We start from the raw sequence: 44,424 nt of genomic DNA, 5'->3' as shown, positions 1-44,424 counted from the left end.
GGATAGCCCTCGGCGTACTTGTTGGTGGCGACCGAGCCCTGGGCCTCCATGACCGCGACCGGCGCGAAGTTCTCGGAGGCGATCATCTCCAGGGTTGTCTGCTGGCGCTCCAGCTCGGCGTCGAGCGCGGCGGCGACCTCGGGGTCGAGCTCGTGCAAGGGCTGGTTGAACAGGGTCATCGGCGGTCTCCTTGAGTGTGGGCGCAGTGGGCGGCGTAGGCGTCGGGGGTCAGCACGCCGGCGATGTTCTCGACCCGCAGCCGGAACAGCCAGCCGCCGGTGTAGGGGGCGGAGTTGACCGCGCCAGGGTCGTCGGCCAGCGCGGGGTTGACTTCCAGGACCCGGCCCGAGGCGGGGGCGTACAGGCCGCTGACGGCCGTCAGAGACTTGATCTCGCCACAGCTCTCCCCCGCCTCGACCCAGGTGCCCACCTCGGGCAGTCGGAGGTGGACGACGTCGCCGAGGGCCTGTGCCGCGAAGGCGGTGATGCCGACGGTGGCGTCGCCCTCGTCCACGACGAGCCACTCGTGGTCCCAGGTGTACCGCAGGTGCCGCGGAATGCTCGTGGCGGTCTCCGCTGCGGAATTCGGGGCGAGTTGAGGCCCGGAGGTCATGACACGACGGCCGCGGCGGCGGGGACGAGGGTGCGGCGGAGCCGGTTGAAGAACTTCGGCTGGTTGAGGGAGAGCACGGCGACGGGGGTGCCCTCGCGCCGGTAGACGGCCGTGAAGGTGCGACTGTCGACGTCGCCTTCGACGACCTCGGGCTGGGCGCCCGGGGCGACGTATCCGGCGACCTGGATGCGGGCCTGGTACTGGTCGGACCAGAAGTACGGCGGGGTGAGCGAGGCGGGGGCCGACACACCGGTCAGGAGGGTGCGGGCGGCGGTCTTCGCCTGCTCGGTGGCGTTGCTCCAGTGCTCGATGCGGGCGTGCCGTCCGGTGAACGGGTGGGGGCAGCGGGCGACGTCACCGACGGCGACCACGCCCGGGACGCCGGTCGAGCAGCCGGAGTCGCACACCACTCCGTCGTCCACCTGCACGCCGGAGCCGGCGAGCCAGTCGGTGTTGGGCCGCACGCCCACGCCGGCCACGACGATGTCGGCGGGCAGCACCCGCCCGTCGGCGAGCCGTACGCCGGTGACCCGGCTCTTGCCGATCAGTTCCGCCACGCCGGTTCCGCACAGCAGCTGAACGCCGTGATCGCTGTGGAGCGAGGAGACCACGAGCCCCATCTCACGCCCGAGCTGGCGCTCCAGGGGTACGGGGAGCGCCTCGACGACGGTGACGTGGAGCCCGAGCCGTTGTGCCGTGGAGGCGACCTCGGCACCGATGAACCCGGCGCCGATGACGACGACCCGGGGCTGGCCGTCGAGCAGTTCGGCGCGCAGGGCCTGGGCGTCGTCCAGGGTGCGCAGGGTGTGGACGCCCGCCAGCCCGTCGGTGCCGGGGAGGGTGCGGGGGGTGGCGCCGGTCGCGATGACGACGCCGTCGGTGCGCACATGTCGTCCCCCGGTCAGGGTGACGGTGCGGGCGACGGGGTCGAGCCGCACGGCGCGCTCGCCGAGCAGCCACTGCGCGTCCAGGACCTCGTACTCGTCGGCGTCGCCGAGCGCGAGCCCGTCGGCGTCGATGTCGCCCTTGAGGAAGTCCTTGGACAGCGGGGGGCGGTCGTAGGGAGCGTGGCGCTCCTCCCCCACGACGACGATCTCGCCGTCAAAGCCCTCTGCGCGCAGCGCGCGGACCGTGCTCAGTCCTGCCAGCGACGCTCCGACGACGGTGATGCTCCTCATGCCGGCTCCAGACGGGAAGTTGTCTCGCATAACACAACTACACTCGCTATACGCAACATGCTTTCTGTGCGGTGCGGCGTTGTCAAGGGAGGCGTCGCACATCAATTTCTGATGATGCTCGAGGTTGCGCTATTCGCAACTATGGAGTCGGCTCCTCCCACTGGTCCAGGAGCAGGTCGCCCACGGCTCCGTCGAGCTCGGTCTCGGCGGCGTCCAGGGACTGTCCGCTCCAGATGACCTTGCCGCGATCGGTGTACCGGGTGCCTCAGCGCCGGCCGAACTGGGCGACGAGGAACAGCCCTCTGCCGCCCTCGGCCCATGGTCGCGGCCGCGTGCAGGCCGTGGCCGACCACGTCGCCGACCACGAGGGCCACGCGGGCGCCGGGCAGCGGAATCACGTCGAACCAGTCCCCGCCGACCCCGGCCTGGGGCGGGCAGATAGCGGTAGGCCACGTCCAGCGCCTACTGCTCGGGCAGGCCGTGCGGCAGCAGGCTGCGTTGCAGGGTGACCGCCATGGTGTGCTCGCGGGTTTAGCGGCGCCACCGAGGGCGGACGTACCGAGGGTCGCCGGGATCTGGACGTGTCCATGCTTGGAGTATTGGCCGTTGTTGTCCGGTGGCCCCGCGCCCCGTTCTGCCGGATCTCCACGTGACAGCCCCTTGGCCCGCCCACCTGCCGGAGGGGCCGCAACAGCAGGTGGGCGGGCGGTACTGGGGTGGGGCGGGGTCAGTGCGTGGGGCGCACCTCGAGCTTGTTCTGCAGCCAGGTGTGGAACTCGCCGATGTGGTGCTCGCTGGGCACCAGCACGCCGCCCTTGGCGTACGCCTTCGAGCTCATCGCCGGCTGGGTGCGCTCGCAGGCGTCGAAGTCCTGCTGGTTGACCCGGTGGAAGAGTTCCACGGACCGGCTGACATCCTTGCCGCTCTCGACGACGTGCGGCAGATACAGCCAGTCACACTCCACGATCGTGCGGTCCACCGACACCGGGTACATCCGGTGGAAGATCACGTGGTCGGGGACGAGGTTGATGAAGACCTGCGGCCGGACGGTGATCGCGTAGTAGCGGCGGTCCTGGTCGTCGGCGACCCCGGGAATGCGGTCCAGCCCCTCGGATCCGTCCACGGTGAAGCCCCGGACGTCCGCACCGAACTCGGCGCCGTGACCGACGTAGTACTGCGCGGCGTAACCGTCCGCGAACTCCGGCAGGACTTCCGTGAGTTCGGGGTGGATCGTGGCGCAGTGGTAGCACTCCATGAAGTTCTCGATGATGAGCTTCCAGTTGGCCTTCACGTCGTAGGTGATACGACGGCCCAGCTTCAGGTCGTCGATGCCGTAGCGCTCGATCGACTCCAGGTCGCCGAGCCGCTCGACGACCGCGCCCTGCACGTCCGCCTCGAAGGAGGGCGGCTCGTCGGCGAGGCACACCCACACATGGCCGAGCCACTCCCGCACATGGACGTTGATCAGGCCGTATTCCTTGCGGTCGATGTCCGGCATCGACGTCAGGTTGGGAGCAGCGACCAGCTTGCCGTCCAGGCCGTACGTCCAGGCGTGGTACGGACACTGGAAGGCGCGCTTGACCTCGCCGGACTCCTCGGTGCACAGCTTGGCGCCGCGGTGCCGGCAGATGTTGAGGAAGCCCTTGACCGAACCGTCCCGCGAACGGGAGATCAGCACGCTCTCGCGGCCCACCTGGTAGGTGCGGAACGCGCCGGGCTTGTCCAGGTCGGCGGCGCGGGCCACACAGAACCACATGGCCTCGAGGACCCGCTCCTGCTCCTGGGCGAAGACCTCGGGGTCGGTGTAGTACTCACCGGTCAGCGTGGGGATCAGGCTGGGCGGCAGGTTCGTAATGGTCATCTCGTCACCTTCGGAGATATCGGAAATGTCAGACGCGCACGCGGTGAGGGTCGAACAGAGCGATGGGGTGGTCGGTGGTGCCGGCGGTGGCCAGATCGGCGAGGATCTCGCCGATGACGGGCACGAACTTGAACCCGTGGCCGGAGAACCCGCAGGCCACGATCACCTGCGGATGCCCGGCGTGTTGGCGTACATACAGGCCGCGGCCATGAGAAGCGGCCGGGCAGGGTGGGGATGCGGGGGCGCAGGTGGTCGGCCATGGCAGCTTCGGCGCCCAGGCCCCGGGGGCGATGACCAGGCGGTCGGCGGTGTAGGCGCCGCGATCGGTGACCACTCAGGCCTTGCCGCCCGGGCCGTCGGCCTCCCAGCCGAGGACCACCTCCGCGAAGTGCAGGTCGGCGCCGTGCGCGCGGGCCAGGTACAGGTGGGCCGTGACGGTCGCCTCGGGACGGGCGATGCCGGCCCCGCGCTCGTAGAAGGCGACGTCCTCGGCGGCCGGGTTGAAGGTGGGGAAGACCTCGCCGTCGTTGCCGATCAGCCAGACGTCGTTGTCGACCTCCCAGCAGCCGCCGTCCAGTTCGAAGGTGCCGGAGGTGACGAGGCGTTCGATGAGCGCGGTCACAGGACCACCACCGAGCGCAGGACGTCGCCGTGGTGCATCTTGGCGAACGCGGCCTCCACGTAGTCCAGGGCGATGGTCTCGGTGACGAAGTCGCCCAGGTCGAAGCGACCCTGGAGGTAGAGGTCGATCAGGACGGGGAAGTCCCGGGCGGGCAGGCAGTCGCCGTACCAGGAGGACTTCAGTGCCCCGCCGCGGCCGAAGACGTCCAGCAGCGGCAGGTCGAGGGTCAGGTCCAGCGTGGGTACGCCGACCAGGACGGCGGTGCCGGCCAGGTCGCGGGCGTAGAAGGCCTGTTGGAAGGTCTCGGGGCGGCCGACCGCGTCCACGACGACGTCGGCACCGAAGCCGCCGGTGAGTTCGCGGATCGCCTCGACGGCGTCGGTCCGGGAGGAGTCGACGGTGTCGGTGGCGCCGAACCGCTCGGCCCACTTCAGCTTCCGCTCGTCGACGTCCACGGCGATGATCCGGCTCGCGCCGGCCACCTTGGCGCCCGCAAGGGCGGCCATGCCCACGCCGCCGCAGCCGATCACCGCGATCGAGTCGCCGCGGCCCACTCCGCCGGTGTTGACCGCGGCGCCGAACCCGGCCATCACCCCGCAGCCGAGCAGGCCGGCCGCGGCGGGCGAGGCGGCCACGTCGACCTTGGTGCACTGGCCGGCGGCGACCAGGGTCTTCTCGGCGAAGGCGCCGATGCCGAGGGCCGGGGACAGTGGGGTGCCGTCGGCCAAGGTCATCTGGCGGGTGGCGTTGTGGGTGGCGAAGCAGTACCACGGCTTGCCCTTGCGGCAGGCCCGGCAAGTGCCGCATACGGCACGCCAGTTGAGGATGACGAAGTCGCCGGGCGCGACATCGGTCACGTCCTCGCCGACCGACTCGACGACACCGGCCGCCTCGTGGCCGAGCAGGAAGGGGAACTCGTCGTTGATCCCGCCCTCGCGGTAGTGCAGGTCGGTGTGGCAGACGCCGCAGGCCTGCACCCGCACCAGCGCCTCACCGGGGCCGGGGTTCGGCACCAGGATGGTCTCCACCGAGACCGGCGCGCCCTTCTGGCGGGCGACGACGGCGCGTACCTCGTGTGTCACGGTCGATCTCCTCGTCGAGGGGATGGCCGATTGCGATCTTCGGGATCTTCGGCCGGATGTTCTGGATGACGGAGGGCGTCGATCGCTCCCCGGAGCGACCGACAGGGGAGGGAGGTCGAGCTCACTCAAGTTGCGTATTGCGCAATCCTCTTCACAATGAGCAACGACCGAGCAAACTGTCCCCTTGCCGACACGCACTGTCAAGGGGTTGGTCGAGCGAAGTCGCCATCCCGGCAGAAAACGGACGCGGGAAGCCCGGCACAGCACTGATCTCAGCCCGAGGGTGCGGCCCCGTGTCTCCTCGGCCCACGCGAAGGACACCAGCCAGCCCACCCCGGTGATGCCGGCGCCGATCAGCATCGCATTCTGGGCCTCAGCGGTGCGCCCCTTGTTCACCAGCCACAGCGGCGACTTCGGCGTGCCGAGGCGCATCAGCAGGATCACGGCGCTCGGCACGGCGCCCGAGGCGAGCATCCACCGCCACGAGCCGTTGCCCGCGATCTCGGCCATCACGTAGCCGACGGTGGGCGGGCGGCCGCCGAGAAGGTCTCGGAACGCCTGGGCCACTTCCGCCGCACCACCGCGAGCAGGACGTGGTCCGGGTGGACCACTCCCGCGCCCCCGACGAGCTGGTCACGATCGGCCGCGACGTCGAGGCCCAGGTGCTCGCCCGCGCCGTCGAGTGGCACAGCCAGAGCCGGGTGCTGGTGAACGGGCACTGCACCGTGGTCTTCCGCTGACGGGACGGGTCGTGCGAGCATGCGGGCGGCCGGAGTCGGCCGTCCCGCGACGCCCTCCACGGTCCCCGTGGGACTCGGTGAAGCCTCTTGGCGACCCACGGGGAACCATGCATATAGTTGCGCTATGAGCAACTACGCCGCAGATAGCGAAACAGCGGGTCCCGCGGTGAGCGGTGTGCAGTCCGTCGACCGCGCCGTCAGCGTCCTGGAGATCCTCGCCCAGCGCGGCGAGGCGGGCGTCAGCGAGGTGGCCGCCGAGATCGACGTCCACAAGTCGACCGCGTTCCGTCTGCTCGGAGCGCTGGAGGCGCGCGGCCTGGTCGAGCAGACGGCGGAACGGGGCAAGTACCGGCTGGGCTTCGGCATCGTCCGTCTGGCCGGCGCGGTCACCGGCCGCCTCGACATCACCCAGCAGGGCCGACCGGTGTGCGAGCGGCTCAGCGAGGAGATCGGCGAGACCGTCAACATCGCCGTCATGCAGGAGCACTTCGCCGTCAACCTGTGCCAGGTACGCGGCCCGGGCGCCGTCGGCACCCACAACTGGGTCGGCCAACTCACCCCCGTCCACGCCACGTCGAGCGGCAAGATCCTGCTGGCCCACCTGTCGGCGCAGGAGCGCTCCGACGTGCTCGCGGAGTCCGGGATGCGGAAGCTGACGCCGCACACCCTGACGGCCAGGACCGAACTGGAGAAGAACCTCACCGACGCCCGTGAGCGCGGGTACGCGGTGACGCTGGAGGAGTTGGAGATCGGTCTGCACGCCATGGCCGCCCCGATCCGCTCCCGCGACGGCGAGGTCGTCGCCGCGCTCAGCGCCTCCGGCCCCGCGTACCGCTTCACCGAGGAACGCATGCACGAGCTGGCACCCGCGCTGATCGGCGGCGCGCAGGAGATCAGCCGCCGGATGGGCCATCTGGGCTGAGGCCCTCTCAGGGACACTCGGCCAGCGGCGTTCAGCTCACTCAGCTCAGCGGCGACCGCGCGGAAGTCGCCGCCTCGACGCCCCAGCGCGCCGTCACACGTACCGCGTCGGACGTCGAGGCGACATCGTGCACGCGCAGGCACCAGACGCCCTGTGTCGCGGCGAGCACGGACACGGCGGTCGTCGCGGCATCCCGCAGCCGCGCGGGGCGAGGTTCTCCCGTCGTCCGGTCCGCCAGCAGGCTGCCCAGGAACGACTTGCGTGAGGCGCCCACGAGGACGGGATGCCCCAGGCCCACGACGTCCCCGAGGCGGCCCAGCAGCTCCCAGTTGTGCTCGGGCGTCTTGGCGAAGCCCAGCCCGGGGTCGACGACCAGGCGATCCGGCCGTATCCCCGCCTCCAGCGCCGCGTCGATCCTCAGCCGCAGCTCGTCGAGCACATCGGTGACGACGTCGTCGTAGACGGCCTGCGTCTGCATGCCGGCGGAGTGCCCGCGCCAGTGCATCAGCACGTACGGCACGCCCGCCCGGGCCATCAGCGGCAGCATCGCCGGGTCGGCCAGACCCCCTGAGACGTCGTTGACCAGCCGCGCGCCCATGTCGAGCGCGCGGGTGGCGACCTCGGCCCGCATGGTGTCGACGCTCACCGTCGCGCCCGCCGCGGCGAGTTCCCGGACGACGGGCAGGACGCGTCGCAGTTCCTCCTCGACGGGCGGGCGTGCCGCGCCGGGCCGGGTCGACTCGCCGCCCACGTCCACGATGTCCGCGCCCTGCTCCAGCAGCGCGAGCCCGTGCGCGACTGCCGACTCCGCGGCGAACGACAGCCCGCCGTCGGAGAAGGAGTCCGGGGTGACGTTCAGGACGCCCATGACCAGCGTCCGGCCCGGCCGGGGTAGCCCGTACGGGTGAAGGGCCGGTGTCCCCGGGTGGGGTGAAGTGGTGGCGTGGGCCATGGCGGTCACAGGCGTCCGGCTTTCGATGTGCGTGACGTGAAGGCGTGGTGCGAAGGGTGCGCTCAGATGTGTTCCGTCGCCGCGTCGAGCAGCCAGTCCGCCAGATAGCCGGCGAACGTCGAGCGCACCAGGACCCAGAACCCGGCCCTCGGATCGTCCCGGGCGACCAGGACGACCTGCGTGCGGCCCAGCGTCGCCTGGGCGCTGCGTCCGGCGCCGAAGGCCCGCGGGTGCAGGTCCAGCGGACAGCCGTGGGCCAGCAGGTCGCGGGCGCGGGGGCCCGTGACCAGGAGCGTGGTGCGCTGCGCGGAGACGTCGATCACGGACACGAACTCGTCGCCCGCGGCCTGCCGGATCCGGCTCTCCAGGTTCCGCTCGCTCCCCGGCGGCCCCACCAGCAGCCACTCGTCCGGGCCGAGCCACAACGCGGTCAACTCCCCCGCGCGGACCACGGTGTTCGGCTGGAGCGGCAACTGGAGGTCCAGTGCGAGTCCGACGGCTTCCGCCGCCGCCCCTTTGGCGTCGAGGCGCACGTTGAGCTGGGCCAGGAAGGGGAGTTCGGCCAGTCGGATCGCGCCCCCGGACGTACGTGTCGCGGCGGCCAGGCGGTCCGCGACCTGCGACAGCGGACTGCGGAGCGGGGCGGTAAGGGCGGTCTCAGCCATCGCGGCGGGCTCCCTCGGGGTCGTAGAGGACGGGGCTGGCGACGGTCACCGGGACCAGTTGGTCGCCGACGGGGGCGTAGAGCCGCTCGCCGATGCGGTCCCGGCCGCCCTTGATCAGGGCGAGGGCGAAGGTCCGGCCGAGGGCCGCGCTGCGGTAGCTGGAGGTGACATGTCCGAGCATCGGGACGGGTGGGGCGGGCAGTTCGCTGTCGGCGACCAGATGGGTGCCCTCGGGGAGGAAGGCCGCCGGGTCCTCGGGGAGCAGGCCGACCAGGTGCTTACGGTCGGGGCGGACGGTGTCCGCACGGGCGTAGGACCGCTTGCCGATGAAGTCGGGCTTCTTCTTCGATACCGCCCAACTCATGCCGAGGTCCTGGGGGGTTACCGTGCCGTCGGTGTCCTGGCCGATGATCGGGTAGCCCTTCTCGGCGCGCAGGACGTGCATGGTCTCCGTGCCGTACGGGGTGATGTCGTACGGGGCGCCGGCCTCGTACACGGCCTCCCACAGGGCGAGGCCCTGCCACGGGGACACGTTGATCTCGTAGGCGAGTTCGCCGGAGAAGCTGATCCGGCAGACCCGGGCCTCGATGCCCGCAACGGTCGTCTCCCGCCAAGCCATGAACGGGAAGTCCTCGTTGGCCACGGCGAGTCGGGGTGCGAGTGAAGCGAGGACCTCGCGGGACTTCGGGCCGACCAGGGCGACCGTGGCCCACTGCTCGGTCACGGAGGTGCAGTGGACCTTCAGCTCGGGCCACTCGGTCTGCAGCCACTCCTCCATCCAGTCGAGTACGGCGGCGGCGTTGCCCGTCGTCGTGGTGACCAGGAAGCGGTCCGGGGCGACGCGGATGACCGTGCCGTCGTCGAAGACCATGCCGTCCGGGCGGCACATGACGCCGTAGCGGATCATGCCGACCTTCAGGGTGCTCATCATGTTGGTGTAGAGCAGGTCGAGGAAGACGCCGGCGTCCGGGCCCTGGACGTCGATCTTGCCGAGCGTGGAGGCGTCCATGAAGCCCACGCTCTCGCGGGTGGCGGCGCACTCGCGCAGCACGGCTGTCTCCATGTCCTCGCCGGCCTGCGGGTAGTACCAGGGGCGCTTCCACTGGCCGACGTTCTCGAAGAGGGCGCCGTGCGCGACATGCCACTCGTGGATGGCGGTCGTGCGGACCGGGTCGCTCAGCGCGCCCCGGTCGCGGCCCGCGAGAGCGGCGAAGGAGACCGGCGTGTACGGCGGGCGGAACGTGGTCGTACCGAGCGCCGAGATGTCCACGCCGAGCAGGTCGGCGACGACGCCACTGGCCAGGACGCCGGAGGTCTTGCCCTGGTCGTTGGCGGTGCCGGCCGTGGTGTAGCGCTTGGTGTGCTCCACCGAGCGCAGACCGGCGCCGGTCGCGCGGGCCAGGTCGTCGACGGTGACGTCACGCTGGAGGTCGACGAAACGCGGGGCGTCGTCCGCGCCACCCGGGACGACGTACACGTGCATCGGCGGCGTCTGCCGCGGCTGGGCGGACACCTCCGGGAGGCGGGGCGTTTCGGGCGTGTAGCCCTCGGCCTCGACGGCTCGGGCGCCGGCGGCCGCGCCCTGGGCCAGAACCGTGGCCGGGTCGAGGACGCCGCTCGCGCTGCCCACGACCTCGACCGCCTGGTGGCAGGTGTCGGGGACGAAGGAGCCCAGCGTCTCGTCGTGGCGGAGCTTGCCGCCGGACTGGCTGAACAGGTGCGCCACCGGGTTCCAGCCACCGGAGACCAGGAGCAGGTCGGCGGCGAACTGCCGTCGGCCTGTTGTCTCTCCGTACGGGGCGACGGTCACGGCGGTGAGGCGTGTGTCGCCTTCCGTGCCGGTGACGGCGTGGCCGGGCAGGACCTCGATGCCGGCCGCCCTCGCGCGGTCGGCCCACTCCCCCGGTTCGGGGCGGGTGTCGACGATCGCCGCGATGGCGAGGCCCGCCGAAGCCAGGTCCAGCGCCGCCGCGTATGCGCTGTCGTTGGTGGTGAGGACCACCGCGTGGCGGCCCGGCAGAACGCCCTGGCGGTTGAGGTGCGTGCGCGCCGAGGAGGCCAGCATCACGCCGGGGCGGTCGTTGTCCGGGAAGGCGAGCGAGCGCTCGTGGGCGCCGGTGGCGAGGACGACGCGGCGGGCTCGGATGCGGTGGATGCGTTCGCGGGAGACATTGGGCGGGGCGGCGGCGCCGAGGTGGTTGGTGCGGCGCTCCACGGCGAGGATGTGGTTGTCGTCGTAGTAGCCGAAGACGGTGGTGCGGGGCAGGACGCGGACCTCCGGGGCGGCGTCGAGCTGTTCCGTCACCTCCCGCACCCAGTCGAGGTGTTCGGCCGAGCCCAGAAGGCTGCCGCCGAGTTCCGGCTGGTCGTCGGCGAGGATCACGCGGGCGCCGCTTCTCGCCGCCGCCGCCGCTGCCGCGAGACCGGCCGGGCCGGCGCCGACGACCAGCAGGTCGCAGTGGGCGTGTACGGCGTCGTATCGGGCCGGGTCCGGTTCGGCGGCGAGGCGGCCCCGGCCGGGGAGGCTGCTGGCGACGAGGCCGTCGTAGAGCTCGACGGTCGTCGCGGGGAGCATCGGCTCGGGGAAGGGTTCCTCGATCTGGATGACCGCGTTGGGCTCTTCGACGCCTGCGGAGAAGATGCCTCGGGGGCGGCCGAGCTTGATGCTGGTGCCGGCCTGGATGACGCCGTTGGCGAGGAGGGCGGAGGCGAGGGTGTCGCCTCGGTAGCCCTGGTATTCGGTGCCGTCGAAGGTGAAGGTGAGGGGGGTGTCGCGGTCGATTCGGCCGCGGGTGGGGTGGCGGTAGGGACTTTTCTCGCCCCCGTCGCCCCTACCCGTCCCATCCTGGAGGGGCTCCGCCTCTTCGACCCCGCCGGGGGGCTCCGCGCCCTGGACCTCGGTCGGCCCTGAACGGGCCTCGTCCTCAAACGCCGGACGGGCTGGGAGCACTGGCCTCGGCTCAGGAGTCGCCGGACGCTCCTCTCCCGTCCTGTACACCGTCAGGATTTCGTTCGTCGACGTGTCCCGCACCGCGTTGAACCAGCGGCGGCAACCCGCCGTGTGGCTCCAGCGTTCGGCGAAGGGGCCCTTCGGGTTGTCGCGGAAGAAGAGGTAGCGGGCCCACTCCTTGTCGGAGAGGGACGCCGGGTCCTCCGGGTAGGGCACGTGTGCCTGGCCGCCGTAGTGGAACTCGGCCTCGTCGCGGGGCCCGCACCACGGGCAGGGGATGAGCAGCATGGGTTGGGCTCCCTAGTGGGCCACCGCGGCAGCGCCGTGCTCGTCGACGAGCGCGCCGGTGGTGAAACGGTCGAGCGAGAAGGGGGCGTTGAGGGCGTGCGGGGTGTCGTGGGCGATGGTGTGGGCGTAGACCCAGCCGACGCCCGGGGTGGCCTTGAAACCGCCCGTTCCCCAGCCGCAGTTGAGATAGAGGTTGTCGACGGGACTGAGCCCGATGATCGGTGAGGCGTCGGGGCTGACGTCGACGATGCCGCCCCAGGTGCGCAGCACGTGGGCGCGGGCGAAGACCGGGAAGAGCTCCAGGGCCGCCGACATCTGCTCTTCGATGATGTGGAAGGCGCCGCGCTGGGTGTAGGAGTTGTACGCGTCGATGCCCGCGCCCATCACCAGCTCGCCCTTGTGGGCCTGGCTGACGTACACATGGACGGCGTTGGACATGACGACCGTGGGGTGCACCGGCTCCAGGAGCTCCGAGACCAGGGCCTGCAACGGGTGGCTCTGGACGGGGAGTTCGATGCCCGCCATGGCGGCGAGGACCGAGGTGTGACCCGCTGAGCAGAGTGCCACCTTGCCCGCGGCGATGGGGCCCAGGTTCGTCTGCACGCCCACCACGCGGTTGCCGACCACGTCGAGGCCGGTCACCTCGCAGTTCTGGATGATGTCGATGCCCGCGGCGTCCGCCGAGCGGGCCAGGCCCCAGGCGACGTAGTCGTGCTTGGCGATGCCGGCGCGCGGCTGGTAGGTGGCGCCCAGGACCGGGTAGCGCACGTCCTGCGAGATGTTGACGATCGGGCAGACTTCCTTGACGCCGTCCGCGTCGAGCCACTCCGCGTCCACGCCGTTGAGGCGGTTGGCCTCCACGCGGCGCACGCTGTCTCGGACGTCCTGGAGGCTGTGGGCCAGGTTCAGCACGCCACGCTGGGAGAAGAGGATGGGGTAGTCGAGCTCCTCCGCCAGTCCCTCCCAGAGCTTGAGCGCGTGCTCGTAGATGCCGGCGCTCTCGTCCCACAGGTAGTTGGAGCGGATGATCGTGGTGTTGCGGGCCATGTTGCCGCCCGCGAGCCAGCCCTTCTCCAGCACCGCGACATTGGTGATGCCGTGGTTCCGGGCGAGGTAGTGCGCGGTGGCGAGGCCGTGTCCGCCGCCGCCGACGATCACCACGTCGTACGACTTCTTGGGCTCGGGATTACGCCACAGGAAGTCGGGGTGGTCGGGCAGGTCGGCGCCGGGGGTGCGGGGGCTCATCGGACGTCTCCGTCTTCTGAAAGGGCGTCTGCGAGGTACGGATGCGGCGGGTACTTGGGGGCGTGCGCGTTCATACGGTGGTGGCGTTCCTCTCGGCGGCCTCGACGACGTTGGCCAGCAACATCGCCCGTGTCATGGGGCCCACACCGCCGGGCATGGGCGCGATCCAGCCGGCGACGTGGGCGGCGTCCGGGTGGATGTCGCCGACCAGGCCCTCGACGGTGCGGGTGATGCCGACGTCCAGGACAACCGCGCCGGGGCGCAGCATGTCCTTGGTGACCAGTCCGGGCGAGCCGGCCGCCGCGATGACGATGTCCGCCTCGCGTACGTGCCACGCGAGGCCCTTGGTTCCGGTATGGCACAGGGTGACGGTGGCGTTCTCGGAGCGGCGGGTGAGCAGGAGGCCGATGGGGCGTCCCACTGTGATGCCGCGGCCGATCACGCACACCCGTGCTCCGGCGAGGGGCACGTCGTGGCGGCGGAGCAGTTCGACGATGCCGCGCGGGGTGCACGGCAGCGGGGCCTCGACGCCCAGGGTGAGCCGGCCGAGGTTGACGGGGTGCAGGCCGTCGGCGTCCTTGGCCGGGTCCATGCGTTCCAGTACGGCATTGGCGTCCAGGTGGCGCGGCAGCGGGAGCTGGACGATGTAGCCGGTGCAGGCCGGGTCGGCGTTGAGCTCGTCGATCGTCTCCTCGACCTGCGCTTGCGAGGCGTCGGCCGGCAGGTCCCGGCGGATGGAGGCGATGCCGACCTGGGCGCAGTCGCGGTGCTTTCCGGCGACGTAGGCACGGCTGCCCGGGTCGTCGCCGACCAGGACCGTGCCGAGGCCCGGCGGAAGGCCGTTCGTGGCCGTCAACTTGGCCACGCGCTCCGCGAGTCCGCGGCGGATGTCGGCGGCGGTCGCCTTGCCGTCGAGCAGCTGTGCGTTCACCGGCGGTGTTCCTTCCCTCGGATGCGACGCGGGGTGTCAGCCACGCAGGCGGGACATGGTGGGGTCGAACAGGGGCTCCTCGGTGACCACGGCCTCGACGCGCCGGTCGAAGTAGCCGATCTGCACGGGGGTGCCGGGGGTGGCGAGTTCGGCGGGGAGCCAGGCGTAGGCGATGCCCTTGCCGATGGTGTAGCCGTGGGCGGCGCTGGTGACGTAGCCGACCGCGCGGTCGCCGTCGTACACGGGCTCCTTGCCCATGACGACCGACCGCGGGTCGTCGATGGTGAGGCAGGTCAGCTTGCGCCGCACGTTCTCCTTACGGCGCTCAAGAGCGGCCTTGCCGATGAAGTCGCCCTTGTCGAGCTTGACGGCGAAGCCGACCCCGGCCTCGTAGGGGTCGTGCTCGTAGGTCATGTCGGTGCCGAAGGAGCGGTAGCCCTTCTCCAGGCGGAGGCTGTTGAAGGCGCCGCGGCCGGCGATGACACCGCCCAGGGGCTCGGCCGCCTGCCACAGGGTGTCCCACAGCTTCGAGCCCTGGTCGGCGGTGGTGTACAGCTCCCAGCCGAGTTCACCGACGTAGGACAGGCGCATCGCCGTCACCGGGACGCTGCCGATGTAGGCGCGCTTGGCTCGGAAGTACTTCAGACCGTCGTTGGTGAAGTCCTCGTCCGTCAGGGGCTGGAGGACCTGGCGGGCCAGTGGCCCCCACAGGCCGATGCAGCAGGTGCCGGGGGTGATGTCGCGTACCTGGACCGTGCCGTCGGCGGGGAGGTGGCGGCTGAACCAGTCGAGGTCCAGGTTGCCGTTGGCACCGACCTGGAAGAGGTCACGGGCCAGGCGGGCGACGGTGACGTCGCTGCGGATGCCGCCGTCGTGGTCCAGCAGCAGGGTGTAGGTGACCGAGCCGACGGACTTGGCGACCTTGCCGGTGCACAGTCGCTCCAGGAACTCGGCGGAGCCGGGCCCGCTCACCTCCAGGCGCTTGAGGGCCGTCATGTCGTACATCGCGACGGTCTCGCGGGTGGCCTGTGCCTCGGCGCCGACGATGGGCGACCAGAACTGGGCGGCCCAGTCGTTCGGGGTGGGGATGGAACGGCCCTCGACCAGCTTGGCGTTGGCCTCGTACCACTGCGGGCGCTCCCAGCCGTTCGCCTCCAGGAAGAAGGCGCCGTGCTCCTGCTGCCGGGCGTGGAAGGGGCTGGTGCGGATCGGACGGGGGTCGCCGGACGGCTGGAGGGGGTGGAGGATGTCGTAGACCTCGACGAAGTTCTGGCAGTCGCGGGCCAGGACGTACTCCGGGGACAGCTGGTGCGGCTCGAAGCGGTTGACGTCGCACTCGTGCAGGTCGAAGGACGTGCAGTGCCCGTCGACCAGCCATTCGGCCATGGCCCGGCCGACGCCCGCGGAGTGGGTGACCCACACGGCCTCGGCGACCCAGAAGCCCTTGACGTCCGGGGACTCGCCGAGCAGCGGGAAGTTGTCGGTGGTGAACGAGAACAGGCCGTTGATGCCCTCCTCGACCTTGGCCTCCTGCGTCGCGGGGAGCAGGGACTGGGTCTCGGTCCAGGCGGGCGCGAAGTCCTCTTCCGTGAACTTCATGACCGACGGCATCTCGTCCGCCTCGTCGAACGAGAGGATCTCGTCGGCGGTGATGGGCATGGGGCGGTGGCCGTAGTAGCCGATGCCGATTCCGTCGAACCGGTCGCGGTAGTAGAGGTCGGCGTCCTGGTGGCGCAGGATCGGGCGGACCGCCTCCTCGGTCTGGCCGGCGAGGGCCGGTACCGGGCCGGTCCAGGCGAGCTGGTGGGCCAGCGGGGTCAGGGGCAGGTTCATGCCGGCCATGCGGGCGATCTTCGGACCCCAGATGCCGGCGCAGCACACGACGATGTCGGCGGGGATCTCGCCCTGGTCGGTCAGGACGCCGGTCACCTCGCCGTCGGACTTGAGGACGTCGAGGACCTCGTGGCGGGCGAGGAAGCGCACGCCGCGCTCGGTGGCCCGGCGGATCTGCGCCTCGACGGCGAGGACCGCCTTGGCGAGGCCGTCGGTCGGGACGAGGAGGCCGCCGAGGACCTTGTCGCGGTCGACCAGCGGGTGCCTCTCGACGCACTCGTCGGCGGTCAGGATCCGCGACTCGATGCCCCAGGCGGTGATCCAGCCGTGCCGGCGGTGCAGTTCCGCGAGGCGCTCCGGGGTGGTCGCCACTTCGAGGCCGCCGACCTGGAGGAAGCAGGGCTTGCCGTCGACGTCGAGGGAGCAGAACTTCTCGACGGTGTAGCGGGCCAGCTCGGTCATGGTCTTGGAGGAGTTGGTCTGGAAGACCAGGCCCGGCGCGTGTGAGGTGGAGCCTCCCGTGGCGGGCAGCGGGCCCTGGTCGACCACGGTCACTTCGGTCCAGCCTCGCGCGGAGATCTCGTCAGCGAGGGCCGCTCCCACGACGCCCGCTCCGATGATCACCACTCGGGGTCCCGCCATCGCCGCACCTCCGAAATTCAGAACCGTTGAGTTGCTTTCTGCGCAACATGATTCAGGTTGCGCAACTCAATGTGCCCGCCTAGAGGAGGGGTGTCAAGAGCTCAGCACGCAGGGACGTTTAGCTCGATCGTGTGATGGTCGGCTTACGGGCTTGCAGCACTGGGCGGCGAACGAGTTCGCGTGGCAGCGCGATCTGGGACGCCGAGTGCGGCGCCAGCGTGCGGGGCCCCTGCTCCACAGAGAGATGATTCAGGGCCTCTCCGTCACCTCTGGCCGCATTCACATGGCCAGGTCGTGAGGGACTCCGCCCTCTCGGCTCGGACCACGTGCCGGTGCGCGGACTCACTTCCGCCCAGGGCCCGTATTTCAATAACTGTCAGCGACCGGGTTTCCGCGGGGGTTATTCGGGCGTGTAGTTGTTCCCATGTGCGGGCGGGCGATCCGGGTATTGGTGTGACTAGGATCCGGTGCAGGTCCAGGATGAAGTGACCCCGTAGGTGCCGACACTTCCGTTTTATGCCGCGAGGTCCAGCCGTTGATGGAAGCGGGCCCTCGCCTCGTACGGCGTGATGTAACCGATGGTCGAGTGGAGCCGCTCCCGGTTGTAATACTCAGCGATCCACCGGAAAACGTCCCGTCGAGCCGCGGCCCTTGTCTCCCAGACGGTCGTACCGATCTCTGCTTTCAGGATGACGAAGAAGCTCTCCGCTGCGGCGTTGTCAAAGCATGAACCGGTCCGGCCGCTACTCTGACGGATCTCCAACTCGGCCAACACGCCCCTGAATTGGCGAGATGTATATGGGGACCCGCGGTCCGTGTGAAAGTCCAGCCGTGAGGCCGTCAGACGGATCCGGAACAGGCTGCGCGCCGAGGTGCGGTCCCTGCACGGGGCCAACGCTGCCGTGGTGCTGCAACGACTCAACCCGATCATCCGGGGCTGGTCGGCCTACTACCGGAGCGTGGTCGCCGGCGAGGTCTTCACCGCGCTGGACGACTACATGTGGAAGCTCACCTACAAGTGGGCGACCCGCGCGCACCCGAACAAGCCCATGCACTGGGTCACCACCCGGTACTACGGCACGTTCAACAAGTCCCGGCAGGACCACTGGGTGTTCGGTGACCGCGACAGCGGCGCCTACCTCCTGAAATACGCCTGGACGAAGATCGTCCGACACCAGATGGCCCACGGCTCGGCGTCCCCGGACGACCCTGCCCTGGCGACCCACTGGGCCGAACGGCGCCGCACCAGCCCACCACCGCCGATCACCGTGCCACCCTGCGCCTGCTCCAGGCGCAGAACGGGCAGTGTCTGATCTGCCGGGGACCGCTGCTGCACGCCGACGCTCCGCCGTCCAGCCCCACCGAGTGGGAACAATGGCTGCGAGGCACCCGACAGGCGATCACCACCAGGAAAATCACCTATCGCGGGATCGAAACGTCGGACGGGGTGCAACTCCGTCTCATCCACTCGTCCTGCACTGCACGCCTGTGAGCCTCTCGGGCTTGCTTGAGCCGAGCTGCGGGGAAAGCCCGCACGGCCGGTTCTGAGGAGGGACCGCCGCAGCAATGCGGCGGTCCTACCCGACTGGCCGGGTACAACTAGCCGACGCAGTGTTCACCCTTCCAGGGCCAGTTGAAGCTTCCAGGCTTGACCAGGGCGACGTTCCAGTAGGGAAGAGCCGCGCAGGAGTCGATCCACAGCTGGGTCGCCGGGAATTTCCCGGCGGTCTTGCTGTTGAACAGCAGTGGCCCACCGGAGTACTTATAAATCTTGACGTTGTGGTCGGACGCGAGCGTGATGTAGGCCTTGGGCTGAGCCGACGTCACGTGATTCGGTCCGAACTCAGCCTTTAGAACACCTTTGTAGTAAATGAGCGCGTTGGCATACTTGCCCATGCAAAGCTTTGCGACAGCCCCGCGCTGCCCCTTAGTGGACACGATGCACTTCCCGACGGTCAGCTTCTGACCGAGGTTCAAGTGGTACTGCCCAGCTGCAGCGTCAGCCTGAGTGGCCGGCGTGAAGATGGATGCCCCAAGCAGCATCCCGGCAATCAGAACGCTCCGCGAATATTTGCGAATCCCCACGTCTCCCCGTTTCCGAATGAATTTGGGTTTGGTCGTAACCGTGTGCCATTCCGGACGAGATCTTACCGGGGAGATGCCTTCACCGCGGGCCTCGGAAATCATTTTTGCAGCAGCTTGACCTTTTTGCCGCAGCTTGACCATTTTACCGGCGGCCACGCTCCAGGTGAGGATTTCATGTTGGAATTCGGGAGGAATCGCGGGCGAAATAGGTTGTTCTCCGGCAGTTCACGCAACACACCCACGGAGCCTTGGCCGGAGAACAACCACATCAGCGACGGACGCCGGCGCTACTTGAGCCAGGCGTCGACCTTGTCCTTGTTGGCCTCGACCCACTTCTTGGCCGCCGCCTCGTCCGTCATCTTGTCCTGCGCGATGTACTTGGCGACCTCGTTCTGGTCGTCGTTCGTCCAGTTGAAGTTCTTCACCAGGTTGTAGGCGGGGCTGCCGGACTTGGCGAACTTCGCGCTGACGATCTTGTTGAGCTTGTACACGGGATAGTCGCAGGCGACCTTCGCCGCGTCGGCGTCACAGCCGTCCTTGTACGGAGGCAGGCTGACCTTCTTCAGCGGGACCTCGGACAGGAACCACTGCGGCTCGTAGAAGTAGCCGATCAGCCACTGCTTGTTCTTCTCGGCGGTGCGGAAGGCCTGGATCAGCGCCGTCTCACTGCCCGCGTACACCACCTTGAAGTCCAGCTTCAGATTCTTCACCAGCGCCTCGTCGTGGGTGACGTACGACGGGTCGCCGTCGAGGAGCTGGCCCTTGCCGCCCGACTCGGACGTCTTGAACTTCGACGCGTACTTGTTGAGGTTCTTGTAGTCGAGGATGTCGGGGTGCGCCTTGGCCAGCCACGGCGGCACGTACCAGCCGATGAGGCCTTCGTTGCCGGTCGGGCCGGCGTCCACGGCGGTCTTCTGCTGGTCGATGTACTTCTTCACCAGGTCGGCGTGGCCCCAGTTCTCCAGGACCGCGTCGACCTCGCCGGAGCCGAAGCCCTGCCAGGCGATCTCTTCCTTGAGGTTCTTCTTGTTGACCGTACAGCCGAGGTTGTGCTGGGCGACGTACGCGACGACCGCCGCGTCCGCCTCGTAGCCCACCCACGGGTTGACGGCCAGATTGAAGGTGCCGCACTTGCCCGAGCTTCCCGAGCCCGCGGAGGAGCTGTCTCCGACCTTCGCCCCGCCGCACGCGGTGAGGGTGAGGCCGAGGACGGCCAGGCCGGCCGCGCCGGCTCGCCAGTGTCTTGCCATGGTGTCGTGCTCCTTAAGCGGTGGCGCGGCGCGCCGCAGCCTGAGTGATCCGGTCGAACATGACTCCGAGAAGGACGATGGCCAGACCCGCGGCAAGCCCCTTCCCGTACAGCTCCCCCCGTGAGAATCCGGCCACGACGTCGTAGCCGAGGGCGCCCGCACCGACCAGGCCGCCCACAACAACCATCGACAGCACGTAGATCAGGCCCTGGTTGGTCGCAAGCGTCAGGGCACTGCGTGACATCGGCAGTTGAACCTTGGTGATGATCTGCCAGGTGTTGCACCCGGCAGAGGTCGCCGCCTCCACGGTGGTCTCGGGCACCGCCCGGATCCCGTCCGCGATGATCTTCATGGCGACCGGGGCCCCGTAGACGATCGCGGCGACGATGGCCGTGAAGCGGGTGGGGCCGAACAGCGCGAGGAACGGCACGAGGTAGACGAAGGGCGGCATGACCTGGGCGGCGTCCAGGGTGGGCCGGATCAGCCGGTCCACCATCATGCTCCGCCCCATCCACACCCCGAAGACGATGCCGAGCACCATCACCAGGACCGTTGCGACGAGCGTCGAGGCCATGGTGGTCATGGCGTCCGACCACAGACCGGTGCCGACCAGCAGGCCCACGCACGCGGCCGTGGTGACCCCGGACTTCCAGCCGCCGAGCACCACGCCCAGCGCCACCAGCACCGCGCCGACGAGCCACCACGGGGAGTCGGTGACCAGCGTCTGGAACGGGTTGAGCAGACCGTTGGTGATGACGTCACGGATGGCGTTGGTGACGCCCGAGACGCTGTCCTGCGCCCAGTTGGTCGCGCTGTCCGCCGCGCTCGCGATGTGGCTGCCGACCGTGCCGTCACCGGGGAAGTCGGCCGCCCACAGGTAGGCGTGCGACAGATAGACCAGGACCGCCGTGACGGCCGCACCGGCGCCCAGCAGCGGCCGCCGCCACTTCAGGAGGCGGTTCTTGGAGCGCCGCGCGTTCTCCTCGCGGGCGGCGGCCGCGGTGGTCACCCGGTCCAGGACGATCGCCATGACCACGATGGCGAGGCCCGCGTTGAAGGCCGTGCCGACGTCGAGCGACTGCAGCGCCTGCAGGACGACCACGCCGAGGCCCGGCGCGTTGATCAGGGCCGCGATGGTCACCATGGCCAGGGCGGCCATGATGGTCTGGTTGACGCCCATCACCACGGTCCGCTTCGACATCGGCAGCAGGACCTTCAGCAGCGACTGGCGGCGGGTGGCGCCGAGGGAGTCGGCCGCCTCGACCGTCGTCTTGGAGACGTTGCGGATGGCGTGCGCGGTGATGCGGATGGTCGGCGGGGCCGCGTAGATCGCGGTGGCGATGGTGGCGGAGGCGCCGCCGATGAGGAAGAACAGGGTCAGCGGTGCCAGGTAGACGAAGGTCGGCATCGTCTGCATGAAGTCCAGGAAGGGCGTGACGATCTGGTTGAACCGGTCCGACAGCCCGGCCCACACCCCGATCGGGATCGCGAACAGCAGCGCCACGAAGACGGCGGTGACGGTCAGCGCCAGGGTGTCCATGCTCTCCTGCCACAGGCCCTGAAGACCCAGGAAGGTGAAGCCGGCCACCGCCAGCAGGGCGACCCGCCAGTTGCCCACGGCCCAGGAGACATAACCGGCGATGCCGACGACTCCGAGCCAGCCGATCTGCGGCAGGGGCCGGTCGCCGGAGGGCTGGGAGATCAGCTCCTGGACGAAGGTCACCAGAGTGTCGATGACCAGGCGGATCTCGTTGAAGAAGTACAGGAAGAGCGGGTTGGAGTTGCGGTTGGCGCCGACGGAGTCGTTGACGTCGTTGAACCACCGGTGCAGGTCGGTCAGGTCCGCCGCCGCCAGGGCCAGGGTCTGTTTCCCGCGCAGCACCGCGAACAGCACCAGCCACAGGACGAGGATCGCGGCCACGATCACGGGCCGGCTCACCTTGCGCGCGCCCCGGACGCCAGCGGCGGGTTCCACCGGTTCCGTCGTGCCGGGTTTCTCCATGACGACGGTCATCAGGCGTCGCCTTCCCGCCCGGCGACCACCGCGAGGATCTCCTCGTCCCCGACGATGCCGAGCAGCTTGCCGTTCTCGACGACCTTGACCGGCTTGTCGGCGGCCAGGACGGCCCGGGTGGCCTCCTTCACCACGACGTCCGGGCCCAGCTCGGGACCGTCCAGCGGGTCGCCGTCCTCCGGCGGGCGCATGATCCAGCGCAGGGTCAGCACATCGCCGCGCGGCACGTCCTTGACGAACTCGCGGACGTAGTCGTCGGCGGGGGCGCCTACCAGCTCGTCGCCGGTGCCGCACTGGACCATCTGGCCGTCGCGCATGATGAGGATGCGGTCACCCAGCTTGAGCGCCTCGGACAGGTCGTGGGTGATGAACACCATGGTCTTGCCGACCTCGTGGTGCAGGCGGATGACCTCGCTCTGCATGTCCCTGCGGATCAGCGGGTCGAGCGCCGAAAAGGGTTCGTCGAAGAAGAGGACGTCGGGGTCGCCCGCCAACGCCCGTGCCAGGCCAACGCGTTGCTGCATACCGCCGGAGAGCTGGTCGGGGTAGGAGTTCTCGTAGCCGGCGAGGCCGACCAGGTCGACGACCTCCTGGGCCCGCCTGGTGCGTTCGGCGCGGGAGGCGCCGCGGATCTCCAGGCCGAAGCCGACGTTGTCCAGGACACGGCGATGGGGCAGCAGCCCGAAGTGCTGGAAGACCATGGAGAACTTGCGGCGCCGCAGGTCGCGCAGGCGCCCGGCGTCGGCCTGGCGGATGTCCTCGCCCTCGAAGACGATCTCCCCGGCGGTCGGTTCGATCAGCCGGGTCAGACAGCGCACCAGGGTGGACTTGCCCGAGCCGGACAGGCCCATCACGACGAAGACCTCGCCGGGCGAGACGTCGAAGGCGACGTCGCGTACGGCCGCGGTGCATCCGGCGCGGTCCATGAGCTCGCGGCGGGTCAGGCCACGCAGCTCCTCGGAGTCCGGTACCTGGCCGGCCTTGGGGCCGAACACCTTCCACAGCCTGCGTACGGAGATGACCGGAGTGGAGCCCGAGTCCTGGGGCGTGCCGCGCCGCTGCGGCACCTCGGTCTGTGTGGTCACGTTCGACCTCTTTTCGGCGTTCAGCCGCGGAACCAGCGTTGCGGCCGGGGTTGGATGTTCTGCCAGATGTGTTTGGGCTCTCGGTACTCGTTCAGACCGGTCGGTCCCAGTTCCCGGCCCACACCGGAGTGCCCGAAGCCACCCCATTCCGCCTGCGGCACATAGGGGTGGTAGTCGTTGATCCACACCGTGCCGTGGCGCAGCCGCCGGGCGACACGCTGCGCCTTGCCGGCGTCCTGGGTCCAGACGGCGCCGGCGAGTCCGTACTCGGTGTCGTTGGCGATGCGTACGGCGTCGTCCTCGTCGGTGAAGCGCTCCACGGTGAGCACGGGTCCGAAGGACTCCTCGTGGACGACGCGCATGTCCTGCCGGCACTCGTCGAGCACGGTCGGCGGGTAGTAGTGGCCGCTCGCCAGCGCGGGGTCGTCGGGCCGGGCACCGCCGCAGCGCAGTACGGCGCCCTCGGCAAGTCCGCCCGCGACGTACGCCTCGACCTTCGCCAGGTGCTGTGCGGAGATCAGCGGTCCGGTCTCGGCATCGGGGTCGAAAGGGCCGCCGAGCCGGATCTGCCGGGCGCGGCGGACCACCTCGTCGACGAAGGCGTCGTGCAGCGAGTCCTCGACGATCAGCCGGGCTCCCGCCGAGCAGACCTGACCGGAGTGCAGGAAGACGGCGGTGAGGGCGAAGTCCACGGCCGTCTCGAAGTCGGCGTCGGCGAAGACCACGTTGGGGTTCTTGCCACCGAGCTCCAGCGCCACCTTCTTCACACCCGCGGCGGCGGTGGCCATGATCCGCTTGCCGGTCTCCAGGCCCCCGGTGAAGGAGACCATGTCGACGGCCGGGTCCTCGGACAGCGGCGCGCCCACCTCGGGTCCGGTGCCCAGTACGAGGTTCGCGACGCCGGCCGGGAGTCCGGCCTCCTCCAGCGCCTTCATCAGCAGGATCGAGGTGGAGGGAGTGAGCTCGCTGGGCTTGAGGACGATCGTGTTGCCGGCGAGCAGCGCCGGGGCGACCTTCCAACTGGCTTGCAGCAGCGGGTAGTTCCAGGGCGTGATCAGCCCGCACACGCCGACCGGCTCATAGACGACCCGGCTCACGGCGTCGTCGCGGCCGGTGTCGATCACCCGGCCGGCGTCGGTGCCTCCGATGCCGCCGTAGTAGCGGAAGCAGGACACGACGTCGGCGATGTCGTACTCGCTCTCCACCAGCCGCTTGCCGGTGTCCAGGGACTCGGCGCGGGCGAATTCCTTGGCATCGCGCTCGATGAGGTCGGCGGTGCGCAGCAGCAGCGCGCCGCGCTCCCGCTCGGGGGTGCCCGCCCACTGCCCCGCGTCGAAGGCCCGCCGCGCCGCGGCGACCGCCGCCTCGGTGTCGGGGCGTGTGGCCTCCGAGACGGTCGCCGCGAGCGTGCCGTCAGCGGGGCACCGGATGTCCCGGTGACCGCCGGCCACCGGTTCCCGCCATTCGCCATCCACATACAGGTCTGCCACGCGACGAGCCTTTCAATGGAAATTCGTTGCGCATCGTGCACCCGATTGCTTGTGGTGGAACACAGTGTCGAATGAGCGGGACCGGCGTCAAGAGGTTGGCGAATGACGATTTCACCATGCACGCCGTTACCCGCCCACCCTTGACCGCGAGCGGTCTCGAGCCGACCATGTTGCGTATCGCTCACTATGTTGTGCATTACGCACCGACGGAGGCCGCACATGTCCCCCCGACCGCAACCTGGCCGTGAGTACGTCCTCACCCTCTCCTGTCCCGACAGCGCCGGACTGGTCCATGCCGTCAGCGGCTTTCTCGTCAGGAACTCCGGCAACATCCTGGAAAGCCAGCAGTTCGACGACCGACTCCAAGGTCGCTTCTTCATGAGGGTCCACTTCGACGTTTCCGACCCGAACGTCGACCTGGAGAATCTGCGTGCCCGGTTCGGACCCGTGGCCCAGGCCTACGGCTTCTCCTGGGCCCTCAACGAAGCGGCCACGCCGACCCGGACGCTGATCATGGTGTCCAAGTTCGGCCACTGCCTGAACGACCTGCTCTTCCGCCGGCGCACCGGCGCCCTCAACATCGAGATCCCCGCGATCGTCTCCAACCACCGGGACTTCGAGGGGCTCGCGGAGACCTACGGCGTCCCGTTCCACCACGTCCCGGTGACCAAGGACAACAAGCCCGAGGCCGAGGCGCGGCTGCTGGAACTGGTGCGTGAGCTGGACATCGACCTCGTGGTGCTGGCCCGCTACATGCAGATCCTCTCCGACGACCTGTGCAAGCAACTGGAAGGGCGCGCCATCAACATCCACCACTCCTTCCTCCCCAGCTTCAAGGGCGCCCGCCCGTACGACCAGGCCTACCAGCGCGGAGTGAAGCTCGTCGGCGCGACGGCGCACTATGTGACGTCGGACCTGGACGAGGGCCAGATCATCGAGCAGGACGTGGTCCGGGTGGACCACTCGCTCGACCCGGGCGAACTGGTCACCGTCGGGCGGGACGTGGAGGCCCAGGTGCTCGCGCACGCGGTGAAGTGGCACAGCGAGAGCCGCGTGATGGTGGACGGCAACCGCACGGTGGTCTTCCGCTGAAGCCGTATACGACAGGGGCGGGACCGGATTCCGGTCCCGCCCCTGTCGTATACGGCTCGGCAGCGCCCCCGAGGGGCGCGGGACTGTATCCACATGCGGCTACCGCCGCGCGGGCGCGAGCCGCCACGACGAGCCCGCAGACGACGGACACCCCTTCCGTCTCAGCCGCCCAACCGGTCAAGCACAGCGCGGCGCCACCGCTCCGTCTCGGCGATCTGGTTGAACGTGAACAGGTGCAGGCCGGCCACCCCGGCCGAGGGTGCCGTGAGGGCCTTCTCGGTACGGGACAGCAGTCGCTCGGGGGCATAGCCTCCGGGGGCCGCGAAACGTGCGAACCACGAGGCGTGCTTCGTGAGGAAGCGCGTCGACTCCCCCACCCCGATCTTCGTGGCCATCGCCAGCAGCTTCGCCCGCTGCACGGGCCCCGCGATGCCCACGTGGACCGGCAGGGTGACGTCCCGGCGCCGTATACGAACGAGCCACTCCCCCAGCACCCGCGGGTCGAAGCACAGGTTGCTCACGATGTACGTGGCGTGTTCGCGCTTGTCCCACATCGCCTGGATGGTGATGTCGTCGTGGATGAGCGGATGGCTCTCGGGGTATCCGGTGACCCCGACGCGGGCGAAGGGGCCACCCAGCTCGCTCAGTCCGCGCAGCACCGGAAGCGCCCCGTCGTAGGCGCCGGCGGGCGGGTCGGAGTCACCGGCCGGGACGAACACGTCGTCCACGCCCGCCGCCAGGAGCCGGCCCGTGACCTCTTTCAGGTGCACGTCGTCCCGCAGCAGCCGGGCCGGCATGTGCGGGACGACCCGGTAGCCGTGCGCGGCGAGCCGGGCGGCGAGGTCGAGGGTCGGCTCCAGGCCCTTGACCGGCGACGCCGTCACGGTGACGACGACGTCGCGCGGCACATGGGCGAGGACCTTGTCCTCGGTCGCCTTCGCGGGCAGCACCTCGTAGCGGACGCTCTGCAGCAGCGCCCTCAGCCCTGTCGCGCTCAACACCTACTCCGTCTGCTTCTGGACGTCACGATGGCGGTAGTACGCGGCCTTGGACGGCGCCAGCGGCTCCTTGCCGAGGATCAGGTCGGCGGCCTTCTCGGCGACCATCATCACCGGGGCGTAGATGTTGCCGTTGGTGACGTACGGCATCACCGACGCGTCGACCACACGCAGCCCCTCCACGCCGTGCACCCGCATGCTGTCGGGGTCGACGACGGACATCTCGTCGGTGCCCATCTTGCAGGTGCAGGACGGATGCAGGGCGGTCTCGCCGTCCTTGGCCACCCACGCGAGGATCTCCTCGTCGGTCTCCACCGACGGTCCGGGCGAGATCTCCCCGCCGTTGTAGGCAGCGAGCGCGGGCTGGTTGAGAAGCTTGCGGGCGACCCTGATCGCCTCGACCCACTCGCGGCGGTCCTGTTCGGTGGAGAGGTAGTTGAAGCGCAGTGCGGGGTGCTCGCGCGGGTCGCTGCTCCTGATCTTCACGGAGCCGATGGCATCGGAGTACATGGGGCCGACGTGCACCTGGTAGCCGTGGCCGCCGGCGGGCACGGAGCCGTCGTAGCGGACCGCGATGGGCAGGAAGTGGAACATCAGGTTGGGGTAGTCCACGTCCTCGTTGCTGCGCGCGAAGCCGCCGGCCTCGAAGTGGTTGGTGGCGGCCGGTCCCTTCCTGAACAGCCACTGCAGGCCGATGAAGGGGGCCCGCCACTTCGCCAGGTACGGCTGCATGGAGACGGGCTGCTTGCAGGCGTACTGGATGTACACCTCCAGATGGTCCTGCATGTTCTCGCCGACGCCGGGGAGGTCGTGGACGATGTCGATGCCGAGGGCACGCAGTTCGTCGGCGTTGCCGACGCCTGAGAGCTGGAGAAGTTGCGGGGAGTTGATGGCGCCGCCGCAGAGGATGACCTCCTTGGCGCGGACCTGCTGGAGCGGGCCCCGGCCGCGCTGGTACTCGACGCCGACGGCGCGCTTGCCCTCGAAGAGGACGCGGGTGACGAGGGTACGCGTCCGGACGGTGAGGTTGGGCCGCTTCATCGCGGGCTTGAGGTACGCCTTCGAGGCCGACAGCCGACGTCCGCGATGGACGTTGCGGTCGAACTTGGCGAAACCTTCCTGTCGATAGCCGTTGACGTCGTCGGTGGGCGCGTAACCCGCCTCCTCGGTGGCCTTCAGGAAGGCCCCGAACAACGGATTGGCCGCCGGACCGCGCTCGAGGACGAGGGGACCGTCGTGACCGCGGAACTCGTCGTCCGGGTCGGCCGCGAGGCAGGTCTCCATGCGCCGGAAGTACGGCAGACAGTGCGCGTAGTCCCAGGCGTCCATGCCCGGGTCGGCCGCCCAGCGCTCGTAGTCCATGGGGTTGCCGCGCTGGAAGATCATGCCGTTGATGCTGCTGGAGCCGCCCAGCACCTTGCCGCGGGCGTGGTAGACGCGCCGACCGCCCATGTGGGGTTCGGGCTCGGACTCGTACTTCCAGTCGTAGAACCGGCTGCCGATCGGGTAGGTCAGCGCCGCGGGCATGTGGATGAAGACATCCCACGGGTAGTCCGACCGGCCCGCCTCCAGTACCAGCACCCGGTTCGCCGGGTCCGCGGAGAGTCTGTTCGCCAGTGCACTGCCGGCGGAACCGCCGCCGACGATGACGAAGTCGTACTGCAAGGGAGCCATAGTGCCTCGTCTCGCTCGCGCCGTAGATGTGCGAGGCATGCTAGACCCGGTAGCGCCATACGCACCAGGTTGCGAACAACGCAACTTCCGGGCTTTCGTTTCAGCACGGTTACTTGCAGCTACGTTGTTTACTACGCGTATAGTTTCACTGTGAGCAACTACAGCCCTGACACAGAAACGTCAAACTCCCAAACCGGCGGTGTGCAGTCGGTCGACCGCGCCATCAGCGTCCTGGAGATCCTCGCTCAGCGTGGCGAGGCCGGCGTCAGCGAGGTGGCGGGTGAGATCGACGTGCACAAGTCCACCGCCTTCCGGCTGCTCGGCGCCCTGGAGGCGCGCGGTCTGGTGGAGCAGGCCGGTGAGCGCGGCAAGTACCGCCTCGGCTTCGGCATCGTCCGGCTGGCCGGCGCGGTCACGGGCCGTATCGACATCACCCAGCAGGGCCGCCCGGTGTGCGAGCGCCTCGCCGAGCAGCTCGGTGAGACCGTGAACATCGCCGTGATGCAGGAGCACTACGCGATCAACCTCTACCAGGTGCGCGGCCCCGGGGCGATCACCGCGCACAACTGGGTGGGCCAGCTCACCCCCCTGCACGCCACGTCCAGCGGCAAGATCCTGCTGGCGCACATGCCCGCCAAGGAGCGCGCCGCGCTGCTGGCCTCCGCCGGTATGCAGAAGGTCACCCCGCGCACCATCACCGCGAAGACCAAGCTCGAGAAGAACCTCGCCGAGACCAGGGAGCGGGGCTACTCCTTCACCCTCGAGGAGCTGGAGGTCGGTCTGCACGCGATGGCCGCCCCGGTGCGCGACCGGGACGGCGATGTGATCGCGGCGCTCAGCGCCTCCGGGCCCGGCTACCGGCTGACCGAGGAGCGCATGCACGAGCTGTCGCCGGTGCTGATCAAGGGCGCCGATGAGATCAGCCACCGCATGGGCTATCTGGGCTGAATCACCCCTGAGGGACGCCCAGGCGCTCGTTCACCCAGTCGTGGAAGGCGCCGATGTGGTGCTCGCTGGGCACGAGCACGCCCCCCTTGGCGTACATACGGGAGCTCATCCCGGGCTGCGTGCGCTCACAGGCGTCGAAGTCCTGCTGGTTGACCCGGTGGAAGAGTTCCACGGACCGGCTGACATCCTTGCCGCTCTCGACGACGTGCGGCAGATACAGCCAGTCACACTCCACGATCGTGCGGTCCACCGACACCGGGTACATCCGGTGGAAGATCACGTGGTCGGGGACGAGGTTGATGAAGACCTGCGGCCGGACGGTGATCGCGTAGTAGCGGCGGTCCTGGTCGTCGGCGACCCCGGGAATGCGGTCCAGCCCCTCGGATCCGTCCACGGTGAAGCCCCGGACGTCCGCACCGAACTCGGCGCCGTGACCGACGTAGTACTGCGCGGCGTAACCGTCCGCGAACTCCGGCAGGACCTCCGTGAGTTCGGGGTGGATCGTGGCGCAGTGGTAGCACTCCATGAAGTTCTCGATGATGAGCTTCCAGTTGGCCTTCACGTCGTAGGTGATACGACGGCCCACCTGGAGGTTCTCGATGCCGTAGCGCTCGATCGACTCGACGTCGCCGAGGCGGGCGACGATCTCACCGATGACCTCCTCCTCGAAGGAGGGCGGGTTCTCGGCCAGGCAGACCCACACATAGCCGAGCCATTCGCGCACGGCCACGTCGACCAGGCCGTACTCGGTGCGCCCGACGTCGGGCATCTTGGTGAGGTTGGGCGCGGCGACGAGCTTGCCGTTCAGGTCGTACGTCCAGGCGTGGTACGGGCATTGGAAGGCCCGCTTGACCTCCCCGGACTCCTCGGTGCACAGCTTGGCGCCGCGGTGCCGGCAGACATTGAAGTAGGCACGGATGCCGTTGTCCCGGGCCCGGGTGACGAGGATGCTCTCGCGGCCCACGTCCACGGTGCGGAAGGCGCCGGGCTTCGCCAGGTCGGAGGCGCGCGCCGCGCAGAACCACATGGTCTCGAAGATGCGCTCCTGCTCCTGGGCGAAGATCTCCGGATCCGTGTAGGAGGAGCCGGGAAGGGTGGCGATCAGGCTGTCCGGCAGACTGGTCGAGGTCACGGTGCACTCCTCGGGAGAACGTCGTGGAGGGGGCATTCACGCGCCGGGAAGAACGACTCCGGACGGCGTTGTGTATGGAGCAACGCTGCGTGCCATATGCAACCGCAGCATGGGATGCCGCTGGGGCGGTGTCAAGATGCGGGCGAGGTCAGGATGTGGTGGCGGCGAGCTGCTTGCGCCAGCGCATGAACAGTCGCGGCTGGTTCATCCCGAGCACGGCGACCGGGTCCCCGGCACGCCGGTAGACGGCCAGGACGTCGCGGTCGTCCGCGGCGCCCGCCTCGATGGTGACACTGTCGGCGCCGGCCGCGTGACCGGCGAACTGGATCTTCACGCCGTACTGGTCGGACCAGAAGTACGGCGGCCGGGGCACACCCGGTTCCACCGCGCCCCCCGCCAGCAACGTGGCCACCGCGACCTCGGGGCGTTCGCGCGCGCCGGTCCAGTGTTCGACGCGGCGGTGGAAGCCCGCGCGCGGGTCGTACCAGTTGGCGCAGTCACCGACCGCGACCACGCCGGCCAAGCTCGTGCGGCCGTCCGCGCCGCACTTGACGCCGTTGTCGAGAGCGATGCCGGAGCCTTCCAGCCACTCGACGTTCGGACGGGCGCCCACGCCGACCACGACGATGTCGGCGGGGATGCCGCGGCCGTCCTCCAGCAGGACGGCGTCGACCCGGGTCTCCCCGCTCAGCCCCTTGACCCCCACGCCGCACTCCACTCGTACGCCGTGGTCCGCGTGGAGGGCGGAGACGATGGCGCCCATGGTCTCGCCGAGCGATCCGGCGAGCGGCGTGGGAGCCGCCTCCACGACGGTGACGTCGAGCCCGAGCGCGTACGCGGTGGAGGCGACCTCGGCTCCGATGAAGCCTCCGCCGATCACCACCAGCCGTCCGCCGCGGGCCAGTTCGTCGCGCAGGGCGCGGGCGTCGTCCAGGGTGCGCAGGGTGTGCACCCCGGCCAGGCCCTCGGAGCCGGGGAGGGCGCGTGCCGCGGCGCCCGTCGCGATGACGACCCCGTCGGCCTGCACCTGACGTCCGTCACCGAGCCGGACGACACGCCGTGCGTGGTCGAGTCCGGTGGCGCGGACGCCGAGCAGCCACTCCGCCCTCAGGTCCTCGTCGTCCGTCTCCAGCGCGAGTTCGGCTTCGCCGAGGGTGCCGGCCAGGAACTCCTTGGACAACGGGGGCCTGTCGTACGGGCGGTGGAGCTCGTCCCCGACGACGACCAGCCGGCCGTCGTAGCCCTGCTTGCGCAGCGAGCGCGCCGCCGACAGGCCGGCCAGCGAGGCGCCGACCACGGCGACCGTCCTCACGCGGGACCTCCGGCGAGGCGGGCCGTGATGCAGGGCGGCAGGTTGGGCGCCTCGGTGGACAGACGGACGTAGATCATGCCGTCCTCGACGACGACCTCGTGCGTCCGGACCGGAAGCTTGGCCGGCGGGGCGTCGACCGAACCGGTCCTCAGGTCGAACTTCGAAGCATGCAGCGGGCATTCCACCTCGCAGCCCTCCAGCCAGCCGTCGGCGAGCGACGCGTCCTGGTGGGTGCAGGTGTCGTCGATGGCGAAGAGTTCGCCATCGTCGGTGTGGAACACCGAGACCGGCGGATCGATGTCGAGCCGGTGAGCCTCACCTCGCGGGAGATCCACGAGTCGGCACGCGGGAATCATCATGACACCTCGGGTGCGTATAGCGAAACGGATTGCGATAAGCGCAACGCCAGTCTGAGGTCGCCCAGAATGCTTGTCAAGGCATCCAGAGGCCACGAGGGATCGCTCATTTTGTTGCGCCACGAAGAACTCAACTCATATAGAACAACAACAGCCCGCCGTATCGGCTCACGATGACCGCGAGCCGGTACGGCGGGCGCACGAGGGCCGCCTGCGGGCGTCAGAAGCCTCGGTCGATCCACTCCTGGAGGTGCGGGGCCTCGGCGCCGACGGTGGTCGTGTCCCCGTGTCCGGTGTGCACGACGGTCTCCGCGGGCAGCGTGAGCAGCCGGTCCCGGATCGACTCGACGATGGTCGGGAAGTGGCTGTACGACCGTCCCGTCGCCCCCGGACCGCCGGCGAACAGCGTGTCGCCGCTGAAGAGCGCCGCGAGGGCCGGTGCGTACAGGCAGACCGCACCCGGGGCGTGACCGGGCGTGTGCAGCACGGTCAGTTCGATACCGGCCACCGAGACGCCCTGGCCGTCGGCCAGCTCGGCGTCCGGCGCCCGGTCGGGGTGGGTCTGCTTCCACAGCGGCAGGTCGTCCGGGTGGAGGAGGACCGGGGCACCCGTGCGTGCCGCGAGTTCGGGCGCGGCGTCGATGTGGTCGTTGTGGGCGTGCGTGCACACGATCGCGGTGAGGCGCCGGTCGCCGACCGCCCGGGCGATGGCGTCGGCGTCATGGGCGGCGTCGATGACGACGGCCTCGCGGTCGTCGCCGACGATCCAGACGTTGTTGTCGACATCCCAGGTGCCGCCGTCCAGCGAGAACGTCCCCGAGGTGACGAGGTGTTCGATGCGGGCGGCCATCAGAGGACCACCACCGAGCGCAGCACGTCGCCGTGGTGCATCCGCTCGAAGGCCTTCTCGACCTCGTCCAGCGCGATGGTCTCGGTGACGAAGGCGTCCAGGTCCAGTCGGCCCTGTAGGTAGAGGTCGATGAGCATCGGGAAGTCCCGGCTGGGGAGGCAGTCGCCGTACCAGGAGGACTTCAGCGAACCGCCCCGGCCGAAGACGTCCAGCAGCGGCAGTTCGAGCTTCATCTCCGGGGTGGGTACGCCGACCAGGACGACGGTGCCGGCCAGGTCGCGGGCGTAGAAGGCCTGCTTGTACGTCTCCGGGCGGCCGACCGCCTCGATGACGACGTCGGCGCCGTGGCCGCCGGTCAGCTCGCGGATCGCCTCGACCGCGTCGGACTCCTTGGAGTTGACGGTGTGGGTCGCGCCCAGCTTCGAGGCCGTCTCCAGCTTGCGGTCGTCGATGTCGACCGCGATGACCTTCGCCGCGCCCGCCAGGTTCGCCCCGGCGATCGCGGCGGCCCCGACACCGCCGCAGCCGATGACGGCGACCGAGTCGCCCCGGCCGACCTTGCCGGTGTTGATGGCCGCGCCGATGCCCGCCATCACGCCGCATCCCAGCAGCCCGGCCGCGGCCGGCGACGCGGCCGGGTCGACCTTCGTGCACTGTCCGGCCGCGACCAGCGTCTTCTCCGCGAAGGCGCCGATGCCCAGGGCCGGCGACAGCTCGGTGCCGTCCAGCAAGGTCATCTTCTGCTTGGCGTTGTGGGTGTTGAAGCAGTACCACGACTCCCCGCGCAGACAGGCACGGCACTGGCCGCACACCGCACGCCAGTTGAGGATCACGAAGTCGCCTGGTGCGACATCGGTGACCCCCTCCCCCACCGACTCCACGATGCCCGCGGCCTCATGACCCAGCAGGAACGGGAAGTCGTCGTTGATGCCGCCCTCGCGATAGTGCAGATCGGTGTGGCAGACCCCGCAGGCCTCGATCTTCACCAGCGCCTCACCCGGACCCGGGTCAGGCACGACGATCGTCTCCAGGCTGACGGGGGCGCCCTTGCCCCGCGCGACGACAGCACGGACCTGGTGCGTCATGGCCACTCCTCGGCTGGTTCGAGACTTGAAACTGATGTTGCTCATTACGGCACACATCTCACGTGTCGCAACACAGCATGGTTGAGCGCCGACCCGGGGTCAAGGAGCGCGACCAGGTTCCCTCAGCCGGGCGGGACCGCCGTCCGAGCAGCAAGAACGCCCGGCGGGGCCGTGGCCGACCAGGTCGGTGCCACGGCCCCGCCGGGCGAGGGGTCCTCCGGCGTCAGCGGGCGGCGGAGGACGGGGACCGCGTCGGTTGCGACGACTCCTGGGACTGCGCGTCCTCCGCGCCGTCGTTGCACGCGACGGGGCCGATGCGGAGTTCGAAGTCGCCGTCGTACTTCTCGTGGCCGGCGATGACGGCCGTTTCGATGGCCTCCTTGCCTATGCGCCCGCGGATGATGAGCGGGTCCTGGCGCAGATCGCGGGTGAGCGCGACACACAGGCCGACCATCACCAGGGTGAAGGGGGCCGCCGCCAGGATCGTGAGGTTCTGCAGTCCGGTGAGCGCGTCGCCCTTGCCGCCGCCGATGAGCAGCATGATCGCGGCGACCGCCCCGGTCAGCACGCCCCAGAAGATGACGACACCCCGGGTCGGTTCCAGGCATCCGCGCTGCGAGAGCGTGCCCATCACGATCGAGGCGGCGTCGGCGCCGGAGACGAAGAAGATCCCGACGAGGATCATCACGACCACGCTCGTCACCGTGGCGATCGGGTACTGCTGGAGCACGTCGAAGAGCTGGCCCTGAGCCGTCGAGGCGTCACTGAGGCGCTTCTCGTCCTGCAGATGCATCGCCGAGCCACCGAAGACGGCGAACCACAGCAGGCTGACGGTACTGGGGACCAGGATGACCCCGCCGACGAACTGCCGGATGGTCCGCCCCCGGCTGATGCGCGCGATGAACATGCCGACGAAGGGCGTCCAGGAGATCCACCAGGCCCAGTAGAAGACCGTCCAGCCGGCCAGCCAGTCGGCGACACCCTCACCGCTCGACGCCTCGGTACGCCCGACCATCTGGGCGAGGTCGCCGATGAAGGCGCCGATGGAGGTGGGCAGCAGGTCGAGGATGAAGATGGTCGGGCCGACGAGGAACACGAAGACCGCCAGCGACACCGCCAGCACCATGTTGATGTTGGACAGCCACTGGATGCCCTTCTCGATCCCGGACACCGCCGAGGCGACGAACGCCACGGTCAGCACCGCGATCACGGCGACCAGCAGACCGGTAGCGACCGACCCCAGCCAGCCCAGTCCGGTGAAGCCGCTGCCTATCTGAAGGGCGCCGAGCCCCAGGGAGGCCGCCGACCCGAAGAGGGTGGCGAAGATCGCGAGGATGTCGATCACCCGGCCACCCCACCCGTTCGCCCGCTTCTCGCCGATCAGCGGCGTGAACACGGCGCTGATCAGCTGTCGGCGCCCGCGCCGGAAGGTGCTGTAGGCGATGGCCAGTCCCACCACCGCGTACATCGCCCACGGGTGCAGCGTCCAGTGGAAGAGGGTGGTGGCCATGGCGGTCTCCATGGCCTGGTTGGCGTCGGCCGGGTCGGTGCCCGGCGGCGGCGTGACGAAGTGGGACAGCGGTTCGCTCACGCCGTAGAACATCAGGCCGATGCCCATGCCCGCGCTGAACATCATGGCGATCCACGAGACCGTGCGGAATTCGGGCTGCTCACCCTCCTCGCCCAGGGTGATCCGTCCGTAGCGGCTGATCGCCAGCCAGAGGGCGAAGATCACGAAGCCCGAGGCGGCGAGGACGAAGGCCCAGCCACCGTTGCGGATCGTCCCGTCCAGCAGCTTCCCGGACACGCTCTCCAGTGTGTCGGTCGCGGTGGCACCCCACAGGACGAAGGCGAGGGTGAGGGCCGCGGCGACACCGAAGACGATCAGGTCGGTCCGGGGGCCGGCGGACGCCGCGGGGGTCCCTGGCGGATCCGCTTCCACGGGATGGCTACGACTCCCATCCCTTTCGCGGGTTTTGTTCATCAACTCGTCCTTTCCACAGACGGCAGTGGAGTCTTTGTCGCGGACGACGACAGGGGAACTCGTCGGTGATTCCGCCAGACCGACCGGCACGCCGGAGCGGATGGGAGAACGACGAGAGAAGGGGAGGCGGAGCGGCCGCCATGGCGCGTCGTTGCGAATAATGCATCGGCATTCACTATGAGCAACAACCCTCTGGGCCCCGGTGAGGGCTGTCAAGGGGTCGGACGTGCTGAGTTGTCCGCCGCGACCGCACCGTCGCCACGGACTGCCGCGTGCGGCGACGCCGACCGGACGAGCCGTCAGCCGCCGGCGCGGGAGGGCATGCGCATACCGCGCCGGTACGCACCCGACGCCACCATGAGCAGCCGCCGCGCCTTCAGCCGGGTCTCGGCCCACTCGCGCTCGGGATCGGAGCCCCAGGTGATCCCGGCGCCGGTGCCGAAGGCCAGTGACGGCCCGTCAGACGCGATGCGGTCGATCCAGAACGTGCGGATGCCTACGGCGAGTCGACCCGTGCCGCGGTCGGCGTCGACCCATCCCACACCGCCGCAGTACGGGCCGCGGGGCGCGGTCTCCAGCGCCGTAATGATGCGCAGCGCACTGGACTTCGGGGCGCCCGTGACGGACCCGGGCGGGAAGGTGCCGGCGAGCAGCTCGGGCCATCCGGCGCCGTCCGCGAGTTCGCCGCGCACGGTGGAGACCAGGTGCACGAGACCTGGGTGTGCCTCGACGGCGCACAGCTCGGGGACGGTCACGGAGCCGGTGGCGCAGACGCGCCCCAGGTCGTTGCGGACCAGGTCCACGATCATGACGTTCTCGGCGTGGTCCTTGTCGAGGAGGTCCGCGGCGGTGCGCCCGGTGCCCTTGATGGGGCCGGACTCGACCGTACGGCCGTCCCGGCCGAGGTAGAGCTCGGGCGAGGCCGTGGCGATCTCCACGCCGTGCGCGGGGAGGCGCACGGTGCCGGCGTACGGCGCGGGGTTGCCGCGCGCCAGCAAGGCGGTGAGGGCGTCGACGTCGGCGCGCTCCGGGTCGGGCAGCGGCGCGGACAGGACGCGGCACAGGTTGGCCTGGTACACCTCGCCGGCCGCGATGTGCTCGCGGATGCGCCGGACCCCGGCCGTGTAGGCGGCCCGGTCCAGGGATGACGTCCAGGCGTCCGGGCCCGGCCCGCGCCACGCGCCGGGCTCGGCGGCGGGCACGGGCGCCCGGCGTACGTCCCCGAAGCGCGCGCAGACCAGGCGACCCTCGAAGTCGGCGACCACGGCCCAGAACCCGGTGGATTCCAGGGCCGCGGGATCGCTGGTCACGTCCCGGAGGTCGGTGGCGAGGAGGCCGCCGAAGCGGGCCAGCGGGGCGAGGTCAGGCACCGGACCGGGCGTCGGTGGAGGCGGGTTCCAGCCGGACGACGATGGACTTCGACGTCGGGGTGTTGCTGATGGCCGCCGTGGAGTCCAGGGGTACGAGGACGTTGGTCTCGGGGAAATAGGCGGCGCAGCAGCCCCGGGGGGTCGGGTACGGCACCGCCCGGAAGGCGTGCGCCCGGCGCTCCACACCGTCCCCGTACTCACTGACGATGTCGACGAGGTCCCCATCGGCCAGGCCTCGCTCGGTGAGGTCGTCGGGGTGCAGGAAGAGGACCCGGCGGCCCTGGTGGATGCCGCGGTAGCGGTCGTCCAGGCCGTAGATGGTGGTGTTGTACTGGTCGTGGGAGCGCAGCGTCTGCAGCAGCAGCCGGCCCGGCGGGACCTTGGGACTCTCCAGCAGGTTGACGGTGAAGTTGGCCAGGCCGGTGGCGGTCGTGAACCGGCGCTCGTCACGCGGCGGGTGGGGCAGGGCGAAACCGCCCGGCCGCCGCACCCGGGTGTTGAAGTCCTCGAAGCCGGGGATCACGCGCTCGATGCGGTCGCGGATGCGGTCGTAGTCCGATGCGAACTCCTCCCACGGCACCTGCGGTTCCGCCTCACCCAGGGTGGCCCGTGCCATCCGGCAGATGATCGCGACCTCGCTCAGCAGGTGCTCGGACGCCGGCGCGAGCCGCCCGCGCGAGAGGTGCACCATGCCCATGGAGTCCTCCACCGTGACCAGCTGGGGCCCGCTCGGCCGCAGGTCGGCCTCGGTCCGGCCGAGGCACGGGAGGATGAGGGCCTGCTCCCCGGCGATGACATGGGAGCGATTGAGCTTGGTCGAGATCTGGACGGTGAGACGGCAGTTGCGCAACGCCTGCTCGGTCAGGTCGGTGTCGGGGGCCGCGGCTGCGAAGTTGCCGCCCAGCGCGACGAAGACCTTCACGTCTCCGTCGCGCATGGCGCGGATGCTGTCGACCGCGTCGTGACCGTGGTGGCGCGGGGGCGTGAAGGCGAACTCGGCGCCGAGCCGGTCCAGGAAGGCGTCGTCCGGCTTCTCGTAGATGCCCATCGTGCGGTCGCCCTGCACGTTGGAGTGGCCGCGCACCGGGCACAGGCCGGCGCCCGGGCGGCCGATGTTGCCGCGCAGCAGAAGGAAGTTCACGACGTCCCGGATGGTGGGCACGGAGTGCTTGTGCTGGGTGAGTCCCATCGCCCAGCAGACGACGATCTTCTCGGCGGCCAGCACCTGGCGGAACGCGGCCCGGATCTCCTCCTCGGGCAGCCCGGTGGCCTCAAGGATCTCGTCCCACGACGCCTTGCGGGCCTGCTCGGCGAACTCCTCGAAGCCGTGCGTGTGCCGGTCGATGAAGTCGGTGTCCAGGCAGGTGCCGGGCGCCTCGTCCTCCGCCTCCAGCAGCATGCGGTTGAAGGCCTGGAAGAGTGCCTGGTCACCGCCCAGCCTGATCTGCAGGAACTGGTCCGCCAGCTTGGTGCCGCCGCCGATCACGCCCGATGGCTTCTGGGGGTTCTTGAACCTGAGCAGCCCGGCCTCGGGCAGGGGGTTGACCGCGATCACGCGAGCACCCCGCTGCTTGGCCTCCTCCAGGGCGGAGAGCATGCGGGGGTGGTTGGTGCCGGGGTTCTGGCCGACCACGAGGATGAGGTCGGCCTCGTGGAGATCCTTCAGGCTGACGCTGCCCTTGCCGATGCCGATGGTCTCCACCAGGGCCGAACCGCTGGACTCATGGCACATGTTGGAGCAGTCCGGCAGGTTGTTGGTGCCGAGGCCGCGGACGAAGAGCTGATAGAGGAACGCCGCCTCGTTGCTCGCCCGTCCGGAGGTGTAGAAGGCGGCCTGGTCCGGGTGGTCGAGGGCGGCGAGTTCGCGGGCGATCACGGCGAACGCGTCGTCCCAGGAGATCGGACGGTAGCGGTCGGTGCCGGCCGCGCGGTACATCGGGTGGGTGAGACGTCCTCGCCGGCCGAGCCAGTAGTCGCTGCGCGGGAGCAGATCCTCCAGGGTGTGCTCGGCGAAGAAGTCCGGGGTGACCCTGCGCACGGTGGCCTCCTCGGCCACGGCCTTGGCGCCGTTCTCGCAGAACTCGGCCCTGTGCCGGTGTTCCGGTTCGGGCCAGGCGCAGCCGGGGCAGTCGAAGCCCTCCTTCTGATTGACCCGCAGCAGGGTGAGCAGGCTGCGACGAGCCCCCATCTGTTCGCCGGCGTGCCGCAGCGAGGAGGTGACCGCAGGGATGCCCGCGGCGTGATCCTTCGGGGGGCCGACCCGCAGTCGGGCGTCGCCGGGGTCCTCGGCAGGTGGCTTGCGAGTCATATGTAGCGCTACTCCGCGATGTGGGGAACCAGATCAGAACCACGACCGTCAAGATGTTGCACACTGAGCAACCATACCGCAATATGCAACACGATCCGGTCGTGAACAGGGAAGCCTCACGACGGCCCGCTGTCAAGACCGAGCCGCCTTGAGGAGGTGCACGATGAGACCACCCCCGCGGGCCCCGGCAAGAGGCTCGGTCCTGGGCACGGGAACATCCCCGCAGGCGCGCGGGTGGCGCCAGGGCAGCACCAGGGACAGGCACCCGGGCCTCAGTTCGTGTCAGGGCGTGCTCGAAGAGTTCCCGGGACCTGAGTCAACGTGGGCGTCCTCAATCACAACGCCGCGTGCAGCCGCCGTCGCTCCGCCCCCGGGCTGCCTCCATCTCATCGCGGTTCGCTGAGCCATTCACCGAGGAGGTCCGGCGAGGGCGCCGGCAGGCTCATGCTGGGCAGCGCGGTGGTGGTGACGGTCGCGGGCGTTATCGCCTCCGGACGGACGCGGGGCCGCGCGCAGTCACGGCGTCCGTGCCGTTGAGGGCGAGGACGGAGAGAAGGACGAGTGCGCAGGCCGGGCCGAGTACGGTCCAGGGCGCCAGCTCGACATACGGCTGGTTCTCCGAGAGCAGACGGCCCCATTCGGCGGTGGGCGGCTGTTCACCCAGACCGAGGAAGCCCAGGGAGGCCAGGACGAGGACGGTGGTGGGCAGGCGCAGAAGGGCGTTGCGCAGGACAGGGGGCAGCACGGCGGGGAGCAGGTGGTAGCGGAGCAGGTATCCGGGGCCGGCGCCGAAGGAGAGGGAGGCGAGCATGTGGCCACTCGCTCGCTCCTGTTCGAGCAGGGCGGCGGCCTGTGCGGCGTAGGGGGTCCAGCCGACCAGGCAAACGGCGAGGGCGGCACCCGAGGCCGACGGGCCGGTCACCGCGGTGGTCAGCAGTCCGGCGAGGACCGCCGGCATCGTCGACACCACTTCCGTGAGTCCCGCGCCGACCTGCGCCGTCATGCCGACCACCAGCCCGATGAGCGTGCACACCGCGGTGACCACGAGGGCCACACCCACCGTGCGCAGCGCGCCGTGGCCGAGGCGGGCGAGCAGATCGCGGCCGAGCGCATCCGTGCCCAATGGGTTGGTGGCTGAAGGCGGGAGCAGTCGGGCCGCGGTGTCCACATGGAGGGGGTCGCGGAGCAGTCCGGCGGTGACCAGCGCGAGCAGGGCCAGGGCGCAGGCCATCGCAGCCCAGCGGGTGAAGCGCCCTTGCGAGGCGGCCGGTGTGTGCAGGGCGGGCAGGGCACCGTCCCGCAGGGCCGGGCCGAGCAGCGCGCGACGCAGGGCCTGGATGAGGAGGCCGGCGACGACGCCGAGCAGGATGAGGGTGAGGGTCGCGGTCTGCAGGGGTGGCAGGTCCTGGGCGATGGCGGCGTCCAGGGCGAGGCGGCCGAGGCCGGGAATGTTGAAGATCTTCTCCACCGCGACGGCACCGCCGACCAACCCCACGACGGTCGGCAGGAGTTGCGGAAGCACCCCGGCCAGCGCGCGGCGCAGGGCGTGCCGGGCGACGCGGCCGGGCGCGAAGCCATAGGCGTACCAGGTCCTGGCCCATGGCTCGTTGAAGGCGGCGGGCAGCGACTGGTCGAGCAGACCGCCGATCATCGCCCCGGACGGAACCCCGAGGGCGAGCGAGGGCAGCACCATCGACGCCGGTCCCTCCCACCCGCTGGACGGGAACCAGCCCAGCCAGACCCCGCAGACGGTGGCGAGGAGCGAGGCGAGCAGGAACTTGGGCAGCGCGGCGAGGACGGCGACCCCGATGGCCCCTGTCCCCCGGTGCAGCCGCCGGGAGCCGAGATACAGGGTGCGGGCGCTGACCAGCGCGGCGACCACGATCGTGACGGCGAGCGCCCCGAGCATCAGCGTGACGGAGACCGCGAAGGCGTTCGTCACCTGGGGCAACACCGCCTCACCCGACACCCAGGAAGTGCCCACGTCGCCCCGCGGCAGCCCGCCCAGCCAGTGTGCGAGATGCGCGAACGGCCCCTCGTCGAGCCCCACTTGCTCCCGAACGGCGGCCAGCTGCTCCGGAGTCGGATCCTGGTCGGCGGAACGGGCCCGCAGGACCGTCAGCGCGGGGTCGTTGCCGGACAGCCAGGGCAGCATGGCCACGGCCGCCAGCAGCGCGGCCCCGGCGGCGAGGCGGCCGAGACCCGCGCGCCACCGGGACGGGCCGGCATCGGTACCGGCCGCCGACATGACGCTCATCGGCCGCTACTTCAGGTGGGTGTCGACGTCGATCAGGGAGCGCTCGCGCGGGTCGAGGAGCACGCCCTCGACCCTCGTGGCGATGCCCTGGACGACCTTCTCGTGGACGAGCGGCACGACGGCGTCGGTGCGCAGGATCTGCGCCTCGGCGGCCATGGACTTCTGCTGCCGCTTCGTCGTGTCGCCTTCCTCCGCGGCGGACTTGACGGCCTGGTCCACCTTGGGGTCCTTCAGCCGGGCGATGTTGTACACACCGTCGCTCGTGTAGTCGCTCGCCAGGTACGCGACCGCGTCACCGGTGTCGAGGAGGGTGACCCGGGAGAAGACGAGGGCGTCGTACTTGCCTGCGAGGAGGTCGGCCTCCATCTGCGTGTACTCGCGTACGTCCTGCTTCACGGTGAACCCGGCCTTCTCCAACTGCTGCTGCAGCACGGTGGCGGCCTCGGGCAGTTCCGCGCGGTTGGTGTAGGTGGCCAGGCGCAGGGTCTTGCCCTTCGTCGCGGCCTTGACCTGTGCCGTGGTCGCGGCCTTGGCGCGGCCGGTGACCTCGACGCGCTTGCCGGCCGCCCAGGACACGGCGGGCCCGAACAGGCCCTGCGCGGGGTCGGCGTACCCACCGAAGACCGAGTCGACGAGTGCGGAGCCGTCGACGGCCTCACGAGCCGCCGCGCGCAGCGCCGGATCGGTGAACAGGCCGTCGCCGGTGTTGAGGACCAGGCTGTCGGTCCGTACGGACGGCACCTCGTGACGGGTCTTCACGTCCAACAGATTCGCCTGGGCCGTGGGGATCCACTCGGCGATGTCCACTTCACCGCCACGCAGGGCGTTGGCGCGGGCGGTGCCGTCGGCTATCCAGGTGACGTCGATGCCGGAAGCCTTGGCCTTGCCGCCCCAGTAGCCGTCGTAACGGTCGAGGGCGGCCTTGGACTTGCCGGTGAGCTTGGTGATCCTGAACGGGCCCGTCCCGGTGCCGACCGGGCTGACGGTGCCGTCCTTGCCGTACGCCTTTGCCGCGAGGACGGCCAGCGCCGGGCTGGCCAGGCGCAGCGGGAGCACCGGGTCGGCGGCCTTGGTGCTGATCGTGACGGTGTCGGCGTCGTCGGCCTTCGCGGTGAGGGTGACATCGCTGAGGACGCGGGGCTTGGGCTCGGCGGCGCCCGCGTGGTCGAGGGCGTTGACCACGGACTCGGCGGTCACCTGCGTGCCGTCCTGGAAGGTGGCCTTGCGCAACTCGAAGGTCCAGGTCGTGGGGTTGACCTGCTTCCAGGACTCCGCCAGCCCGGGCGCGGCGGCACCGTTCTTGTCCAGGGCGGTGAGCCCTTCGGCCACGGAGACCTTGCTCAGCACGGTGGCGTCGTTGCTGTACGGCGACAACGCCTGCACCGGCGGCACCGCGAGCGCGATCCTCAGCCGCCCGGCCGACCGGCCTTCCGCACCCGGACCCGAGCCCGATTCACTCGCCACGAAGCATCCGGCCAGCAGCGGGGTGAGCGCAAGCGTCATGAGGAGACCGCGGGAGGTCGTACGCATGGGTGTCCTGTCGTGCGAGAGGGGTGGTCTGGATCCCTGCACGTCAGAGAGGACGAGAGGAACTCAGCCAGCATATAAGGCAAGCCTAACTTGATCTACCTCGGTAAGTGAATTCTCAACGAATGAGATCGAGTACGTGGTCACGCCCTCCGCGCCGGATGGCTTTGTCGATCGCCCTCGCCGTAGGGCTCAGAACGCCGTGTAGCCTCCGTCCACGGGCAGGACGGCACCGGTGACATACGACGACTCCGGGCAGGCGAGGAAGAGAACCGCGTCGGCGACCTCGTTGGGTGTGGCGAGCCTGCGGAGCGGGATGGACTCCTCTCTGACGCGCTGGTAGGCAGCAGGGTCGGGGCGTCGCTGGAACGAGGCCTCGATGATCGGCGTCATGGTCAGCCCGGGCGCCACCACGTTGACGCGGACACCCCGGGGCGCCCATTCGATGGCGGCGCCGCGGGCGAGCGCGATGAGGCCGCCCTTGGCGGCGGAGTACAAGGTCTGGTTCGGCATGCCGACCATGCCGAGGCGAGAGCTGACGCACACCATCGACCCTCCGGAGCGGGGAGCGAGCGGCATCAGGTGCTTCATCACCAGGAAGGCGCTCAGCAGGTTGCTGTGGAGCAGGTCGCGTGCGTCATCGGCCGTCGTCTCCGAGAGCGGGCCGGACTTCTGAAGTCCGTGGCAGAGGACGACCACTCCCACGTCACCGAAGCGATCTGCCGCTCTGGCGGCGAGTTCGCCGACGAAGGCCTCGTCGTTGAGGTCGCCCGGGAGGTAGAGATCATCCGGGTGACTCTCGGGCAGCTCGGGTCGCCGTCCGGTGAGCAGCAGGTTGGCGCCCTCTCGGCGGAAGTGGGAGGCCACCGCCTGGCCGATGCCGCTCGATGCCCCGGTGATCACAGCGTTCACGTCCTGCAGTCTCATTTTCGCTCCTCTTCAGTCGCTGACGGGCCGGCACCGGTGTCCTCGGCCGTCAGGGCAGTACCTGGCCGCTGCCGGCGACGACTTCCGGGCGGAGCAGGTCGGCGAGGGTCTCGGCGGGCAACAGGCCCTTCTCCAGGACGAGTTCGGCCACGCCCC

General features: G+C 69.9%; 35 protein-coding genes and 5 pseudogenes. 5 read left to right on the top strand and 35 right to left on the bottom strand.

The features are described 5' to 3' along the window. The 9 genes and pseudogenes from ACFZBP_RS41970 to ACFZBP_RS41930 all read right to left on the bottom strand — a co-directional run. Positions 1–179: pseudogene (locus ACFZBP_RS41970) on the bottom strand (serine hydroxymethyltransferase); the annotation flags it as partial. Continuing rightward, positions 176–613 carry a glycine cleavage system protein GcvH gene (gene gcvH / locus ACFZBP_RS41965; RefSeq protein ID WP_391421110.1) on the bottom strand — a complete coding sequence of 146 codons (438 nt, stop codon included), beginning with the start codon at positions 611–613 and terminating at the stop codon, positions 176–178. The pseudogene ACFZBP_RS41970 and the gene gcvH, both read right to left, overlap by 4 nt. Continuing rightward, a complete protein-coding gene (locus tag ACFZBP_RS41960; RefSeq protein WP_391421109.1) occupies positions 610–1,791 on the bottom strand; it encodes an FAD-dependent oxidoreductase in 1,182 nt (393 codons plus the stop codon). The genes gcvH and ACFZBP_RS41960 overlap by 4 nt, the downstream gene beginning before the upstream one ends. 305 nt (positions 1,792–2,096) lie before the next feature. Further along, positions 2,097–2,322: pseudogene (locus tag ACFZBP_RS41955) on the bottom strand (PP2C family protein-serine/threonine phosphatase); the annotation flags it as partial. Between the two features lie 196 nt (positions 2,323–2,518). Then, the gene (locus ACFZBP_RS41950) at positions 2,519–3,652 is read right to left on the bottom strand and encodes an SRPBCC family protein (RefSeq protein WP_391421108.1); all 1,134 of its coding nucleotides are present in this window, start codon (positions 3,650–3,652) and stop codon (positions 2,519–2,521) included. A gap of 28 nt (positions 3,653–3,680) precedes the next feature. Continuing rightward, positions 3,681–3,986, bottom strand: coding sequence for a hypothetical protein (locus ACFZBP_RS41945; RefSeq protein WP_391421107.1), 306 nt, complete (start codon positions 3,984–3,986; stop codon positions 3,681–3,683). Then, positions 3,987–4,274 (bottom strand): hypothetical protein, encoded by a 288-nt coding sequence (locus tag ACFZBP_RS41940; RefSeq protein WP_391421106.1) that lies wholly within the window; start codon positions 4,272–4,274, stop codon positions 3,987–3,989. After that, positions 4,271–5,356: an S-(hydroxymethyl)mycothiol dehydrogenase gene (locus ACFZBP_RS41935; protein ID WP_391421112.1), complete on the bottom strand. Its 1,086-nt coding sequence runs from the start codon at positions 5,354–5,356 to the stop codon at positions 4,271–4,273. Before ACFZBP_RS41935 ends, ACFZBP_RS41940 begins: the two co-directional genes overlap by 4 nt. Positions 5,357–5,779: 423 nt before the next feature. Continuing rightward, a pseudogene (locus tag ACFZBP_RS41930) lies at positions 5,780–5,830 on the bottom strand (hypothetical protein); the annotation flags it as partial. 110 nt (positions 5,831–5,940) lie between these two features. Here ACFZBP_RS41930 and purU (ACFZBP_RS41925) point away from each other — a divergent pair. After that, a pseudogene (gene purU / locus ACFZBP_RS41925) lies at positions 5,941–6,096 on the top strand (formyltetrahydrofolate deformylase); the annotation flags it as partial. 124 nt (positions 6,097–6,220) lie between these two features. After that, a complete protein-coding gene (locus ACFZBP_RS41920; protein WP_391421105.1) occupies positions 6,221–7,018 on the top strand; it encodes an IclR family transcriptional regulator C-terminal domain-containing protein in 798 nt (265 codons plus the stop codon). Between the two features lie 40 nt (positions 7,019–7,058). Here the strand turns inward: ACFZBP_RS41920 and folP are convergent, their stop codons facing one another. From folP to ACFZBP_RS41880, 8 genes and pseudogenes are all read right to left on the bottom strand, one after another. Continuing rightward, positions 7,059–7,886, bottom strand: coding sequence for a dihydropteroate synthase (folP, locus tag ACFZBP_RS41915; RefSeq protein WP_391421104.1), 828 nt, complete (start codon positions 7,884–7,886; stop codon positions 7,059–7,061). Positions 7,887–8,032: 146 nt separating this feature from the next. Then, positions 8,033–8,635: a sarcosine oxidase subunit gamma family protein gene (locus ACFZBP_RS41910; RefSeq protein WP_391421103.1), complete on the bottom strand. Its 603-nt coding sequence runs from the start codon at positions 8,633–8,635 to the stop codon at positions 8,033–8,035. Beyond that, complete coding sequence (locus ACFZBP_RS41905) at positions 8,628–11,873, bottom strand: sarcosine oxidase subunit alpha family protein (protein WP_391421102.1); 3,246 nt, start codon at positions 11,871–11,873, stop codon at positions 8,628–8,630. The genes ACFZBP_RS41910 and ACFZBP_RS41905 overlap by 8 nt, the downstream gene beginning before the upstream one ends. 12 nt (positions 11,874–11,885) lie before the next feature. Further along, positions 11,886–13,118, bottom strand: coding sequence for a sarcosine oxidase subunit beta family protein (locus ACFZBP_RS41900; RefSeq protein WP_391421101.1), 1,233 nt, complete (start codon positions 13,116–13,118; stop codon positions 11,886–11,888). A gap of 70 nt (positions 13,119–13,188) precedes the next feature. Further along, positions 13,189–14,049, bottom strand: coding sequence for a bifunctional methylenetetrahydrofolate dehydrogenase/methenyltetrahydrofolate cyclohydrolase (locus ACFZBP_RS41895; protein WP_391421100.1), 861 nt, complete (start codon positions 14,047–14,049; stop codon positions 13,189–13,191). 36 nt (positions 14,050–14,085) lie between these two features. Next, positions 14,086–16,524, bottom strand: coding sequence for an FAD-dependent oxidoreductase (locus tag ACFZBP_RS41890; RefSeq protein WP_391421099.1), 2,439 nt, complete (start codon positions 16,522–16,524; stop codon positions 14,086–14,088). Between the two features lie 263 nt (positions 16,525–16,787). Next, positions 16,788–17,007 (bottom strand): annotated as a pseudogene (locus ACFZBP_RS41885) (hypothetical protein); the annotation flags it as partial. A gap of 31 nt (positions 17,008–17,038) precedes the next feature. Further along, on the bottom strand, positions 17,039–17,455 hold the full coding sequence (locus tag ACFZBP_RS41880) for an integrase core domain-containing protein (RefSeq protein WP_391421098.1): 417 nt from the start codon (positions 17,453–17,455) through the stop codon (positions 17,039–17,041). Here ACFZBP_RS41880 and ACFZBP_RS41875 point away from each other — a divergent pair. Next, the gene (locus tag ACFZBP_RS41875; protein WP_391421097.1) at positions 17,397–17,837 is read left to right on the top strand and encodes a group II intron maturase-specific domain-containing protein; all 441 of its coding nucleotides are present in this window, start codon (positions 17,397–17,399) and stop codon (positions 17,835–17,837) included. The two genes, ACFZBP_RS41880 and ACFZBP_RS41875, sit on opposite strands and share 59 nt — an antisense overlap. A 286-nt stretch (positions 17,838–18,123) precedes the next feature. Here ACFZBP_RS41875 and ACFZBP_RS41870 read toward each other — a convergent pair whose 3' ends face one another. The 5 genes from ACFZBP_RS41870 to ACFZBP_RS41850 all read right to left on the bottom strand — a co-directional run bounded on the left by ACFZBP_RS41870 (position 18,124) and on the right by ACFZBP_RS41850 (position 24,448). Then, positions 18,124–18,765, bottom strand: coding sequence for a hypothetical protein (locus ACFZBP_RS41870; RefSeq protein WP_391421096.1), 642 nt, complete (start codon positions 18,763–18,765; stop codon positions 18,124–18,126). A gap of 131 nt (positions 18,766–18,896) precedes the next feature. Beyond that, positions 18,897–19,859, bottom strand: a complete 963-nt coding sequence (locus ACFZBP_RS41865) for a glycine betaine ABC transporter substrate-binding protein (protein WP_391421095.1) — start codon at positions 19,857–19,859, stop codon at positions 18,897–18,899. 13 nt (positions 19,860–19,872) lie between these two features. After that, positions 19,873–21,873: an ABC transporter permease subunit gene (locus tag ACFZBP_RS41860; protein ID WP_391421094.1), complete on the bottom strand. Its 2,001-nt coding sequence runs from the start codon at positions 21,871–21,873 to the stop codon at positions 19,873–19,875. After that, entirely contained in the window at positions 21,873–22,958 is a 1,086-nt protein-coding gene (locus ACFZBP_RS41855) for a betaine/proline/choline family ABC transporter ATP-binding protein (protein ID WP_391421093.1), read from the bottom strand. Before ACFZBP_RS41855 ends, ACFZBP_RS41860 begins: the two co-directional genes overlap by 1 nt. A gap of 20 nt (positions 22,959–22,978) precedes the next feature. Beyond that, a complete protein-coding gene (locus tag ACFZBP_RS41850; RefSeq protein ID WP_391421092.1) occupies positions 22,979–24,448 on the bottom strand; it encodes an aldehyde dehydrogenase family protein in 1,470 nt (489 codons plus the stop codon). Positions 24,449–24,667: 219 nt separating this feature from the next. Between ACFZBP_RS41850 and purU (ACFZBP_RS41845) the strand changes: the two genes are divergently transcribed. Continuing rightward, a complete protein-coding gene (gene purU / locus ACFZBP_RS41845) occupies positions 24,668–25,540 on the top strand; it encodes a formyltetrahydrofolate deformylase (RefSeq protein ID WP_383460767.1) in 873 nt (290 codons plus the stop codon). 161 nt (positions 25,541–25,701) lie between these two features. Here the strand turns inward: purU (ACFZBP_RS41845) and ACFZBP_RS41840 are convergent, their stop codons facing one another. Together ACFZBP_RS41840 and betA are read right to left on the bottom strand one after the other, a co-directional pair. After that, positions 25,702–26,538, bottom strand: a complete 837-nt coding sequence (locus tag ACFZBP_RS41840; protein ID WP_391421091.1) for a 5,10-methylenetetrahydrofolate reductase — start codon at positions 26,536–26,538, stop codon at positions 25,702–25,704. A 3-nt stretch (positions 26,539–26,541) separates the two neighbouring features. Further along, positions 26,542–28,212 (bottom strand): choline dehydrogenase, encoded by a 1,671-nt coding sequence (gene betA / locus ACFZBP_RS41835; RefSeq protein WP_391421090.1) that lies wholly within the window; start codon positions 28,210–28,212, stop codon positions 26,542–26,544. Between the two features lie 201 nt (positions 28,213–28,413). Between betA and ACFZBP_RS41830 the strand changes: the two genes are divergently transcribed. After that, positions 28,414–29,160, top strand: coding sequence for an IclR family transcriptional regulator (locus ACFZBP_RS41830; protein ID WP_383460775.1), 747 nt, complete (start codon positions 28,414–28,416; stop codon positions 29,158–29,160). Between the two features lies 1 nt (position 29,161). On the opposite strand, the gene ACFZBP_RS41825 is transcribed toward ACFZBP_RS41830, so the two are convergent. The 11 genes from ACFZBP_RS41825 to ACFZBP_RS41775 all read right to left on the bottom strand — a co-directional run bounded on the left by ACFZBP_RS41825 (position 29,162) and on the right by ACFZBP_RS41775 (position 44,268). After that, on the bottom strand, positions 29,162–30,292 hold the full coding sequence (locus tag ACFZBP_RS41825) for an SRPBCC family protein (protein ID WP_391421089.1): 1,131 nt from the start codon (positions 30,290–30,292) through the stop codon (positions 29,162–29,164). Between the two features lie 148 nt (positions 30,293–30,440). Continuing rightward, on the bottom strand, positions 30,441–31,604 hold the full coding sequence (locus ACFZBP_RS41820) for an NAD(P)/FAD-dependent oxidoreductase (protein WP_383460780.1): 1,164 nt from the start codon (positions 31,602–31,604) through the stop codon (positions 30,441–30,443). Further along, positions 31,601–31,963, bottom strand: a complete 363-nt coding sequence (locus ACFZBP_RS41815) for a bifunctional 3-phenylpropionate/cinnamic acid dioxygenase ferredoxin subunit (RefSeq protein ID WP_383460782.1) — start codon at positions 31,961–31,963, stop codon at positions 31,601–31,603. The genes ACFZBP_RS41820 and ACFZBP_RS41815 overlap by 4 nt, the downstream gene beginning before the upstream one ends. 217 nt (positions 31,964–32,180) lie before the next feature. After that, positions 32,181–32,810 carry an MBL fold metallo-hydrolase gene (locus ACFZBP_RS41810; RefSeq protein WP_383460784.1) on the bottom strand — a complete coding sequence of 210 codons (630 nt, stop codon included), beginning with the start codon at positions 32,808–32,810 and terminating at the stop codon, positions 32,181–32,183. Continuing rightward, on the bottom strand, positions 32,810–33,895 hold the full coding sequence (locus ACFZBP_RS41805) for an S-(hydroxymethyl)mycothiol dehydrogenase (protein ID WP_391421088.1): 1,086 nt from the start codon (positions 33,893–33,895) through the stop codon (positions 32,810–32,812). The genes ACFZBP_RS41810 and ACFZBP_RS41805 overlap by 1 nt, the downstream gene beginning before the upstream one ends. Positions 33,896–34,118: 223 nt before the next feature. Beyond that, positions 34,119–35,879 carry a BCCT family transporter gene (locus ACFZBP_RS41800; RefSeq protein WP_391421087.1) on the bottom strand — a complete coding sequence of 587 codons (1,761 nt, stop codon included), beginning with the start codon at positions 35,877–35,879 and terminating at the stop codon, positions 34,119–34,121. 299 nt (positions 35,880–36,178) lie between these two features. Next, a complete protein-coding gene (locus ACFZBP_RS41795; RefSeq protein WP_391421086.1) occupies positions 36,179–37,249 on the bottom strand; it encodes a chorismate-binding protein in 1,071 nt (356 codons plus the stop codon). Then, positions 37,242–39,557, bottom strand: coding sequence for an FdhF/YdeP family oxidoreductase (locus ACFZBP_RS41790; protein WP_391421085.1), 2,316 nt, complete (start codon positions 39,555–39,557; stop codon positions 37,242–37,244). Before ACFZBP_RS41790 ends, ACFZBP_RS41795 begins: the two co-directional genes overlap by 8 nt. Before the next feature lie 481 nt (positions 39,558–40,038). Continuing rightward, positions 40,039–41,805 (bottom strand): ABC transporter permease subunit, encoded by a 1,767-nt coding sequence (locus ACFZBP_RS41785; RefSeq protein WP_391421111.1) that lies wholly within the window; start codon positions 41,803–41,805, stop codon positions 40,039–40,041. 15 nt (positions 41,806–41,820) lie between these two features. Further along, the gene (locus tag ACFZBP_RS41780) at positions 41,821–43,344 is read right to left on the bottom strand and encodes an ABC transporter substrate-binding protein (RefSeq protein WP_391421084.1); all 1,524 of its coding nucleotides are present in this window, start codon (positions 43,342–43,344) and stop codon (positions 41,821–41,823) included. A gap of 189 nt (positions 43,345–43,533) precedes the next feature. After that, positions 43,534–44,268 (bottom strand): SDR family oxidoreductase, encoded by a 735-nt coding sequence (locus ACFZBP_RS41775; protein WP_391421083.1) that lies wholly within the window; start codon positions 44,266–44,268, stop codon positions 43,534–43,536. Positions 44,269–44,424 lie beyond the last annotated feature (156 nt).

It is taken from the genome of Streptomyces sp. NPDC008086 (assembly GCF_042957325.1).
In the GTDB taxonomy this organism is placed as follows: Bacteria; Actinomycetota; Actinomycetes; order Streptomycetales; family Streptomycetaceae; genus Streptomyces.
This window is presented reverse-complemented; position numbering and strand designations above follow the sequence as displayed.

Bases quoted from the DNA above. Each gene is read 5' to 3' on its own strand.
- gcvH (WP_391421110.1), bottom strand. From the start codon at position 613: ATGACCTCCGGGCCTCAACTCGCCCCGAATTCCGCAGCGGAGACCGCC.
- ACFZBP_RS41960 (WP_391421109.1), bottom strand. From the start codon at position 1,791: ATGAGGAGCATCACCGTCGTCGGAGCGTCGCTGGCAGGACTGAGCACG.
- ACFZBP_RS41950 (WP_391421108.1), bottom strand. From the start codon at position 3,652: ATGACCATTACGAACCTGCCGCCCAGCCTGATCCCCACGCTGACCGGT.
- ACFZBP_RS41920 (WP_391421105.1), top strand. From the start codon at position 6,221: ATGAGCAACTACGCCGCAGATAGCGAAACAGCGGGTCCCGCGGTGAGC.
- folP (WP_391421104.1), bottom strand. From the start codon at position 7,886: ATGGGCGTCCTGAACGTCACCCCGGACTCCTTCTCCGACGGCGGGCTG.
- ACFZBP_RS41910 (WP_391421103.1), bottom strand. From the start codon at position 8,635: ATGGCTGAGACCGCCCTTACCGCCCCGCTCCGCAGTCCGCTGTCGCAG.
- ACFZBP_RS41905 (WP_391421102.1), bottom strand. From the start codon at position 11,873: ATGCTGCTCATCCCCTGCCCGTGGTGCGGGCCCCGCGACGAGGCCGAG.
- ACFZBP_RS41900 (WP_391421101.1), bottom strand. From the start codon at position 13,118: ATGAGCCCCCGCACCCCCGGCGCCGACCTGCCCGACCACCCCGACTTC.
- ACFZBP_RS41890 (WP_391421099.1), bottom strand. From the start codon at position 16,524: ATGGCGGGACCCCGAGTGGTGATCATCGGAGCGGGCGTCGTGGGAGCG.
- ACFZBP_RS41880 (WP_391421098.1), bottom strand. From the start codon at position 17,455: ATGATCGGGTTGAGTCGTTGCAGCACCACGGCAGCGTTGGCCCCGTGC.
- ACFZBP_RS41865 (WP_391421095.1), bottom strand. From the start codon at position 19,859: ATGGCAAGACACTGGCGAGCCGGCGCGGCCGGCCTGGCCGTCCTCGGC.
- ACFZBP_RS41860 (WP_391421094.1), bottom strand. From the start codon at position 21,873: ATGACCGTCGTCATGGAGAAACCCGGCACGACGGAACCGGTGGAACCC.
- purU (WP_383460767.1), top strand. From the start codon at position 24,668: ATGTCCCCCCGACCGCAACCTGGCCGTGAGTACGTCCTCACCCTCTCC.
- betA (WP_391421090.1), bottom strand. From the start codon at position 28,212: ATGGCTCCCTTGCAGTACGACTTCGTCATCGTCGGCGGCGGTTCCGCC.
- ACFZBP_RS41815 (WP_383460782.1), bottom strand. From the start codon at position 31,963: ATGATGATTCCCGCGTGCCGACTCGTGGATCTCCCGCGAGGTGAGGCT.
- ACFZBP_RS41810 (WP_383460784.1), bottom strand. From the start codon at position 32,810: ATGGCCGCCCGCATCGAACACCTCGTCACCTCGGGGACGTTCTCGCTG.
- ACFZBP_RS41805 (WP_391421088.1), bottom strand. From the start codon at position 33,895: ATGACGCACCAGGTCCGTGCTGTCGTCGCGCGGGGCAAGGGCGCCCCC.
- ACFZBP_RS41800 (WP_391421087.1), bottom strand. From the start codon at position 35,879: ATGAACAAAACCCGCGAAAGGGATGGGAGTCGTAGCCATCCCGTGGAA.
- ACFZBP_RS41790 (WP_391421085.1), bottom strand. From the start codon at position 39,557: ATGACTCGCAAGCCACCTGCCGAGGACCCCGGCGACGCCCGACTGCGG.
- ACFZBP_RS41785 (WP_391421111.1), bottom strand. From the start codon at position 41,805: ATGTCGGCGGCCGGTACCGATGCCGGCCCGTCCCGGTGGCGCGCGGGT.
- ACFZBP_RS41780 (WP_391421084.1), bottom strand. From the start codon at position 43,344: ATGCGTACGACCTCCCGCGGTCTCCTCATGACGCTTGCGCTCACCCCG.
- ACFZBP_RS41775 (WP_391421083.1), bottom strand. From the start codon at position 44,268: ATGAGACTGCAGGACGTGAACGCTGTGATCACCGGGGCATCGAGCGGC.